This is a genomic window from Pseudoduganella guangdongensis (genome assembly GCF_009857475.1).
In the GTDB taxonomy this organism is placed as follows: domain Bacteria; phylum Pseudomonadota; class Gammaproteobacteria; order Burkholderiales; family Burkholderiaceae_D; genus Rugamonas; species Rugamonas guangdongensis.
Genome location: NZ_WWCJ01000009.1, coordinates 1 through 54,499 on the forward strand (window position 1 = coordinate 1; position 54,499 = coordinate 54,499).

57 protein-coding genes and 5 tRNA genes (1 of these 62 cut by a window edge) are annotated in these 54,499 nt (G+C 63.9%); 47 read left to right on the plus strand and 15 right to left on the minus strand.

All coding sequences use genetic code 11. The features are described 5' to 3' along the window. The 4 genes from GTP41_RS13675 to GTP41_RS13690 form a co-directional block, all read left to right on the plus strand. A partial coding sequence (locus GTP41_RS13675; protein ID WP_161026132.1) for a DUF349 domain-containing protein occupies window positions 1-1,803 on the plus strand: 1,803 nt, incomplete at its 5' end. Further along, window positions 1,800-2,252, plus strand: coding sequence for a molybdopterin synthase catalytic subunit MoaE (moaE, locus tag GTP41_RS13680; RefSeq protein ID WP_161026133.1), 453 nt, complete (start codon window positions 1,800-1,802; stop codon window positions 2,250-2,252). The genes GTP41_RS13675 and moaE, both read left to right, overlap by 4 nt. A 54-nt stretch (window positions 2,253-2,306) precedes the next feature. Further along, window positions 2,307-4,889 carry an ATP-dependent chaperone ClpB gene (gene clpB / locus GTP41_RS13685; protein ID WP_161026134.1) on the plus strand — a complete coding sequence of 861 codons (2,583 nt, stop codon included), beginning with the start codon at window positions 2,307-2,309 and terminating at the stop codon, window positions 4,887-4,889. After that, window positions 4,889-5,533, plus strand: coding sequence for an HD domain-containing protein (locus GTP41_RS13690; protein WP_161026135.1), 645 nt, complete (start codon window positions 4,889-4,891; stop codon window positions 5,531-5,533). The genes clpB and GTP41_RS13690 overlap by 1 nt, the downstream gene beginning before the upstream one ends. Here GTP41_RS13690 and GTP41_RS13695 read toward each other — a convergent pair. Then, complete coding sequence (locus GTP41_RS13695; RefSeq protein WP_229502854.1) at window positions 5,468-6,286, minus strand: AraC family transcriptional regulator; 819 nt, start codon at window positions 6,284-6,286, stop codon at window positions 5,468-5,470. The two genes, GTP41_RS13690 and GTP41_RS13695, sit on opposite strands and share 66 nt — an antisense overlap. 68 nt (window positions 6,287-6,354) lie before the next feature. Here GTP41_RS13695 and GTP41_RS13700 point away from each other — a divergent pair, with 68 nt between their 5' ends. From GTP41_RS13700 to GTP41_RS13710, 3 genes are all read left to right on the plus strand, one after another. Next, the gene (locus GTP41_RS13700; protein WP_161026136.1) at window positions 6,355-7,593 is read left to right on the plus strand and encodes an MFS transporter; all 1,239 of its coding nucleotides are present in this window, start codon (window positions 6,355-6,357) and stop codon (window positions 7,591-7,593) included. 124 nt (window positions 7,594-7,717) lie between these two features. Continuing rightward, window positions 7,718-8,212, plus strand: coding sequence for a ribonuclease E activity regulator RraA (gene rraA / locus GTP41_RS13705; RefSeq protein ID WP_161026137.1), 495 nt, complete (start codon window positions 7,718-7,720; stop codon window positions 8,210-8,212). 232 nt (window positions 8,213-8,444) lie between these two features. Then, on the plus strand, window positions 8,445-9,659 hold the full coding sequence (locus tag GTP41_RS13710; protein WP_161026138.1) for an isocitrate lyase/phosphoenolpyruvate mutase family protein: 1,215 nt from the start codon (window positions 8,445-8,447) through the stop codon (window positions 9,657-9,659). On the opposite strand, the gene GTP41_RS13715 is transcribed toward GTP41_RS13710, so the two are convergent. Then, complete coding sequence (locus GTP41_RS13715; RefSeq protein WP_161026139.1) at window positions 9,613-10,107, minus strand: GNAT family N-acetyltransferase; 495 nt, start codon at window positions 10,105-10,107, stop codon at window positions 9,613-9,615. The genes GTP41_RS13710 and GTP41_RS13715 overlap by 47 nt on opposite strands. Window positions 10,108-10,177: 70 nt before the next feature. Between GTP41_RS13715 and GTP41_RS13720 the strand changes: the two genes are divergently transcribed. After that, window positions 10,178-11,098 carry a 23S rRNA (adenine(2030)-N(6))-methyltransferase RlmJ gene (locus tag GTP41_RS13720; protein ID WP_161026140.1) on the plus strand — a complete coding sequence of 307 codons (921 nt, stop codon included), beginning with the start codon at window positions 10,178-10,180 and terminating at the stop codon, window positions 11,096-11,098. Window positions 11,099-11,163: 65 nt separating this feature from the next. Continuing rightward, on the plus strand, window positions 11,164-12,432 hold the full coding sequence (locus tag GTP41_RS13725) for an EAL and HDOD domain-containing protein (RefSeq protein WP_229502856.1): 1,269 nt from the start codon (window positions 11,164-11,166) through the stop codon (window positions 12,430-12,432). On the opposite strand, the gene GTP41_RS13730 is transcribed toward GTP41_RS13725, so the two are convergent. Next, complete coding sequence (locus GTP41_RS13730; protein WP_161026141.1) at window positions 12,433-13,158, minus strand: SAM-dependent methyltransferase; 726 nt, start codon at window positions 13,156-13,158, stop codon at window positions 12,433-12,435. It lies immediately after the preceding gene. Between the two features lies 1 nt (window position 13,159). Beyond that, complete coding sequence (locus GTP41_RS13735; protein ID WP_161026142.1) at window positions 13,160-13,750, minus strand: Maf-like protein; 591 nt, start codon at window positions 13,748-13,750, stop codon at window positions 13,160-13,162. 116 nt (window positions 13,751-13,866) lie between these two features. Here GTP41_RS13735 and GTP41_RS13740 point away from each other — a divergent pair, with 116 nt between their 5' ends. The 29 genes from GTP41_RS13740 (at window position 13,867) to GTP41_RS13880 (ending at window position 34,051) form a co-directional block, all read left to right on the plus strand. After that, window positions 13,867-14,364, plus strand: coding sequence for a YceD family protein (locus tag GTP41_RS13740; protein ID WP_161026143.1), 498 nt, complete (start codon window positions 13,867-13,869; stop codon window positions 14,362-14,364). Window positions 14,365-14,501: 137 nt separating this feature from the next. After that, window positions 14,502-14,684: a 50S ribosomal protein L32 gene (gene rpmF / locus GTP41_RS13745; protein ID WP_028104096.1), complete on the plus strand. Its 183-nt coding sequence runs from the start codon at window positions 14,502-14,504 to the stop codon at window positions 14,682-14,684. Window positions 14,685-14,768: 84 nt separating this feature from the next. After that, window positions 14,769-15,869, plus strand: coding sequence for a phosphate acyltransferase PlsX (gene plsX, locus GTP41_RS13750; protein ID WP_161026144.1), 1,101 nt, complete (start codon window positions 14,769-14,771; stop codon window positions 15,867-15,869). Then, on the plus strand, window positions 15,823-16,809 hold the full coding sequence (locus tag GTP41_RS13755; protein WP_161026145.1) for a beta-ketoacyl-ACP synthase III: 987 nt from the start codon (window positions 15,823-15,825) through the stop codon (window positions 16,807-16,809). Before plsX ends, GTP41_RS13755 begins: the two co-directional genes overlap by 47 nt. Before the next feature lie 54 nt (window positions 16,810-16,863). Continuing rightward, entirely contained in the window at window positions 16,864-17,805 is a 942-nt protein-coding gene (fabD, locus tag GTP41_RS13760; RefSeq protein ID WP_161026146.1) for an ACP S-malonyltransferase, read from the plus strand. Window positions 17,806-17,820: 15 nt separating this feature from the next. After that, window positions 17,821-18,567: a 3-oxoacyl-ACP reductase FabG gene (gene fabG, locus GTP41_RS13765; RefSeq protein ID WP_161026147.1), complete on the plus strand. Its 747-nt coding sequence runs from the start codon at window positions 17,821-17,823 to the stop codon at window positions 18,565-18,567. Window positions 18,568-18,710: 143 nt separating this feature from the next. After that, window positions 18,711-18,950, plus strand: a complete 240-nt coding sequence (gene acpP, locus GTP41_RS13770) for an acyl carrier protein (protein WP_028104092.1) — start codon at window positions 18,711-18,713, stop codon at window positions 18,948-18,950. Between the two features lie 37 nt (window positions 18,951-18,987). Beyond that, window positions 18,988-20,232, plus strand: coding sequence for a beta-ketoacyl-ACP synthase II (gene fabF / locus GTP41_RS13775; protein WP_161026148.1), 1,245 nt, complete (start codon window positions 18,988-18,990; stop codon window positions 20,230-20,232). 83 nt (window positions 20,233-20,315) lie between these two features. Beyond that, window positions 20,316-20,699 carry a protein YgfX gene (locus GTP41_RS13780; RefSeq protein WP_161026149.1) on the plus strand — a complete coding sequence of 128 codons (384 nt, stop codon included), beginning with the start codon at window positions 20,316-20,318 and terminating at the stop codon, window positions 20,697-20,699. 24 nt (window positions 20,700-20,723) lie between these two features. Beyond that, a complete protein-coding gene (gene rpoE, locus GTP41_RS13785; protein WP_161026150.1) occupies window positions 20,724-21,302 on the plus strand; it encodes an RNA polymerase sigma factor RpoE in 579 nt (192 codons plus the stop codon). Window positions 21,303-21,312: 10 nt separating this feature from the next. After that, the gene (locus GTP41_RS13790) at window positions 21,313-21,528 is read left to right on the plus strand and encodes a hypothetical protein (protein ID WP_161026151.1); all 216 of its coding nucleotides are present in this window, start codon (window positions 21,313-21,315) and stop codon (window positions 21,526-21,528) included. Window positions 21,529-21,645: 117 nt separating this feature from the next. Beyond that, window positions 21,646-23,112 carry a DegQ family serine endoprotease gene (locus GTP41_RS13795; RefSeq protein WP_229502857.1) on the plus strand — a complete coding sequence of 489 codons (1,467 nt, stop codon included), beginning with the start codon at window positions 21,646-21,648 and terminating at the stop codon, window positions 23,110-23,112. A gap of 146 nt (window positions 23,113-23,258) precedes the next feature. After that, on the plus strand, window positions 23,259-23,501 hold the full coding sequence (locus tag GTP41_RS13800) for a glutaredoxin family protein (protein WP_161026153.1): 243 nt from the start codon (window positions 23,259-23,261) through the stop codon (window positions 23,499-23,501). Window positions 23,502-23,638: 137 nt separating this feature from the next. After that, window positions 23,639-25,432 (plus strand): translation elongation factor 4, encoded by a 1,794-nt coding sequence (lepA, locus tag GTP41_RS13805; RefSeq protein WP_161026154.1) that lies wholly within the window; start codon window positions 23,639-23,641, stop codon window positions 25,430-25,432. Further along, window positions 25,429-26,358, plus strand: a complete 930-nt coding sequence (gene lepB, locus GTP41_RS13810) for a signal peptidase I (RefSeq protein ID WP_161026155.1) — start codon at window positions 25,429-25,431, stop codon at window positions 26,356-26,358. Before lepA ends, lepB begins: the two co-directional genes overlap by 4 nt. 21 nt (window positions 26,359-26,379) lie before the next feature. Further along, on the plus strand, window positions 26,380-26,760 hold the full coding sequence (locus GTP41_RS13815; RefSeq protein ID WP_161026156.1) for a DUF4845 domain-containing protein: 381 nt from the start codon (window positions 26,380-26,382) through the stop codon (window positions 26,758-26,760). A 3-nt stretch (window positions 26,761-26,763) separates the two neighbouring features. Beyond that, window positions 26,764-27,552: a ribonuclease III gene (gene rnc / locus GTP41_RS13820; protein WP_161026157.1), complete on the plus strand. Its 789-nt coding sequence runs from the start codon at window positions 26,764-26,766 to the stop codon at window positions 27,550-27,552. A 16-nt stretch (window positions 27,553-27,568) separates the two neighbouring features. Continuing rightward, the gene (gene era, locus GTP41_RS13825) at window positions 27,569-28,471 is read left to right on the plus strand and encodes a GTPase Era (RefSeq protein ID WP_161026158.1); all 903 of its coding nucleotides are present in this window, start codon (window positions 27,569-27,571) and stop codon (window positions 28,469-28,471) included. Window positions 28,472-28,526: 55 nt separating this feature from the next. Further along, window positions 28,527-29,315 (plus strand): DNA repair protein RecO, encoded by a 789-nt coding sequence (recO, locus tag GTP41_RS13830; protein WP_161026159.1) that lies wholly within the window; start codon window positions 28,527-28,529, stop codon window positions 29,313-29,315. A 9-nt stretch (window positions 29,316-29,324) separates the two neighbouring features. Beyond that, window positions 29,325-30,083 carry a pyridoxine 5'-phosphate synthase gene (gene pdxJ, locus GTP41_RS13835; RefSeq protein ID WP_161026160.1) on the plus strand — a complete coding sequence of 253 codons (759 nt, stop codon included), beginning with the start codon at window positions 29,325-29,327 and terminating at the stop codon, window positions 30,081-30,083. After that, window positions 30,080-30,478 carry a holo-ACP synthase gene (gene acpS / locus GTP41_RS13840; protein ID WP_161026161.1) on the plus strand — a complete coding sequence of 133 codons (399 nt, stop codon included), beginning with the start codon at window positions 30,080-30,082 and terminating at the stop codon, window positions 30,476-30,478. The genes pdxJ and acpS overlap by 4 nt, the downstream gene beginning before the upstream one ends. Further along, window positions 30,471-32,324 (plus strand): excinuclease ABC subunit UvrC, encoded by a 1,854-nt coding sequence (gene uvrC, locus GTP41_RS13845; protein WP_161026162.1) that lies wholly within the window; start codon window positions 30,471-30,473, stop codon window positions 32,322-32,324. Before acpS ends, uvrC begins: the two co-directional genes overlap by 8 nt. A gap of 141 nt (window positions 32,325-32,465) precedes the next feature. After that, entirely contained in the window at window positions 32,466-33,056 is a 591-nt protein-coding gene (gene pgsA / locus GTP41_RS13850) for a CDP-diacylglycerol--glycerol-3-phosphate 3-phosphatidyltransferase (protein WP_161026163.1), read from the plus strand. A gap of 80 nt (window positions 33,057-33,136) precedes the next feature. Then, a tRNA-Gly gene (locus GTP41_RS13855) sits at window positions 33,137-33,212 on the plus strand. Window positions 33,213-33,304: 92 nt separating this feature from the next. Continuing rightward, window positions 33,305-33,380: transfer RNA gene (locus GTP41_RS13860), tRNA-Gly, on the plus strand. 47 nt (window positions 33,381-33,427) lie between these two features. Continuing rightward, window positions 33,428-33,503: transfer RNA gene (locus tag GTP41_RS13865), tRNA-Gly, on the plus strand. A 15-nt stretch (window positions 33,504-33,518) separates the two neighbouring features. After that, window positions 33,519-33,594 (plus strand) — tRNA-Gly (locus tag GTP41_RS13870). Between the two features lie 45 nt (window positions 33,595-33,639). Continuing rightward, window positions 33,640-33,713 (plus strand) — tRNA-Cys (locus tag GTP41_RS13875). Window positions 33,714-33,799: 86 nt separating this feature from the next. Beyond that, a complete protein-coding gene (locus GTP41_RS13880) occupies window positions 33,800-34,051 on the plus strand; it encodes a hypothetical protein (RefSeq protein ID WP_161026164.1) in 252 nt (83 codons plus the stop codon). Between the two features lie 16 nt (window positions 34,052-34,067). Here GTP41_RS13880 and GTP41_RS13885 read toward each other — a convergent pair whose 3' ends face one another. Next, a complete protein-coding gene (locus GTP41_RS13885; protein ID WP_161026165.1) occupies window positions 34,068-34,967 on the minus strand; it encodes a LysR family transcriptional regulator in 900 nt (299 codons plus the stop codon). Window positions 34,968-35,090: 123 nt separating this feature from the next. On the opposite strand from GTP41_RS13885, the gene GTP41_RS13890 reads away from it, so the two are divergent. The 5 genes from GTP41_RS13890 (at window position 35,091) to groL (ending at window position 38,961) form a co-directional block, all read left to right on the plus strand. Continuing rightward, window positions 35,091-35,855, plus strand: coding sequence for an SDR family NAD(P)-dependent oxidoreductase (locus tag GTP41_RS13890; protein ID WP_161026166.1), 765 nt, complete (start codon window positions 35,091-35,093; stop codon window positions 35,853-35,855). A 90-nt stretch (window positions 35,856-35,945) separates the two neighbouring features. After that, on the plus strand, window positions 35,946-36,215 hold the full coding sequence (locus tag GTP41_RS13895) for a hypothetical protein (protein ID WP_161026167.1): 270 nt from the start codon (window positions 35,946-35,948) through the stop codon (window positions 36,213-36,215). Between the two features lie 23 nt (window positions 36,216-36,238). After that, on the plus strand, window positions 36,239-36,868 hold the full coding sequence (locus tag GTP41_RS13900; protein WP_161026168.1) for a diguanylate cyclase: 630 nt from the start codon (window positions 36,239-36,241) through the stop codon (window positions 36,866-36,868). Between the two features lie 146 nt (window positions 36,869-37,014). Continuing rightward, entirely contained in the window at window positions 37,015-37,329 is a 315-nt protein-coding gene (locus GTP41_RS13905) for a co-chaperone GroES (RefSeq protein WP_161026169.1), read from the plus strand. A 27-nt stretch (window positions 37,330-37,356) separates the two neighbouring features. Further along, a complete protein-coding gene (groL, locus tag GTP41_RS13910; protein WP_161026170.1) occupies window positions 37,357-38,961 on the plus strand; it encodes a chaperonin GroEL in 1,605 nt (534 codons plus the stop codon). A gap of 50 nt (window positions 38,962-39,011) precedes the next feature. Here the strand turns inward: groL and GTP41_RS13915 are convergent, their stop codons facing one another. Further along, window positions 39,012-39,173, minus strand: coding sequence for a hypothetical protein (locus GTP41_RS13915; protein WP_161026171.1), 162 nt, complete (start codon window positions 39,171-39,173; stop codon window positions 39,012-39,014). A 103-nt stretch (window positions 39,174-39,276) separates the two neighbouring features. After that, the gene (locus tag GTP41_RS13920) at window positions 39,277-39,744 is read right to left on the minus strand and encodes an Lrp/AsnC family transcriptional regulator (protein WP_161026172.1); all 468 of its coding nucleotides are present in this window, start codon (window positions 39,742-39,744) and stop codon (window positions 39,277-39,279) included. A 155-nt stretch (window positions 39,745-39,899) separates the two neighbouring features. On the opposite strand from GTP41_RS13920, the gene GTP41_RS13925 reads away from it, so the two are divergent. After that, entirely contained in the window at window positions 39,900-43,400 is a 3,501-nt protein-coding gene (locus GTP41_RS13925; RefSeq protein ID WP_161026365.1) for an indolepyruvate ferredoxin oxidoreductase family protein, read from the plus strand. Window positions 43,401-43,581: 181 nt separating this feature from the next. Here GTP41_RS13925 and GTP41_RS13930 read toward each other — a convergent pair whose 3' ends face one another. Further along, window positions 43,582-45,732, minus strand: a complete 2,151-nt coding sequence (locus GTP41_RS13930; protein ID WP_161026173.1) for a TonB-dependent siderophore receptor — start codon at window positions 45,730-45,732, stop codon at window positions 43,582-43,584. 163 nt (window positions 45,733-45,895) lie between these two features. Between GTP41_RS13930 and GTP41_RS13935 the strand changes: the two genes are divergently transcribed. Then, complete coding sequence (locus tag GTP41_RS13935) at window positions 45,896-46,681, plus strand: substrate-binding periplasmic protein (RefSeq protein WP_161026174.1); 786 nt, start codon at window positions 45,896-45,898, stop codon at window positions 46,679-46,681. A 4-nt stretch (window positions 46,682-46,685) separates the two neighbouring features. Here the strand turns inward: GTP41_RS13935 and GTP41_RS13940 are convergent, their stop codons facing one another. Further along, window positions 46,686-47,561: a LysR family transcriptional regulator gene (locus GTP41_RS13940; protein ID WP_161026175.1), complete on the minus strand. Its 876-nt coding sequence runs from the start codon at window positions 47,559-47,561 to the stop codon at window positions 46,686-46,688. Window positions 47,562-47,639: 78 nt separating this feature from the next. On the opposite strand from GTP41_RS13940, the gene GTP41_RS13945 reads away from it, so the two are divergent. Both GTP41_RS13945 and GTP41_RS13950 read left to right on the plus strand, forming a co-directional pair. Continuing rightward, complete coding sequence (locus GTP41_RS13945; RefSeq protein WP_229502859.1) at window positions 47,640-48,278, plus strand: LysE family translocator; 639 nt, start codon at window positions 47,640-47,642, stop codon at window positions 48,276-48,278. Between the two features lie 83 nt (window positions 48,279-48,361). Then, window positions 48,362-49,873: an FAD-binding oxidoreductase gene (locus tag GTP41_RS13950; protein ID WP_161026176.1), complete on the plus strand. Its 1,512-nt coding sequence runs from the start codon at window positions 48,362-48,364 to the stop codon at window positions 49,871-49,873. Here GTP41_RS13950 and GTP41_RS13955 read toward each other — a convergent pair. The 6 genes in view from GTP41_RS13955 to GTP41_RS13980 are tightly spaced (each overlapping or abutting the next) and all read right to left on the minus strand, a layout consistent with a single transcriptional unit that may run on beyond the window. After that, the gene (locus tag GTP41_RS13955; RefSeq protein WP_161026177.1) at window positions 49,842-50,282 is read right to left on the minus strand and encodes a nuclear transport factor 2 family protein; all 441 of its coding nucleotides are present in this window, start codon (window positions 50,280-50,282) and stop codon (window positions 49,842-49,844) included. The genes GTP41_RS13950 and GTP41_RS13955 overlap by 32 nt on opposite strands. Next, complete coding sequence (locus GTP41_RS13960) at window positions 50,279-51,055, minus strand: SDR family NAD(P)-dependent oxidoreductase (RefSeq protein ID WP_161026178.1); 777 nt, start codon at window positions 51,053-51,055, stop codon at window positions 50,279-50,281. Before GTP41_RS13960 ends, GTP41_RS13955 begins: the two co-directional genes overlap by 4 nt. Then, window positions 51,043-51,573, minus strand: a complete 531-nt coding sequence (locus tag GTP41_RS13965) for a DUF3833 domain-containing protein (protein WP_161026179.1) — start codon at window positions 51,571-51,573, stop codon at window positions 51,043-51,045. The genes GTP41_RS13960 and GTP41_RS13965 overlap by 13 nt, the downstream gene beginning before the upstream one ends. Next, window positions 51,554-52,822 carry an MFS transporter gene (locus tag GTP41_RS13970; RefSeq protein ID WP_161026180.1) on the minus strand — a complete coding sequence of 423 codons (1,269 nt, stop codon included), beginning with the start codon at window positions 52,820-52,822 and terminating at the stop codon, window positions 51,554-51,556. Before GTP41_RS13970 ends, GTP41_RS13965 begins: the two co-directional genes overlap by 20 nt. Next, a complete protein-coding gene (locus GTP41_RS13975) occupies window positions 52,819-53,385 on the minus strand; it encodes a chalcone isomerase family protein (RefSeq protein WP_161026181.1) in 567 nt (188 codons plus the stop codon). Before GTP41_RS13975 ends, GTP41_RS13970 begins: the two co-directional genes overlap by 4 nt. Further along, window positions 53,345-54,499, minus strand: partial view of a class I SAM-dependent methyltransferase gene (locus GTP41_RS13980; protein ID WP_161026367.1) — the 3' portion only. 60 nt of this gene lie beyond the right edge of the window; 1,155 of the gene's 1,215 nt are visible here — the last part of the coding sequence; its start codon lies beyond the right edge, outside the window — the gene reads right to left on this strand; its stop codon occupies window positions 53,345-53,347. The genes GTP41_RS13975 and GTP41_RS13980 overlap by 41 nt, the downstream gene beginning before the upstream one ends.

Sequence of the window (54,499 nt, forward strand, 5' to 3'; positions counted from 1 at the left end):
GCCCCGGCAATGGACGCCGCTGCCCAGCCGGCCGGCCCGGCCGCGCCCGGCGCCAGCCCAACCGCCAGCCCCGACGGCGCCGAGGTGCACGCGCCGCGCGCGGCCAGGGAGAAACACAAGCCCAGCCCCGCCGAACAGGAAGCCAACCGCCACTTCATGGACCTGGTGGACGCGATGGAAGCCGCGCTGGCCCAGGGCCAGTTGCACATTGCCGCCGAGCACGATAAAGCGCTCAAGGAGAGCAAGACCGGCCGCCTGACCCCGGCCCAGTCCGAGCGCCTGGCCCACGCGCGGGCCGACCTGAAGCGCCTGGGCGACTGGGCGCGCTGGGGCGGCAACGTCTCGCGCGAAGAGCTGGTGCACGCCGTCGAGCAATTGCCGGCCGAAGGCCTGGGGATGAGCGAACTGGCGAAAAAAGTCGGCAGCATGCGCGAACGCTGGAAAGGGCTGGACGGGGTGTCCGGCGCCGCCCCCAAGGCGCTGTGGGAAAAGTTCGACGCGGCCTGCACCGCCGCCTATGCCCCCGCCGCTGCCCACTTCAAGCACCTGGCCGACGAACGCCACTCCAACGCCGACAAGGCGCAGCAGCTGGTGGACGAAGCCAACGCCCTGATTGAGAAGGACGCCGCCCAGCTGGAAGCGGCCGGCGGCGCCCAGGCCGACCGCGCAGAAGCCGCCAGCGGCAACCTGCCGCAGACGCACGACTGGCGCACCCTGGCGTCGTCCACCCAGCGCCTGCGCCAGGCCTGGAGCCGGCTCGGCACCATCGACCGCAAGGACAAAAAACGCCTGGACGCCGCCTTCAGCAAGGCGATGGACACCCTGATGGCGCCGCTCGACGCGCAGCGCAAGATCGAGGTGGCGCGGCGCGAGCAGTTGATCGAGGAAGTGGGCAAACTGAATCCGCTCGAGCGCCACACCATCGACACCCTGCGCGGCCTGCAGGAATCGTGGCAGGGCCACGCGCGCGCCTTGCCTCTGGAGCGCAAGACCGAGCAAGCCCTGTGGCAGAAATTCCGCGCCGCCTGCGACCAGGTCTTCGCCAAGCGCAAGGAGCACGCCCACGCTGCCGACCATGAACGCAAGGCCCACCTGCATGCGCGCGAAGCCATTTGCGCCGGCCTGGAATCGGCCAGCTTCGAGGGCGAAGACAAGGCCGTGCTGGGCGCCATCGCCAAGGCCTTGAAGGACGCCGCCAGCGCCTGGCACGCATCGGGCGTGGTGCCGCGCGCCAGCGAGCAGAAGATCGACCAGCGCTACCGCGCGGCGGTCGGCGCCCTGCAAGCGCAGGCCGACAGCATCCGCAAACGCGCCGGCGCCGCCCAGGCCAATGCACTGCGCGAGAAGCTGCGCCTGGTGCAGGCGCTGGAAAGCGCGCTGGCCGGGGCGGAGGCCATCGACAGCGCCGACTGGAGCGGCCGCTGGCAAGCCTTGCCCACGCTGCCGCCCGAGCAGGAACGCACCCTGCGCGCGCGCCTGGACGCCGCGCTGAAAGCCGCCGAAGGCGCCGGGCAGGGCGCGCGCGCCGCCTACGCCGCCCAACTGGAAACCAACCGACAGCGCCTGCTGTCCGAAGTGCTGCGCCTGGAAATCGTGGCCGGCATCGACAGCGGCGCGGAATTTGCGAAAGACCGACTCAAAATGCAGGTGGAAGTATTGCAATCGTCCCTCAAATCCGGCCAGAAGCCGGCCAGCCACGCCGCCCAGTTCCTTGCCCTGTGCGCCATGCCCGCCCTGGCGGACGCCCGCACAGCCAGCCGCATCGAGCAGCTGTTCCGCAAGTTTGGCGCGGAGGGTAAATGAGCGAGGTAAGGATTCAAACCGAGGACTTCGACCTGTCCCATGAGATGGCGCAACTGCGCGCCGGCAATGCCCGGGTTGGCGCTATCGTCAGCTTTGTGGGCACGGTGCGCGACCTGAACGAAGGCGCCGCCGTGGCGGAGATGGAGCTGGAGCACTACCCCGGCATGACCGAGCAGGCCATCCAGGGCATCATCGAACAAGCCAAGGCGCGCTGGCCGATCTACGGCGCGCAGGTCATCCACCGCGTCGGTCCGCTCAAACCCATGGACCAGATCGTGCTGGTGGCGGTGACCTCGCCGCACCGGGGCGAAGCCTTTTCGGCTTGTGAATTTATTATCGATTACCTGAAGACCGAGGCGCCGTTCTGGAAGAAGGAGCAAACGCCGGACGGTGCGCGCTGGGTCGACGCCCGCAGCAGCGACGACCAAGCTTTGGCAAAGTGGTCTTGAAAAACGTCAACGCATCCTTAGATTGTCGTTGACAATGATTTAGGAGCGTTAGAAATGCGCCAAGACAAACTTACCACCAAACTGCAAGAAGCCCTGGCCGACGCCCAAAGCCTGGCCGTCGGCAACGACAACCAATACATCGAACCGGCCCACCTGCTGCTGGCCCTGCTGAACCAGGAAGACGGCGGCGCGCGCTCGCTGCTGCAGCGCGCCGGCGTCAACGTCGGCGGCCTGGCGCAGGCCTTGAAGCACGCGCTGGAGCGCATGCCCAAGGTCTCCGGCGGCGACGTCACCGTCAGCCGAGAGTTCGTCAATATGCTGAACCAGGCCGACCGCGAGACGCAGAAGCGCGGCGACCAGTTCGTCTCCAGCGAAATGGTGCTGCTGGCGATTGCCGACGACAAATCCGACGCCGGCAAGCTGGCGCGCGAGAACGGCCTGCAGCGCAAGGCGCTGGAAACCGCCATCGACGCCGTGCGCGGCGGCGCCAAGGTCGATTCGCAGGAAGCCGAAGGCCAGCGCGAAGCCCTGAAAAAATACACCCTCGACCTGACCGAGCGCGCCCGCATGGGCAAGCTGGACCCGGTGATCGGGCGCGACGACGAGATCCGCCGCGCGATCCAGGTCCTGCAGCGCCGCACCAAGAACAATCCCGTGCTGATCGGCGAACCCGGCGTCGGCAAGACTGCCATCGTGGAAGGCCTGGCGCAGCGCATCGTCAACAACGAAGTGCCGGACTCCCTGCGCGACAAGCGCGTGCTCTCGCTCGACATGGCGGCCCTGCTGGCCGGCGCCAAATACCGCGGCGAATTCGAAGAGCGCCTGAAATCCGTGCTGAAAGAGCTGGCGCAGGACGAAGGCCAGACCATCGTCTTCATCGACGAGCTGCACACCATGGTGGGCGCTGGCAAGGCCGAAGGCGCGATGGACGCCGGCAATATGCTGAAGCCCGCGCTGGCGCGCGGCGAGCTGCATTGCCTGGGCGCGACCACGCTCGACGAATACCGCAAATACATCGAGAAGGACGCCGCGCTGGAGCGTCGCTTCCAGAAGATCCTGGTCGACGAGCCGAGCGTGGAAGCCACCATCGCCATCCTGCGCGGCCTGCAGGACAAGTACGAGCTGCACCACAAAGTCGAGATCACCGACCCCGCCATCATCGCGGCGGCGGAGCTGTCGCACCGCTACATCACCGACCGCTTCCTGCCCGACAAGGCGATTGACCTGATCGACGAAGCCGCCTCCAAGATCAAGATCGAGATCGACTCCAAGCCGGAGGTGATGGACAAACTGGAGCGCCGCCTGATCCAGCTCAAGATCGAGAAGGAAGCCGTCAAGCGCGAAAAAGACGAAGCCTCGCGCGCCCGCCTGCAATTGCTGGACGATGAAATCGCCAAGCTGCAGCGCGAGTACAATGACTACGAGGAAGTGCTCAAGGCTGAAAAAGCCAATGTGCAGGGCACCACCCACATCAAGGAAGAAATCGAACGCATCAAACAGCAGATGGAGGAAGCCACGCGCGCCTCCAACTGGCAGCGCGTCTCCGAACTCCAGTACGGCAAGCTGCCGGAACTGGAAGCGCAGCTGAAACAGGCCGAATCGGCCGGCGCCGCCGAGCAGGCGGGCGACAAGCCCAAGCTGCTGCGGACCCAGGTCGGCGCCGAGGAGATCGCCGAAGTCGTGTCGCGCGCCACTGGCATTCCGGTCTCGCGCATGATGCAGGGCGAGCGCGACAAGCTGCTGCACATCGAGGAAAAGCTGCACGAACGCGTGGTGGGGCAGGACGAGGCGATCAATGCCGTGGCCGACGCCATCCGCCGCTCGCGCGCTGGCCTGTCGGACCCGAACCGCCCGTACGGCTCCTTCATGTTCCTCGGCCCGACCGGCGTTGGCAAGACCGAGCTGACCAAGGCGCTGGCGGGCTTCCTGTTCGACTCGGAGGAGTCGCTGATCCGCATCGACATGAGCGAATTCATGGAGAAGCATTCGGTGGCCCGCCTGATCGGCGCACCGCCCGGCTACGTGGGCTACGACGAAGGCGGCTACCTGACCGAAGCCGTGCGCCGCAAACCGTACAGCGTGATCCTGCTGGACGAGATCGAAAAAGCGCACCCGGACGTGTTCAACGTGCTGCTGCAAGTGCTGGACGACGGCCGCATGACGGACGGGCAGGGCCGCACCGTGGACTTCAAGAACACGGTGGTGATCATGACCTCCAATCTCGGCTCGCAGAAGATCCAGTCGCTGGAGGGGTCCGACCCGGCGGTGGTGAAGCTGGCGGTGCTGGCCGAAGTGCGGGGCCACTTCCGTCCCGAGTTCATCAACCGGATCGACGAGATCGTGGTGTTCCACGGCCTGGACGACAAGCATATCGGCTCGATCGCCCGCATCCAGCTGCAGATCCTGGAGCAGCGCCTGAAGCGCATGGACATGGGCATGACCGTGACCGACGCCGCCCTGCACAAGATTGCAGAAGCCGGCTACGACCCGGTCTACGGCGCCCGCCCGCTCAAGCGCGCGGTGCAGCAGCAGATCGAGAACCCGCTGTCGAAGCTGATCCTGGAAGGCCGCTTCGGCCCGAAAGACACGATCCGCATCGACGCCGAGGGCAGCGAGCTGGCCTTCAGCAAAGGCTGATGTTGGCGCCCGATCCAGCGCGGCTGGCCGGCCGCCTCGCGTTCCTGCGCGAGGCGGAACGGCTGAAAAGCGTCCTGCGCAGCGGCTACACCTCCATTGGCCGCGCCGAAAGCACGGCCGAACATAGCTGGCGCCTGACGCTGATGGCGCTGGTCTTCGCCGACCAGTTGCCCGGCCTGGACGTCGCCCGCATGCTCAAACTGTGCGTGGTGCACGACCTGGGCGAAGCGATCCACGGCGACATTCCCGCCCCCCACCAGCACGCCCACCCCGGCAAATCCGCGCAGGAGAGGGCCGACCTGCACACGCTCACGCGCGACCTCGACCCGCCCCTGCGCGCCGAGATCATCGCCCTGTGGGACGAATACGAAGCCGCCGCCACGCCCGAAGCCAAGGCCGTGAAAGCCTTCGACAAGCTGGAAACCATCCTGCAGCACAACCAGGGCGACAACCCGCCCGATTTTGACTACGCCTTCAACCTCGATTACGGCCGCCAGCACACCGCCGGCGAGCCGCTGTTCGCCGAACTGCGCGCCATGCTCGACGCCGACACCGTCGCGCGCGCCGCCGCCGCCGAACTAGCGCGCGAAGAACTCGGTGGGCGGAACGCCGAAGGTCTTGCGGAACATGGCCGTAAAGGCTGACTGGCTGGAATAGCCCAGCGCATCGGCCACCTGCGCCAGCGGTATGCCGCTTGCAATCAAGGGCGCCGCATGCGCCAGCCGCGCTTGCTGGCGCCACTGGCCGAAGCTCATGCCCAGCTCCTTCTCGAACAAGCGCGCCAGCGTGCGCTCCGATGCCCCCGCCGCGCGCGCCCACTGCTGCAGCGTTTGCGGCGACCCCGGCTGCGCCAGCAAGCTATCGCACAAGGTCTTCAAGCGCTTATCGCGCGGCATCGGCACCCGGATCGGGCGCGTCGCCAGCTTCGGCAGCTCGTCCAGGATCAGGTTGCTGATCAACTGCGAACGATGGCTCGGCGTCGCCGGATCTTCCTGTTCCAGCGCCATGACCAGCTCGCGCAAGAGCGGCGACACCGTCAGCACCTTGCACGGCTCACCGGGGAAGGGATCATAGGACGACACCACATACACCGGCCGCAAGCGCGCCGTTTCGATCACGGTCAGCGAATGCTCGACGTTCGGCGCGGTCCAGATGGCGCGCTGCGGCGGCACGATCCAGCTGCTATCGAGCGCGTTAAGCCGGATCACCCCCTCCAGCGCAAGCGTCAGCTGCGCGCAGTCATGGCTATGCGGCAGCAAAGAGCGCGCGCTGACCAGGTCGCGCGCGATCATGGTCACCGGCTGCACCTCGGTCGGCTCGCGGCGGCTTTCATGGGGCTCGGTATGGGTGACGATGGTGACAGGCATGGATGGCAGATTTGCGACAAATGATGTCATCCTAGCTCAAAACTGACGCGGCGGGTTTTTCTACAATGTCTTCATTCTTCACATGCCTGGAGCACAGAATGGACAAGCAAACCCTCCGCAACGACGCCCGCGTGATCGGCCTGGTCGGGCTGGCGCATGGCGTTTCGCACTTCTACCACCTGATCCTGGCGGCGCTCTTCCCGTGGCTGAAGACGGCGTTTGCGCTCAGCTACTCCCAGCTGGCGCTGCTGATGACGGTGTTCTTCGTGGTGTCCGGCATTGGCCAGGCCCTGGCCGGCTTCGTGGTCGACCGCGTCGGCGCCCGGCGCGTGCTGTTCTCCGGCATGGCCATGCTCGGCGTTTCCGCCCTGGTGCTGTCGAACGCGCAAAGCTACGCCGGGCTGCTGGCCGGCGCGCTGCTGGCCGGCATGGGCAACAGCATCTTCCACCCGGCCGACTACACCATCCTCAACCAGCGCGTTTCGCGCGAGCGCGTCGCCCATGGCTTCTCCGTGCACGGCTTGAGCGGCAGCTTAGGCTGGGCCGCCGCCCCGCTATTCATGACCGGCATTGCCGCCGCCAGCGACTGGCGCACCGCCTTGCTGTCGGCCGCCGCGCTGCCGACGCTGGTGCTGGTGGTGCTGTGGCTGAACCGTGCAGCCCTGCGCCCCGACCCCATCGTGCGCCATGCCGAAGGCGCCGCCCAGGAAGGCTCGTTCGACTTCCTGCGCCTGCCATCGGTGTGGATGTGTTTTGGCTTCTTCTTCCTGACCGCGCTGGCGCTGGGCGGGATCCAGAGCTTCTCCACCACCGGCCTGGTCAAGTTGTACGGCATGTCGCTCGCGCTCGCCACCAGCGCCTTCACCGCCTACATGCTGGCCTCCGCGCTCGGCATGCTGCTGGGCGGCTTCCTCGCCTCCGGCCGCAAAGAGCACGACCGCACGATTGGCGCCGCCTTCGCCCTGGCCGCCGTGCTGGCGCTGATGCTGGGGCTGGCGCTTGTCCCCGCCTGGGGCGCCGTGGTGATGATGGCCCTGGTCGGCTTCTTCTCCGGCATCGCCGGACCATCGCGCGACCTGATGATCCGCGCCGCCGCCCCCAAGAACGCCACCGGCCGCGTGTATGGTGTCGTCTACTCCGGCCTGGACAGCGGCCTAGCAGTGGGCCCGCTGATGTTCGGCCTGATGATGGACGCCGGCCGCCCATCCCTCGTGTTCGCCACGATCGCCGTCTTCCTCCTGCTCGCCATCGCCACCGCCACCGGCGTCGGCACCCGTACCCGCAAAACCGGTGCCAAAACCGGTGCCAGGTCTGTCATTCGGACACAGGACAGCTAAGTTTGATCCATCTCAATACGCAAAAGCGGTGAAATTTGCGTATTGAGCTAAATCAAAGGTAGTGTAGCGGTGTCCGATTGTCAGACCTGACCCCGAATCTTGACCCCGAATCTTGGAGAGTGAAATGAATTTTGCGACGACCGATCTTTGCGATGAGAATCCGGGCTTGCTGGAGGATGGCTCGCTGGCTGTGCTGCCTCCGGTGTTCCATCACTTCGGGCGGCGGGCGAGCTTTGCGGGGCCGGCGGTGACCTTGAAGGTGCATGAGGATAATGCGCTGGTGCGCGCTGCCCTGGAATCGCCGGGGGCGGGGCGGGTGCTGGTGGTGGATGGGGGCAGCAGCTTGCGCCGGGCGTTGGTCGGTGGCCAGCTTGGCCTGCTGGCGCAGAATAATGGCTGGGCCGGGGTGATCGTCGATGGCTGCGTGCGCGATAGCGTTGAGCTGGCACAGTGCGATGTGGGCATCATGGCCTTGGCAACCCATCCGCAACGCAGCGCGCGTGAGGGTGTGGGCAAGCGCGATCTGGTGGTGCAATTCGCCGGCGTGCCGATCGCGCCGGGGCATTGGATTTATGCGGATGCGGATGGCATCCTGGTGTCGCGCCAGAAACTGCGGTGATGTCCCATCATGTGAAACGCTCGTTCCATGCGGTGAAAAGCGCAGCATTCCCATCAAGCCCGTTGCTTCCAAACTGAGAAATAGCTTTCCATATCATGCAATACCAAGCTTAAGTACATGATTATGCTCGGGTAAAAAGTGCTTATATGTCTTATATAAGACATATGCTGCGCTGAACAATTGCGCCTAAGATATTCCTGACAGGTGTTCAAATACTATTAGGGGATACAGCATGGCTTCTCGGGCCGAACAAGTTGCGGCGTTGCAGTTTGACTGGGATGGCAATCCGCGTTGGCAGGGCGTGGCCCGTCCGTACTCGGCGGAAGACGTGGTGCGCTTGCGCGGTTCGTTTCTGGTGGAGCACAGCATTGCGCGGCGCGGTGCGGAGCGGCTGTGGGCGCTGCTGCGCGATCAACCGTTCCTTGCTGCGTTGGGGGCGGTGGGCGCGCACCAGGCTATGCAGCAGGTGATGGCCGGCTTGCGGGCGCTCTACGTCGCGGGCGAGGTGTTGCCGGGGCAGTCGCTGTATGCGGCGAGCCAGGTGGCGACGGCGGTGCGCAGCATCAACGATACCTTGCTGCGGGCGGACCAGGTGCAGTGGGCCGAGGGTCGGGATGACTGCGATTTCCTGGCGCCGGTCGTGGCGGATGGGGAGGCTGGCGCGGCCTGTGCAGGCGCTGCTTTCGAGCTGACGAGGGCGCTGATTGAGGCGGGCGCGGCGGGCGTTCATTTCGGTGACCAAATGGCGTCGCCGGATCGGGGCGCCGCGAGGCTGGTGCCGACCCGCGAGGCGATTGCGAAGCTGACCGCGGCGCGCCTGGCGGCGGATGTGATGGGCACGCCAACCCTGCTCATCGCGCGTACCGTGGCGGAGGGGGCGAGTCTGCTGGCGTCCGATATCGATGGCAACGATAAGCCGTTCTGCACCGGGGAGCGTACCGTGGAGGGCTTTTACAAAGTGCGCAATGGGCTGGAGCCGGCGGTGGTGCGGGCGCTGGCGTATGCGCCGTTTGCGGATGTGCTGTGGTGCGAGACCAGCCGGCCGGACCTGGCGTTTGCGAAGGCTTTTGCGGAGGCGGTGCATGAGAAGTTTCCGGGCAAGTTGCTGGCCTATGACTGCTCGCCTTCTTTCAATTGGAAGAAGCACCTGGATGATGCGTCCATCGCGCGCTTCCAGAAGGAGCTGGCTGCCATGGGCTATAAGTTCCAGGTCATCTCGCTGGCCGGCGCGCATGCGCTGAACTACGGCATGTTCAACCTGGCGCATGGCTATGCGCGGCGCCAGATGGCGGCGTTCGTGGAGCTGCAGGAGGCGGAGTTTGCGGCGGCGGAGAAGGGTTTTGCGGCGGTGAAGCTTCAGCGCGAGCTGGCTGACGGCTATGCCGATGCGGTGGCGCGGGCTATCGGACAGGGCCAGCCGGCGCCGATGGCACTGAGGGTGGCCTGAACATGTGGACGCAGTCGAGCAAAATGCCGCTCGGGTGCGGGTATTGCATGCTTTGTCCGGCGCGGTAGCCGGCGCTGCGGTAGAAGGGCACCGCGTTCAGGGAGGCGTACAGGTGCAGCTTTTCGGGCTGCGCCGCCATCTGTTCGAGGGCGCGCAATAGGGCTTTGCCGATGCCTTGTCCGCTGAACCCCTGGTCGACAAAGACGGCGTCGATTTCATTGTTTGCCTGGTCGAGGATGGCGTAGCCGGCCAGCGCGCCGTGCACGCAGGCTTTGATGCCGCCGCCTTGCTGCAGCAGGACAGGGTACTGGGCGGGCGCGGCGGCGGCGGCCCAGGTGGCCAGAATGGCGGCGTCGTAGTGGCCGGCGCATTGGGTTTGCAGGGCGCGCGTGCGCAGCGCCCACAGGGCGGGAATGTCGGCGGGCGTGGCGGCTATCAGGGTGAGCATGGGGCCAGTGTAACGCGGCGGGGGGCGCGCATGAGATAATGCGCGTTAATCATCACTTACCGCATCCCCTATGTTTAGTTATCGCCACGCGTACCATGCCGGCAACCATGCCGACGTCCTGAAGCACTTTGTCCTGGTCCAGGTCCTTGAATACATGAACCAGAAGGATGTCGCCTATACCTATATCGACACGCATGCCGGCGCCGGCGTCTACACGCTGGACAGCGCGCAAGCCACCAAGACGGGGGAGTTCGAAACCGGTATCGGCCCGCTGTGGGAGCGTGACGACCTGCCGGCGCCGCTGGCGGAGTATGTGCAGCTGGTGAAGGATATGAATCCGAGCGGTAAGCTGCGCTTCTATCCTGGCTCGCCATATTGCGCGGAGATCGTGGCGCGCGAGGAGGATCGCCTGCGCCTGTTCGAGCTGCATCCGGCCGATGTGCGCCTCCTGGACGAGAACTTCCACAAGCTGGAGCAGCACCAGGCTGCCAATGGCCGCCGCCCGACGGCGCGCGGCAAGCGGGTGATCGTCAACAAGGCGGACGGCTTCCTGGGCGTGAAGTCCTTGCTGCCGCCGCCGTCGCGCCGCGGCGTGGTGCTGTGCGATCCGCCGTATGAGGATAAGCAGGACTATAAAAAAGTCAGCGATATGCTGAAAGACTCGCTGGCGCGCTTCCCGACCGGTACTTATGCCGTCTGGTATCCGGTGCTGCAGCGCATCGAGGCGCGCAATTTCTCGGAGCGCCTGAAGCATTTGCCGGCCAAGAGCTGGCTGAATGTGACCTTGTGCATCAGCACCCCGACGCCGGATGGGATCGCGCTGCACACCAGCGGCATGTTCCTGCTGAACCCGCCGTACACCCTGGAGCCGATGCTGAAGCAGGTCATGCCTTACCTGGTGCAGGTGCTGGGCCGCGATTCGGGCGCGCAGTTTACGCTGGAGAGTGGTGAGGTCGCCACAGGGAAGAAGGGCGGCGCCAAATCTGCGTAAAAATGTTGTCAAGACTGCACAAAGAGGTATAGTCTTGTAAAACGAGTTTAGCAATGGGGAAACCCATGACCGCCGTGCTACAAACTGAAGTACAGCTTCCCATGCCGTATGAGAACCAGTTCTTCCTGGCACGGCAACCTATCCTCAATCGCTCCCAGCGGCTCGTGGCCTACGAGCTGCTTTATCGAAATGCCGAGGTCCACGAAGCGTGCGTGACCGATGGCGCCCATGCCACCGCGTCCGTGATTGCGCATGCTTCCGAGCTGGGCATGGAGCAGGTGGTGGGCGATCAGCTGGCGTTCGTCAATGTCGATGTGACGGGCTTGATGAGTGATTTCATTCATTTCCTGCCCAACGATAAGGTGATCCTGGAGGTGCTCGAGTCGGTCGAGCCAACGCCGGAGGTGTTGAGCCGCCTGCAGGAGCTGAAGCGGGCCGGCTATAAGTTTGCGCTCGACGATGTGGCCGGCGAAAGCGCTGCGGTGGAGGCGCTGCGGCCGTTGATGGATGTGATCAAGATCGACCTGAAGCAGATCGCGCGCGGCAGCCTGCCGGCGCTGGCGCGCAGCTTGCGCAATCCAAACCAGAAGCTGCTGGCAGAGAAGGTGGAGACGCTGGAGGAATTCCGCGAGTGCATGGACCTGGGCTTTGAGTATTTCCAGGGCTATTACTTTGCGCGGCCAGTCATTTTAAGCGGCAAGAAGATTGCGCCGTCCCAGTTGTCCATCATGAAGCTGCTCGATTTGCTGAACCGCGATGCGGACCAGCGCGAGGTGGAGCGCAGCGTCAAGCATGATCCCCTGATTTCCCTGAACTTGTTGCGCCTGGTGAATACGCCGGCGGTGGGGGCGCGTTTCCGCATCAATTCGGTGGGCCATGCGCTGATTGTGCTGGGGCGGCGGCAGTTGCAGCGCTGGCTGCAGATCCTGCTGTATGTGAAGGGCTCGGAGTTCGATTCGCCGCTGCTGCAGATGGCGACCACGCGCGGCAAGACCATGGAGCTGGTGATGGGCCATGTGCGGCCGGCGGAGAAGGTGGCGGCGGATATCGGTTTTACCGTCGGCATCATGTCGCTGATGGATGCGCTGTTCTCGGTGCGCATGGGGGAGATCCTCGACAGCGTCAACGTGCTGGACGAGGTGCGCGATGCCTTGCTGCACCGCGAGGGGGATTATGGGGATGCCCTGCACCTGATCGAGCTGATCGAGCGGGCGCAGGAGGGGCAGGAGCTGACCGGCATCCTGCACAAGCTGGAGCTGGCGCCGTCGGCGCTGTATGCGCTGCAGCGCGAGGCGTTCGAGTGGGTGAACGAGTACGCGCACCACGTTGCCTGATTATTGGGCCAGCAGCAGGAACACCGTTGGTTTCTTGTGGAAGTCCGGCGCCTTGCCGGCAGTGAGCTGGCTTTTCCATTGCGCACCCGTCTGGGTGCGGATCGCTTCCGTTGGCAGGCTGATGTCGGTGGCCACGCAGATCAGCGTGCTGCCGGCACAGGTGCTGACCAGCGCTTCCAGCATGGCGGCGTTGCGGTAGGGCGTTTCGATGAACAGCTGCGTCTGCTTTTCCTGGCGCGAGCGGGTTTCCAGGTCTTTCAGGCGTTTGGCGCGCTGCGCGGCGTCGGTCGGCAGGTAGCCGTTGAAGGCGAAGCTTTGGCCGCTCAGGCCGCTGGCCATGACCGACATCAGGATGGAGGAGGGGCCGACCAGGGGGCGCACCGGGATGCCGTGGGCATGCGCCAGGCGCACCAGGTCGGCGCCGGGGTCGGCGACGGCCGGGACGCCGGCTTCGGACAGCAGGCCGACGTCGTGGCCGGCTTGCAGCGGGGCGAGCAGGTCGGCCAGGGCGGCGGGCGGGGTGTTGATGTTCAGCTCATTGATCGCGATTTCCTGAATCGGTTTGCTGGTGCCGACTTGCTTCAGGAAGGCGCGCGCGGTCTTGGCGTTCTCGGCGACGAAGTGAGCCAGTTGCGCGGTCAGCTGCTGGACGTGCTGAGGGATCACCTGGTCCAGGGATTCGGTGGGGCCAAGGGTGTTGGGAATCAAAAACAGGGTGCCAGTCATATTACTTGCTAAAGAAGGTGACGCCGGCTGCGCGCAGCATGCCGGTCAGGGCGATCAGGGGCAGGCCGGTGAGGGCGGTCGGGTCGCTGGAGTCGATGCGTTCGAGGATGGCGATGCCGAGCGCTTCGTTCTTGGCGCTGCCGGCGCAATCGTAGGGCTGCTCAATGCGCAGGTAGGCGTCCAGCTCGGCGTCCGGCAGGTCGCGGAACGTGACCACGGTTTGCACGTCTTCCAACTGGTGCGTGCTGTTGCGTCCATCCCACAGGCACAGCGCGGTGTGGAAAATGACTTCGCGCCCGCGCATTTTCTGCAATTGCGCCAGGGCATTGGCATGGTTGCCAGGTTTGCCGATCTGCTCATCGTCCAGTGTGGCGACCTGGTCGGAGCCGATCACCAGGGCACCGGGGTGGCGCGCGGCCACGGCAGCGGCCTTTTCGCGCGCCAGGCGCAGCGCGGTGGCGGCGGGCGTTTCACCGGCTTGCGGGCTTTCGTCGATGTCGGGCACATCCACGCTGAACGGCAATTGCAGCCGGGACAGCAGCTCGCGGCGGTAGGCCGAGCTGGACGCTAGTACGATGTCAGTTGTTTTCATCAGGGAAATGTTATATGCTCTCTGCGCCTGTTCAAAAGCGCGAAAAACGCGCAAGTCTTTGACGCGGCGTCGAAAATCCTGTTATTATCGCAGGTTTTCGAGGGAAATTTTAGCCAATGAATGCTTTTGAGATCGACGCCTTTGAATTCTGTCGGACCAACAGCAGCCGTGAAGGAGTCACTCCTGTCGCTGAAATGACCCGACTGGGCAAGGAATGCGCGGACACCTCCGGTGAAGTGACCTGGAAGGTGCAAGGCGGGTCCAGCAAACAGGGCTATCCGCAGATGCGCCTGACCGTTGCCGGCAACGTGCAACTGGTGTGCCAGCGCTGCCTGGCCCCGTTTGGCTACCAGATCGATTCGTCCACTGTCCTGATGCTCGGCAAAGACGACGCTGACGCGGATGAAATCGAAGCAATCATTGATGATGAAAGCATCGACGTGATCGTCGGTGACCGCTCCATGAATCTCATGGACCTGGTGGAAGACGAGGCCCTGCTGGCCTTGCCGCAAGACCCCAAGCACGAGACGTGTCCTGACACCTCGCTGGTGGATTCTGTGAAGAGTGAGAAGCCCTCGCCGTTCGCGAGCCTGAAGGGCTTGAAAACAAATTAAGTACCGGTTTTGTAGTAGGAAAGAACGTGTCAAAACGCGTGCAGTAATCGAGTTTGACATGGATGTAGAAGCTCGATTCGCATGTTTTTGTGCATCGGATGTGTTAAAATCTTAGAACTTTAGTATTAGGAGTCATCATGGCTGTTCAACAGAACAAGAAATCCCCTTCGAAGCGCGGTATGCACCGTTCGCACGACTTCCTGGTTGCACCGAACCTGGCAGTAGAGCCAACCACCGGCGAAACCCACCTGCGTCACCACATTTCGCCTAACGGCTTCTATCGTGGTCGCAAAGTGCTGAAGACCAAGAACGACGAGTAATCGACGTTTTTTGCTTCGGCTACAAGACAAAGCGGTGCTACGCAGGTCCCCTGACGTCGCGCCGCTTTTTCTTTGAGTTATACAATGACAATCAAAATCTCTATCGACTGTATGGGTGGCGATCACGGCCCCTCAGTCACGATTCCCGCAGCACTTTCCTTCCTTAAGCACGAACCGAACGCCGAGCTGATCCTTGTTGGCCTGGAGGACGTTCTTCGCGCTGAACTGAAGAAGCGCCATGCCGACGCCGAGCCGCGCCTCACCGTCCTTCACGCTTCCGAACAGGTCACCATGGATGACCCGCTCGAGGTCGCTTTGCGCCGCAAGAAGGATTCGTCGATGCGCGTGGCGATCGAACAAGTCAAGTCCGGCCATGCCGCGGCCTGCGTCTCGGCCGGCAATACCGGCGCCCTGATGGCAGTCTCGCGCTATGTGCTGAAGACCATGCCGGGTGTCGACCGTCCCGCCATCTGCAGCATCCTGCCCAATCAGAAAGACGGCCCGACCTATGTGCTGGACCTTGGCGCCAACGTGGATTGCGAACCGCACCACCTGCACCAGTTCGCCATCATGGGTTCCGTGCTGTGCCAGGCCTCCGAAGGCATCGAACGGCCGACCATCGGCCTGCTGAACGTGGGCACCGAGGACATCAAGGGCAACGAGGTGGTCAAGGCCACCTCCGAGCTGTTGAAGGCTGACCATGCGCTGGGCAAGCTGAACTTCCACGGCAATGTGGAAGGCAACGATATTTTCAAAGGCACTGTGGATGTGGTGGTGTGCGATGGTTTCGTCGGCAACGTCACCCTGAAAGCAGTGGAAGGCCTGGCCCGTTTCATGAAAACGGTGCTGACCACGGAATTCAAACGCACCCCGATTACGATGCTGGGTGCGCTGATCGCGCGCGGCGCACTGCGCATGATCGCGAACCGCCTGAATCCTGCACGCTATAACGGCGCCGGCCTGCTCGGCCTGCGCGGTCTGGTGTTCAAGAGCCACGGCGGTGCGGAGGCGGAGGCTTATGAATGGGCTATCCGTCGTGCATATGATGCGGCAAAAAACGATGTACAAGAGCACCTGTCGGCCATGATCGCCGAACTGATGCCACAAGAAGAGCCGCCAACCGAAACGAGAGACACGCATGACCCTGTACAGCAAGATCGTAGGCACGGGCAGCTACCTGCCTGAGAAACGCGTCACTAATGATGAACTGGCTGCCCAGCTGGCGGCCAAGGGTATCGAAACCTCGGATGAGTGGATTGTGTCGCGCAGCGGCATTTCCGCTCGCCACTATGCCGAGCCGGAGCAGGCTTCGTCCGACCTGGGCGTGATCGCCGCCCGCCGCGCGCTGGAAATGGCTGGCCTGCAGCCGGACGATATCGACCTGATCATCGTTGCCAGCTCCACGCCGGACTTCTACGGCAGCTTCCCCAGCACCGCCTGCATCGTGCAGAAGAAACTGGGCATGAGCAATAACTGCGCGGCAGTCGATGTGCAGGCCGTGTGCAGCGGGTTCGTGTACGCGGTGGCCACGGCCGACAGTTTCATCAAGTCCGGCATGCACAGGAATGTGCTGGTGATCGGCGCCGAAGTATTCTCCCGCATCCTCAATTTCGAAGACCGCACCACCTGCGTGCTGTTTGGCGATGGCGCGGGCGCGATTGTCATGAGCGCGTCGCAAGAGCCGGGCATCCTGGCGTGCAAACTGCATGCGGATGGCCGCCATTCGGACGTGCTGCGCGTCCCGGGCAGCCTGTCGAACGGCGCGATCGCCGGCAGCGCCTTCCTGTACATGGATGGCCAGGCGGTGTTCAAGCTGGCGGTGTCGGTGCTGGAGAAGGTGGCCTACGAGGCGCTGGAAGCGGCGAATATGACGGCCGGCCAGATCGACTGGCTGATCCCGCACCAGGCCAATATCCGCATCATGAACGGCACCGCCAAGAAGCTGGGCATGGCCCCGGAAAAAATGGTGGTGACGGTCGACCAGCACGGCAATACGTCGGCTGCCTCGATCCCGCTGGCGCTGGACGTCGCAGTGCGCGATGGCCGCGTGAAGAAGGGCGATGTGGTGATGATGGAAGGCGTGGGCGGTGGCTTCACATGGGGTGCCGTTCTGGCACGCATGTGAGCGGACTGCTAAAATTGCAGTCCTTTTTAGAATAAGAAGTCTAAAGGTTGAAAGATGAATAAATTTGCTTTCGTGTTCCCAGGCCAGGGTTCCCAGGCTGTGGGCATGCTGGAAGGCTTTGCCGGCAACCCGGTGGTCGCACAGACTCTCGCCGAAGCTTCCGACGCATTGCAGTTTGACCTGGCGAAGCTGATCGCCGAAGGTCCAAAAGAAGAACTCGACCTGACCACCAACACCCAGCCGGTCATGCTGACCGCCGCGGTGGCGGCTTACCGCGCCTGGATCGCCGCTGGCGGCCCGGTGCCGAGCGTGGTGGCTGGCCACTCGCTGGGCGAGTACTCGGCCCTGGTGGCGGCGGGCGTGATCACGTTCAAGGATGCGGTGCCGCTGGTGCGCTTCCGCGCGCAAGCCATGCAGGAAGCCGTGCCGGTCGGGCAGGGCACCATGGCGGTGATGCTGGGCCTGTCCGATGAGGACGTGCGCGCCGCCTGCGCCGAAGCCGCGGCTGCCGTGCCGGGCGAAGTGGTGGAAGCGGTTAACTACAACGCGCCGGCACAGGTGGTGGTGGCGGGGCATAGCGCCGCCGTCGACAAGGCGTGCGAAATCGCCAAGGCCAAGGGCGCCAAACGCGCCATGCGCCTGCCGGTGTCGGCGCCGTTCCACAGCTCGCTGCTCAAGCCGGCCTCGGACCGCCTGCGCGAGTACATGGCGTCGATCCATTTCAATGCGCCGCAGATCCCGCTGATTAATAATGTGGACGTGGCCGTGCTGAACGACCCGGCGTCGATCAAGGATGCGCTGGTGCGCCAGGCGGCGTCGCCGGTGCGCTGGGTCGAAACCATGCAGAAAGTGGCTGCCGACGGCATCGTGAATGTGGTGGAGTGCGGCCCGGGCAAGGTCCTGATGGGGCTGGCCAAGCGCATCGACAGCAGCCTGGTGGGCGAGGCCATTTATGATCAGGCCACCCTTGAACGCATGCTGGAAACCCTCAAGTAAAGAAGAAGGATAAAAATGACCCTCGCTAAACAAGTAGCGCTGGTGACCGGCGCGTCGCGCGGCATCGGCAAGGCAATCGCGCAAGAACTGGCCCGCCAGGGCGCGATCGTGATCGGCACCGCCACCAGCGAAGCTGGCGCGCAGGCGATTTCGGCCTACCTGGCCGAAGTTGGCGCGGAAGCCGGCAAAGGCATGGTGCTGAACGTGACCAACGCGGAACAATGCGCCGCCATCATCGACGACATCGCCAAAACCTACGGCGCGGTCGGCATCCTGGTCAACAATGCCGGCATCACCCAGGACAACCTGGCCATGCGCATGAAGGACGAGGAGTGGGACAGCGTGATCGCCACCAACCTGTCGTCGGTGGGCCGCCTGTCGCGCGCCGTGCTGCGCGGCATGATGAAAGCGAAAACTGGGCGTATTATTAATATCACGTCCGTGGTCGCATCGGCCGGCAATCCAGGCCAGATGAATTACGCTGCCGCCAAGGCCGGCGTGGAGGGCATGACCCGCGCCCTGGCCCGTGAAATCGGCAGCCGCAACATTACCGTCAACAGCGTCGCCCCTGGCTTTATCGATACCGATATGACCAAGGCGCTGGGCGAAGACCAGCATACTGCCCTGTTGACCCAGATCCCTCTGGGCCGCTTGGGCCAGCCGGAAGATATTGCCGCCGCCGTCGCTTTCCTGGCTTCGCCAGCCGCCGCATATATTACCGGTACCACCCTGCACGTGAATGGTGGTATGTATATGAATTGATACGAAAGTGCGGCATAATGCCGCACGATCGCATCATTTAATAGTGATTTCAACGTAGATCAAATCAAACGCTGAAATTAGTTTATCGGCGCGCAAACCTGCTAAAATGCGCGCTTTCCGTAACAACATATTGGAGCCATAACATGTCGGATATCGAACAACGCGTTAAGAAAATCGTCGCTGAACAACTGGGCGTCGCTGAAGCAGACATCAAGAACGAATCCTCCTTCGTCGACGACCTGGGCGCCGATTCCCTCGACACCGTTGAGCTGGTAATGGCACTGGAAGATGAGTTCGAAATGGAAATCCCAGACGAACAAGCTGAAAAGATCACCACCGTGCAGCAAGCGATCGACTACGCAACTGCCCACGTCAAGGCCTAAGCTCGCCTGACGCTCCGATCCACTCCGGGAGACTCGCTTGAGTTCTAAAAACCGTCGTGTAGTGGTTACCGGTCTTGGTGTGATTTCCCCCGTCGGCAACACGGTTGCCGACGCGTGGAAAGCCATCACCGAGAGCAAATCCGGGATCGCTAACATTACCAGTTTTGACGCGTCGGCCTTCTCCACCCGCTTTGCGGGCGAAGTGAAGGGCTTCAACGTCGAGGCATACCTCGACGCCAAAGAAGCGCGTCACATGGATAAATTTATCCATTTCGGCATGGCAGCAGGCATCCAGGCTATCCAGGATTCCGGCATCGCCGTGACTGAGGAAAACGCCGACCGTATCGGCGTCATCATTGGTTCCGGCATCGGCGGCCTGCCGATGATCGAAGCACAGAAGGAAGACTACGACAAGCGCGGTCCGCGCCGTATCTCCCCGTTCTTCGTACCGGCCTCGATTATCAACATGATTTCCGGCAACCTGTCGATCAAGTACGGCATGCGCGGCCCCAACCTGTCCATCGTGACGGCTTGCACCACCGGCCTGCACTCGATTGGCGCGGCGGCCCGCCTGATTGAGTACGGCGATGCGGATGTCATGATCGCCGGCGGCTCGGAATCCACCGTGTCGCCGCTGGGCCTGGGCGGCTTTGCCTCGGCTCGCGCACTGTCCTCGCGCAACGATGACCCGGCTACCGCGTCCCGTCCGTGGGACAAGGACCGCGACGGCTTCGTGCTGGGCGAAGGTGCCGGCGTCATGGTGCTGGAGGAGTACGAACACGCGAAAGCGCGCGGCGCCAAGATCTATGCAGAATTGCTGGGCTTTGGCATGAGCGCCGATGCGTATCACATGACCTCGCCTCTGGAAGACGGCGCTGGTGGCAGCAAGTCGGCGCAAAACGCGCTGCGCAATGCTGGCATCAACCCTGACCAGGTGAATTATGTGAACGCGCACGGTACCTCGACCCCGCTGGGCGACGTGGCTGAAGTGCAGGGCATCAAGCGCACCTTCGGCGAGCACGCCAAGAACCTGGTTGTCAGCTCCACCAAGTCGGCCACCGGCCACTTGCTGGGCGGTGCTGGCGGCCTGGAAGCGGTGTTCACGGTGCTGGCGATTCACAACCAGGTGATCCCGCCGACCATCAACCTGTTCAATCAGGATCCGGCATGCGATCTGGACTTCTGCGCCAATACTGCGCGCAGCGCCACGATCAACTATGCGCTGAAGAACTCCTTCGGCTTTGGCGGTACCAACGGCAGCCTGCTGTTCGGTAAAGTCTAAACGGAACTTCCAAGCCTCGCCCCGGTCTTAGTGCCGGGGCGAGCGCTTCCGCTGTACCCCCCCCGAAAAAATCGAAAGTCCTTATGTCGATCGCGGCCTGTGTCGCTGTTCGTCCTTCGCTGTGCCTGTGCGTTCTGCGGGCAGGGCTGGTCGCGTCCGTGCTGGCCGTCGGGGCCTGGAGCGGGCTGCTGCCGGTGGCGGCGGCGCTACTGGCGGGTCTGCGGCGCGAGGTCAAATGCAGCCGCATTGATATTTCCGGTGTCGGGGATTTGCAGCTGACGGTATACCAGCAACAGTACCGGGCGCGCCTGTTGGGCGACTGCACCCTGTGGCCGGGCGCTTTGCTGCTGCATGCGGCGCTGGAGGACGGGCGCTGTCTCTGGCTGGTCCTGCTGCCCGATAGCCTGCCGGGCGGGCAATGGCGCCAGCTGCAGGCGGCAGTGCGGGCACAACTGCAGAAAATTTGAACCAATCTTCGGTGGGCTGCTCTTATGAAGGTGGACCCAGATCGTGAGCTGGTGGAGCGGGCCCGGGCGGGGGAGCGGACGGCGTTCGACCAGCTGGTGGAGCGCTACCAGCGCCGGCTGCTGCGCCTGGTGCTGCGGCTGCTGCGCGACCCGGCGGAGGCGGAGGATGTGGTGCAGGAGACCTTCCTCAAGGCGTACCGGGCCTTGCCGCGCTTTCGCGGCGACGCGGCGTTTTACACCTGGCTGTACCGCATCGCGGTCAACGGTGCGCGCAATGCCATCCTGCGCCGCCGCCAGCGTAGCGGGCCGCAGCCGATCGTGGCGTCGCAGGCGCCGGCGCCGCCGCCGGAGATCGGCACGCCGGAGTCGATGTTGCTGAGCAAGCAGGTGATGCAGGCCATCGACGCGGCGCTGGAAGCCTTGCCCATGGAACTGCGCACGGCCATTGTGCTGCGCGAGATCGAGGGCTTGAGTTATGAGGAAATTGCGCAAATCATGGAATGTCCGCTGGGAACCGTGCGCAGCCGTATTTTCCGGGCGCGCGAGGCGATTGCGCGGCGCCTGCGGCCTTTGCTGGATTTGCCGGTCGATCAACGCTGGTAGGGGAGGGGGCATGATAGTGTTGCCGGATGATGGGGCGCCGCGCGTCGGGGCCCGGGTCAATGCCGTGATCGGGGAGGCGCTGCGGCAGAGCGTGGCCGATGCTGTGCCCAGTGCGGGCTTCGCGGCGCGGCTGGCGGCGGCGCTGGACGCGGCGGCGGGCACGGCGGCGGACGCCGCGGGCGGACCGGCGGCGCAGGCAGTGAAGGCGCTGGCAGCGTCCTCTTGAAACGCGAAATGTTGACCGCAACATATCGTCACAAAATCACGCGCCCGTTTTACCCCAAGCTGATTTATATTGCCTGTACTTCATCTACTTTCACGAAACGCAACCATGAAAAAAACCATGATTTCTGCGCTGGTCCTGAGCGCAGCCTCCCTCGGCCTGCCAGCCGTTGCTGGTTTCGCGCCCGCTTATGCCGCGGCTCCCGCCGTGGCCGGTTTGCCGGACTTTGCCGACCTCGTTGAACGGGTCGGCCCGGCGGTCGTCAATATCCGTACCACCGAGCGCATTACCCAGCGCGACGTGGACGCGGCCGGCCAGGCCGATGAAATGCAGGAATTCCTGCGCCGCTTCTTTGGCGGCCAGATCCCGCGCGGCCAGACCCCGCGCCGCCGCAACCTGCCCAGCCCGGGCCAGGAAGTGCAGCGCGGCATCGGCTCCGGCTTCGTGGTCTCGGCCGACGGCTATGTGCTGACCAATGCCCACGTGGTGGACGGCGCGGACGAGGTGTACGTGACCATGACCGACAAGCGCGAGTTCAAGGCCAAGGTGCTGGGCGCCGATGCGCGCGCCGACGTGGCGGTGCTGAAGATTGATGCCAGCAAGCTGCCTTACCTGATGGTGGGCGACCCGAACAAGAGCCGGGTGGGCGAGTGGGTGATTGCAATTGGTTCGCCCTTCAACCTGGAAAGCACGGTGACCTCCGGCATCATCTCGGCCAAGGCGCGCGATACCGGCGACCTGCTGCCCCTGATCCAGAGCGACGTGGCGGTCAATCCGGGCAACTCGGGCGGCCCGCTGATCAACCTGAAGGGCGAGGTGATCGGCATCAACTCGCAAATCGCCACCCTGTCGGGCGGCTACAACGGCATTTCCTTCGCCATCCCGATCGACGAAGCCATGCGCGTGGCCGACCAGCTGAAAAAGTCGGGCAAGGTTACCCGCGGCCGCCTGGGCGTCCAGATCGGCGAGCTGAACAAGGACGTGGCCGAATCGCTGGGCCTGAAGAACAACAAGGGCGCGGAAGTGACCCTGATCGAGCCGGGCAGCCCGGCCGACAAGGGCGGTCTGCGGGTGGGCGACGTGGTCCTGAAGTACAACGGCAAGGAGATCGACCGCTTCGCCGACCTGACCCGCATGGTGCTGGGTACGGCGCCGGGCAGCAAAGCCACGCTGACCGTGTGGCGCAAGGGCGCGCCGACCGATGTGCTGGTCACGGTGGGCGAGGCTGACCCGGACAATAAGGTGGCCAGCCGTGGCGGCAAGCGCGGCGAGCAGAAGGGCGGCGCCGCGCCAGCCTCGCCGGCCAATGCGCTGGGCTTTGTGGTGGGCGACCTGACCGCGGCGCAAAAACGCGAACTGGGCGTGAGCGGCGGCGTCATCGTGGAAGACACCGAGGGCGTGGCGGAGGCGGCCGGCCTGCGCCAGGGCGATATCCTGCTGATGCTGAACAACCAGGACATCCTGGACGCCAAGCAGTTCAACGCCGCCGTGGCCAAACTGGATCCGAAGCGGGCGGCCGCCGTGCTGGTACGCCGTGGTAACCAGACGCAGCACTTCTCGCTGCGCCCGGCCCCAGCCGCCAAGTAAGCCGCAGCACCCGCCGCCGCGTGCGTGTCGCCCCAGGGCGGCAGGCACGCGGCGGCGTTAGGTTGGGGCTTCGCGCCTCGCCTCGGGGCGCGCTACAATGGCAGCCCGCGCCCGAGGGGGCGCCGACCAACCCGCGTAAGCCCTGAATGCACTTCACCCTTTACTCCCGCTCCTATTGCCACCTGTGCGAAGACATGCTGACCGCCCTGAACGCACTGCAGACGCCGGACCGGCCGTTCACCGTGGAGGTGGTCGATGTCGACGCCGATGCGGCCCTGGTGGCCCGCTTTGACGAACTGGTGCCGGTGCTGTTTGCCAGCCTGGACGAGCCGGAGCTGTGCCATTACTTCCTGGACGAGGCCAAAGTGCGGGCCGTGTTGTCGAAATAATTGCAAAGCTGATATTGTTTCTCCATAAAACCGGCTTTCCCCTCTGAAATCCGGTAAAATGCCGGGGGTTACCCTTGCATTGATTTCCATAAAAAGGCGCTCAAGCGCCTTTTTGTTATAGCTCGCTTCGATTTTTAATGAATAACATTCGCAACTTCTCCATCATCGCCCACATCGACCACGGCAAGTCCACGCTGGCAGACCGCATCATCCAGCTGTGCGGCGGCCTGTCCGACCGCGAGATGGAAGCGCAGGTCCTGGATTCCATGGACCTGGAACGTGAACGCGGCATCACCATCAAAGCCCAGACCGCCGCCCTGAAATACAAGGCGCGCAACGGCGAAATCTACAATCTGAACCTGATCGACACCCCGGGCCACGTCGACTTCTCCTATGAAGTGAGCCGCTCCCTGTCGGCCTGCGAAGGCGCGCTGCTGGTGGTGGACGCGTCGCAGGGCGTGGAAGCGCAGACCGTGGCCAACTGCTACACCGCGCTCGACCTGGGCGTGGAAGTGGTGCCGGTGCTGAACAAGATCGACCTGCCGAACGCCGACCCGCCGACCGCGATCGCCGAAATCGAAGACGTGATCGGCATTGAGGCGGGCGACGCCGTGCACTGCTCGGCCAAGACCGGCCTGGGCGTGGAAGACGTGCTGGAATCCATCATCGCCAAGGTGCCGGCGCCCAAGGGCGACCCGGACGCGCCGCTGCAAGCGCTGATCATCGACTCCTGGTACGACGCCTATGTGGGCGTGGTGATGCTGGTGCGCGTGGTGAACGGCACCCTGAAGCAGAAGGAACGCATCAGCATGATGGCCACCGGCGCCGTGCAGCTGGTGGACGACGTCGGCATCTTCTCGCCGCGCTCGGTCTCGCTGCCGCAGCTGTCCGCCGGCCAGGTGGGCTTCATCATCGCCGGCATCAAGGAACTGAAAGCGGCCCGCGTCGGCGACACCATCACGCACGAAAAGAACGGCGCCCCGGCACCGCTGCCAGGCTTCAAGGAAGTGCAGCCGCAGGTGTTCGCCGGCCTGTTCCCGGTGGAAGCGAACCAGTACGACGCCCTGCGCGACTCGCTGGAAAAGCTGAAACTGAACGACGCCGCGCTGCAATTCGAGCCGGAAGTGTCGCAAGCGCTGGGCTTCGGCTTCCGCTGCGGCTTCCTCGGCCTGCTGCACATGGAAATCGTGCAGGAACGCCTGGAGCGCGAATTCGACCAGGACCTGATCACCACCGCGCCGACCGTGGTGTATGAGGTGGAAAAACGCGACGGCTCCGTGATCTTCGTCGACAACCCGTCGCGCATGCCGGACCCGAGCCACATCAACGAGGTGCGCGAGCCGATCGTGACCGTCAACCTGTACATGCCGCAAGAGTATGTCGGTTCCGTGATCACCCTGTGTATCGCCAAGCGCGGCATCCAGATGGACATGGCCTACCATGGCCGCCAGGTGAAACTGGTGTACGAAATGCCGATGGCCGAAATCGTGCTGGATTTCTTCGACAAGCTGAAGTCGACCTCGCGCGGCTACGCCTCGATGGACTACGAGTTCAAAGAGAACCGCGCGGCCGACGTGGTCAAGGTCGACATGCTGATCAACAGCGAGAAAGTCGACGCGCTGGCCATCATCGTGCACCGCGCCAACGCGCCATACCGCGGCCGCGCCGTGGCCGCGAAGATGCGCGAACTGATCCCGCGCCAGATGTTCGACGTGGCGATCCAGGCCGCGATCGGCTCCAACATCATTTCGCGCGAAAACGTGAAAGCGATGCGCAAGAACGTGCTGGCCAAGTGCTACGGCGGCGACATCTCGCGTAAGCGCAAGCTGCTGGAGAAGCAGAAAGCAGGTAAGAAGCGCATGAAGCAAGTGGGCTCCGTGGAGATCCCGCAAGAGGCATTCCTGGCAATCCTTCAAGTGGACGAGAAATGACACTGCAATCCATCCTGGGCAATTTCGCATTAATCCTGTTCGTCCTGATGGTGGTGACGGGGATCATTTGGGTCCTCGATTTGATGGTGTTTGCCAAGCAGCGCCGCGCCGCCGCCGATGCCGCCCTGGCCGAGTACGACGCGCGCCATGCGCGCTCGGCGGCCAAAGGCATCCGCATGGACGAGCAGGGCAATTCGCGCGCCAAACTGGAAGCGGACATCCTGCGCCAGCCGACCTGGATCGAGTATTCGGGCAGCTTCTTCCCAGTGATCGCGCTGGTGTTCTTCCTGCGTTCCTTCCTGTGGGAGCCGTTCAAGATCCCATCCTCCTCGATGGTGCCGACCCTGCTGGTGGGCGACCTGATCCTGGTCAACAAGTACACCTACGGCATCCGCCTGCCGATCCTCAACCAGAAGGTAGTGCAGCTGAACGACCCGCAGCGCGGCGACGTGATGGTGTTCAAGTATCCGAAGGACATGAGCCAGGATTACATCAAGCGTGTGATCGGCGTGCCGGGTGATAAAATTGTGTATCAAAACAAGCGCTTAACGGTCAATGGTCAGGCGGTCGGCTATACCGCGATGGAAGACTACCTGGAGGAGGGCACGCTGACCTACCAGAAGCAGTTCACCGAGCAACTGGGCGATGTCCAGCACCGCATTCTGAATAACGAGAAAGCGCCGCCGGTGCAGATCGGGCAGGTAGAAGAGAATTATCCGCACCGCGAAGCCTGCACTTTCAATTACGAAGGCTTTTCGTGTGTAGTGCCTGAAGGAAATTACTTTATGATGGGCGACAATCGGGACAATAGTGCCGACAGCCGTATCTGGGGTTTCGTACCGGACAAAAATATTGTGGGCAAAGCCTTCTTCGTCTGGATGAACCTGGGTAATTTCAATTTTGAGCGTCTCGGCGGCATCCGCTAAGCAGACAGGGGGAATAGTTTTATGCACAAGCAGCGTCAACGCGGTATCAGCCTGGTCGGTCTGATCGTCCTTATCGCCATCCTGGGCGCGATTGGCCTGCTGGGCATGCAAGTGGTCCCCACCTATCTGGAATACCGCGCCATCCAGGGCGCCATCGAGCGCGCCAAGAAAGACGGCGCCACCTCGGCCAAGGATATCCAGGACTCCTTCAACAAGAGTGCCGAAGTCGGTTATATCTCGGCCATTAGCGGCCGCGACCTGCTGATCGAGCGCCAGGGCGGCGAACTGGAAATCAGTTTCGCCTACGAGAAAAAGATCCCCCTGTTCGGCCCGGCCAGCCTGCTGATGGAATATGAAGGCACGACCGCCAAGGGCGGCGTGAAAAAGAAAGCTGAAGAATAAGTGATGAATTTACAGTTATTGCAAACCAGGTTGGGCTACACGTTCCAGGACGCTGGATTGCTCCAGCAGGCCCTGACGCACCGTAGCCACAGTAGTTTGCATAACGAACGTCTGGAATTCCTCGGCGACTCCATCCTCAACTGTGTGGTCGCCTCGATTTTGTACGAACGCTTCAATTCCCTCGACGAGGGCGACCTGTCGCGCGTGCGCGCCAACCTGGTCAAGCAGCAATCGCTGTTTGAAATCGCGCAAAAGCTGGAGCTGTCGCAGTTCCTGCGCCTGGGCGAAGGCGAGCTGAAGTCGGGCGGTTTCCGCCGCCCCTCGATCCTGGCCGATACGCTGGAAGCGCTGCTGGGCGCAATCTACCTGGATGGCGGCTTCGACCGTGCGGCCGGCGTGGTGCGCGCCTTCTACATCCCGATCCTGGACTCGGTCGACCCGCAGACCCTGGGCAAGGATGCCAAAACGCTGCTGCAGGAGTTCTTGCAAGCCAAGAAAATTTCCCTGCCGCTGTACAACGTGGTGGCCACCCATGGCGCCGCGCACAGCCAGGAGTTCGAAATTGAATGCCTGGTGCCCAAGCTGGGCATCCAGGTCTACGGACGCGGCGGCAGCCGCCGCGCCGGCGAACAGGCCGCCGCCAAGCTGGCGCTGGACGTGGCGGAAGAAGCGTTGAAGAAGGCTCCTGCCGCCGGCCGCAAGCCGCGCCAGCGTTCCGCCCAGCTCAAGTTGGCCGGCATCGCCACCGTCCAGGGCGAAACGGCCGCCGACAAGAAGCTCGCCAAACAATAAACCAATCGAGTTGAATATGACTACCGCCCCCACCCCCGCCGGCTTCCGCTGCGGTTATATCGCCATTGTCGGCCGCCCGAACGTGGGCAAGTCGACCCTGATGAACACCCTGATCGGCGCCAAGGTCAGCATTACCTCGCGTAAAGCCCAGACCACGCGCCACCGCATCACCGGCATCCAGACCGTGAGCGACGCCCAGTTCATCTACGTCGACACCCCGGGCTTCCAGACGCGCCACTCCAATGCGCTGAACAAGACCCTGAACAAGACGGTGACCAATACCCTGGAATCGTCCGATGTCATCCTGTTCATCGTGGAAGCGGGCACATTCGGCCCGGCCGACGAGCAAGTGATGAACCTGCTGCCGAAAAACGTGCCGGTACTGCTGGTGATCAACAAATCCGACCGGGTCAAAGACAAGGCCGTGCTGATGCCGTTCGCCCAGCAGATTGCCGCCCGCTTCGATTTCGCCGCCATCGTGCCGGTCAGCGCCAAGCTGCGCTTCCAGCTGGACGGCCTGCAAAACGAGATCAAGAAGCACCTGCCGGAAAACGAGCCGGTGTTCGGCGAAGACGACATTACCGACCGCAGCGAGAAATTCCTGGCCTCGGAAATTGTGCGTGAAAAGCTGTTCCGTTTTGTCGGCGACGAACTGCCGTACACCAGCACCGTGCTGATTGAAAAGTTCGAACAGGAAGGCAACCTGCGGCGCATCTTCGCCGCCATCCTGGTCGAGCGCGACGGCCACAAGTCCATGATCATTGGCAACAAGGGCGCCCGCCTGAAAGAGGTCAGCACGCAAGCCCGCCTCGACATGGAAAAGCTGTTCGGCGGCCCGGTCTACCTCGAGATCTGGGTCAAAGTGAAGTCCGGCTGGGCCGACAACGAAGCCGGCCTGCGCGCCTACGGCTACGAGTAAATGTCCGTCTCGGGGTCAGGAAGAAAGGTGGACAAAATTTGCTGTGGCGGAAGAAATGTCCACTTTTCTTCCTGACCCCAAAGCGGACATTCCGGCGCAGAAGCGGCGGGCGGTGGGGCAGCAGCGCACGGTCGGGACCCGCGTGGCGGGGCAGCCGGCGTTTGTGCTGCATAGCTATCCCTATAAGGAAACTTCGCTCATCATTGAGCTGTTCACGCGCGATTTCGGGCGCGTGGCGCTGATCGCGAAGGGCGCCAAGCGGCCGCACTCCCAATTGCGCGGGGTACTGCAAACCTTTCAGCCGCTCACTACCGGCTGGGCCGGCAAGAATGAACTGCGCACGCTGACCGATGCGGATTGGGTCGGCGGCATGCGTCCGCTGGAAAAGACCGCGCTGCTGTGCGGCTTCTACCTGAACGAATTGCTGGTCAAGCTGACCGCGCGCGATGATGCGCATCCCAAGCTGTTCGACCATTACGTCTCCACCCTGAACCAGCTGGCGCATAACGAGCCGGCCCCGATCGTGCTGCGCAAGTTCGAAATGGCTTTGCTGCGCGAAACCGGGGTGGCGGCCGACCTGGTGCGCTGCACGGCCACGCGCACAAAAGTCGAGGCCGATGTACATTATGTGGTGGATCCCGAACGCGGCCCGCGTCCGGTGCGTGTCGACGATAGCGCGCCGCGCGTCGCCGGCAAGACGCTGCTGGACATGGAGCGCGAGGATTACGCCGACCCGGCCACGCAGGCGCAAAGCAAGCAGCTGATGCGCTACCTGCTGTCCTGGCACCTTGGCGGCGCGCCATTGAACACGCGCCAGATATTGATCGATTTGCTGCAACTTTAAGAAAAGAATATGAGCTTCCTGTCTCCTTCCGGCACCGTCATTGACCTCGGCGTGAACATCGACCACGTCGCCACCCTGCGCAACGCGCGCGGCACCGTGTATCCGGACCCGATCCGTGCTGCGCTGCTGGCCGAACAGGCCGGCGCCGACTGCATTACCCTGCACCTGCGCGAAGACCGCCGCCATATCAGGGATGCCGACGTGATCGCGCTGGCGCCGCAACTGGCGACCCGCATGAACCTGGAAGCGGCGGTGACGCAGGAGATGATCGACTTTGCCTGCCGCATCAACCCGGCCGACGTGTGCCTGGTGCCGGAAAAGCGCACCGAGATCACCACCGAAGGCGGCCTGGATGTGGTGCGCTTCCATAAGGAAGTGGAAGCGGCCGTCAAGCAGCTGCAAGCGCAGGGCATCCGCGTCTCCCTCTTCATTGATGCCGACGAGGAGCAGATCAAGGCCGCCGCCGCCGTGGGCGCGCCGGTGATCGAGCTGCATACCGGCGCCTATGCCGATGCGGAAGGCGAGGCGCAACTGCGCGAGCTGCAGCGCATCAAGGACGGCGTGCGCTGGGGCGTACAGAACGGATTGAAAGTCAACGCCGGCCACGGCCTGCATTACACCAATGTGCAGGCGATTGCCGCCATTCCGGATATCGCGGAACTGAATATCGGCCACGCCATCGTGGCGCACGCGATCTTCGCCGGCTGGGAGAACGCGGTGCGCGAGATGAAGGCCATCATGGTCTCGACCCGCCTGGCAGCAAAATGATCTACGGCATCGGCACCGATATTTGCAAAGTGCCACGCATTGCCGCTGCGCTGGAACGCAGCGGCGAGCGATTCGCGCGGCGCATCCTCGGTCCCGAAGAGTTTGCCACCTACCAGCAGCGCTGCGAGCGCAGTGCCGTGCGCGGCGTGCGCTACGCGGCGACGCGCTTCGCCGCCAAGGAGGCCTTTTCCAAGGCGCTGGGCCTGGGCCTGCGCGCGCCCATGACCTGGCACACGGCGCAGCTGCTCAATGATGATTTGGGCAAGCCCTACATGGCTTGCAGCGGCGCGCTGGGCGAATTCATGTTGCAGAACGGGCTGGTGGCCCATATCTCCGTGAGCGATGAAGAGGATTACGCGGTCGCCTACGCGATCGTCGAGCGAGCGAATGACTGAAGAAACCCAAGACCCGCGCGAGCAGGTGCTGGCCACCGTCGCCAAGCTGCCCAACCTGCCTGGCGTGTACCGCTACTTCGACGCCGAAGACAAGGTGCTTTACGTGGGCAAGGCGCGCGACCTGAAAAAGCGCGTGTCGAGCTACTTCCAGAAGAACCTGGCCAGTCCGCGCATTGCGCTGATGGTGGAGCGCATCGCGCGCCTGGAAACCAGCGTCACGCGCAGCGAGGCCGAGGCCCTGATCCTGGAAAACAACCTGATCAAGGCCCTGCAGCCGCGCTACAACATCCTGTTCCGCGACGATAAGAGCTATCCCTACCTCAAGCTGACGGGCGACGACGTGCCGCGTATGGTGTATTACCGCGGCGCGGTGGACCGCAAGCACCAGTACTTCGGGCCTTTCCCGTCGTCGTGGGCGGTGCGCGAATCGATGCAGATCCTGCAGAAGGTGTTCATGCTGCGCACCTGCGAGGACAGCGTGTACATGAACCGCACGCGCCCCTGCCTGCTGCACCAGATCGGCCGCTGCAGCGGCCCGTGCGTGGGCCTGATCGCGCCGGAAGACTATCGCAATGATGTGGACAACGCCGCGCGCTTCCTGCGCGGGCGCCAGTCGGAAGTGATGCAGGACCTGGAGCAGAAGATGCTCGCCTACGCCAGCGAGCTGAAATTCGAGCAGGCGGCGGCGGTGCGCAACCAGATCCAGTCGCTGTCCAAAGTGCTGCACCAGCAATCGATGGAAACCACGGGCGACCAGGACGTCGATATCCTGGCCGTGGTGGTGCAGGGCGGGCGTGCCTGCGTCAACCTGGCCATGGTGCGCGGCGGGCGCCACCTGGGCGATCGCGCCTATTTCCCGACCCATGTGATGGATGCGGAAATCGTGGCCGAGCGCCCGATCGAACAGGAAGTGTTGTCCGCCTTCCTGGTCCAGCACTATCCGGACAAATCGATTCCGGGCACGCTGATCCTGAATATCGAATTCGATCAGCCGGAGCTGATCCTCGCGCTGCAGGAGCAGTGCGGCCACCGCATCCACCTGGTGTTCCAGCCGCAAGGCCAGCGCCGCCAATGGCAGGAGCTGGCGCAGAAGGGCGCCGAGATTTCCTTGGCGCGCCTGCTGTCCGAGCAAGGTTCACAGCAGGCCCGCACGCGCGCCCTGGCCGAGGTGCTGGGCCTGGAGAACGAGGACCTGGATACCTTGCGCGTGGAGTGCTTCGACATCTCGCACACCGCCGGCGAAGCGACGCAGGCTTCCTGCGTGGTGTTCCACCACCACGCCATGCAGAACGGCGAGTATCGCCGTTACAACATCAACGACATTACGCCCGGCGATGACTACGCCGCCATGCGCCAGGTGCTGACGCGCCGCTATGAAAAGGTGGCCGGCGGCGACGGCGTGATGCCGGATGTGGTGCTGATCGACGGCGGCAAAGGCCAGGTGGAAATGGCGCGCCAGGTGTTTGTTGAGCTTGGCCTGGACATCAGCCTGATTGTCGGCGTGGCGAAAGGCGAGGGCAGGCGGGTGGGCCTGGAAACCCTGGTCTTCGTCGATGGCCGCGCGCCGCAGGAGCTGGGCAAGGAATCGGCGGCGCTGATGCTGGTGGCCATGATCCGCGACGAAGCACACCGTTTCGCCATCACCGGCATGCGCGCCAAGCGTGCCAAAGCCCGCCAGACCTCGCGCTTGGAGGAGATTGAAGGCATCGGCGCGAAACGGCGCCAGAAGCTGCTGGCGCGCTTTGGCGGCCTGAAAGGCGTGATGAACGCCAGTGTGGAAGATCTGAAATCCGTTGAAGGTATTTCGGACACGCTGGCGGAAGAGATTTACCGGCAGCTGCACTGAGAGCCGCTAAACCGGGAGAAGGTGCCGGCCCTTTGGGCCGTACCCTGGTATCCCGGTTCAAAGGTTTTCAAGCCAAACTGGCCTAACGCGCCCCGCCGTTATACACTAGCGGCGCGTCATTACAATTCTTATACACCGCATATGCCCTTCAACATCCCCATCCTGCTGACCTGGTTGCGTGTAGCGCTGATTCCCCTGGTCGTAGGCGTTTTCTACTTCCCGGATACCTGGCTCTCCGCCCACGAACGCAACGCCACTGCGACCTTCATCTTCATCGTCGCCGCCGTCACCGACTGGTTCGACGGTTTCCTGGCCCGGCGCTGGAACCAGACCTCGGCCTTCGGCGCCTTCCTCGACCCGGTGGCCGACAAGCTGATGGTGGCTGCGGCCCTGCTGGTGATCGTCAACCTGCGCCAGGACCCATGGCACCCGATTCTGGCCCTGATCATCATTGGCCGCGAAATCACAATCTCCGCCCTGCGTGAATGGATGGCGCAAATCGGCGCCTCCAAATCGGTGGCCGTGCATTCGATCGGCAAGATCAAAACCGCCGCCCAGATGACGGCGATCCCGCTGCTGCTGTACCAGGACGTGCTGTTCGGCGCCGTCGATACGCGCGTGATCGGCCACATGCTGCTGTGGCTGGCCAGCGTACTGACAGTGTGGTCCATGTTCTACTATCTCAAGAAAGCATGGCCTATGATCAAGGAACGTTCCGGTTCATTAACGTAAATAACAATGTTGCCCCTTGACACAGCGTTTAGATCATCTATAATGCTGGCCTGCTGTTGATGACAACGCAGCGATGCAAAGCGGGAGTAGCTCAGTTGGTAGAGCGCAACCTTGCCAAGGTTGAGGTCGAGAGTTCGAGACTCTTCTCCCGCTCCAAAATGTCATCGGCAACAAAGCGTAGTAAAGAGCGGTGATAATCGCACTGGAAATATGAGAATGTTTCTGCGATAATACGGTTCCTCTGAAATGCGGGAGTAGCTCAGTTGGTAGAGCGCAACCTTGCCAAGGTTGAGGTCGAGAGTTCGAGACTCTTCTCCCGCTCCAGTTCACTGGAGCAGCAGTAAGTAGTACAAGTTGTGAAAACACTCCAAGCGGGAGTAGCTCAGTTGGTAGAGCGCAACCTTGCCAAGGTTGAGGTCGAGAGTTCGAGACTCTTCTCCCGCTCCAAGTTTTCCACCCAATGCGGGAATAGCTCAGTTGGTAGAGCGCAACCTTGCCAAGGTTGAGGTCGAGAGTTCGAGACTCTTTTCCCGCTCCAGAATTCAAGAGAACGCGACCTGCCGCGACTCTGTGTCACCCCTTCGGCGGGGTAGCAAAATGGTTATGCAGCGGCCTGCAAAGCCGTGTACGCCGGTTCGATTCCGGCCCTCGCCTCCAGAAGAAATGAAAAATCCCTGCTTCGGCGGGGATTTTTCATTTCCGGCGCCTTTTTTTGCGTAATTGCCACCGTTGGTGAAAAAATCATGGAAAAGCCAGTCAAATCCGCCAGTGAGGCGCTCACAGTGATCATCGCCACCTGGCGCCACGCCCGGCCGTTTTTCGCCAGTGTGGAAGTGTGGCTGATGGTGCTGGTCGCGGCGTCCATCGTTGGCGGCATGTTCCTGGCCGCCATGGGCGACGTGCGCAGCCTGGTGGCGATTGGCTTCGCCGTAGGCTACCTGGTACTACGCCCGGTGCTGCATGCCAAGGGCATCCTTAGCTGGCCATTCCTGTAAGGCCAGCGGCCTGAGCTCAATCCAGCGCCGAAAACAAATCGGCGGTCCAGTCGATGAATACGCGCAGGCGGTTGCTCACGTAGCGGTTGGATGGGTAGACGACGTAGAAGGGGTAGGGCGCCGGCTGCCACTTTTCCAGTATCGGCACCAGGGCGCCGCTGGCCAAATGCGGCGCCGCTGCGTACCGGAAGGTTTGGATCACACCCAGGCCGGCGACGCCGGCTGCCACGTGGGCGTTGCTCTCATTGATGCCGACCGCGCGTCCGCCTGCCACTTCCACCTTTTGCCCGTTCTTTTCGAAATGCAGCGGCAAGCCGCGTCCCGTGCGGGTTGATAAATACTGCACGATGCTGTGCCCTTCCTGCAGCTCAGACGGGTGCTGTGGGATGCCGTGCTTTTGCAGGTAGGCCGGCGTTGCACAGGTCACCCACGACGCGCTGCCGACTTGGCGGCCTACCAGCGACAGGTCGGTCAGCTCGCCGCCGCGAATCACGCAATCCACATTGTCCCCAATAAGGTTGACATGTTTGTCGGAGACGCCCAGGTCGATCCGGATATCGGGATAGCGCTCGAGGAAAGCGGGCAGCGCCGGCAGCAGGATCAAATTCGCCACGGAGCTGCCCATGTCCACCCGCAGGTGGCCGCGCGGCTTCGATTGCGCCGCGCTGAAGCTGGCGTCCACATCATCCAGTTCTTTCAGCAGGCGCTGGGTCTTTTCGTAGTACTGCGCGCCTTCCTGCGTTACCGATACGCGGCGTGTGGTGCGCTGCAGGAGCTTGACGCGCAGGTGTGCTTCCAGCGCCTGGATCGCCTTGGTGAGCGATGCGTTGGGCATGCCCAAGGTGTCCGCCGCCTTGGTGAAGCTGCCGGCTTCCACCACGCGGGCAAAGGCGCGGATGGCGAGTAGCTGGTCCATCGAACTTCCTTGATTATTTATGGATGGGAATAATGTATTCGTTAATGTCTACTTTATTCAATAATCTCCGGGGCGTAAAGTGGCTTCCGTAGTCACTTACATCCCAATTCAAGGAGAAGCAAAATGAGCAACGGACACAAACTGGCAGGCAAGATAGCTTTGGTCACCGGCGGCACTACCGGTATCGGCCTGGCGTCGGCGCAGGATTTCGCGGCGCAAGGCGCGACTGTGTACATTACGGGCCGCCGCCCGGCGGAGCTGGAGGCGGCCGTCGCGACCATCACCGCAACCGGCGCAAAGGCTTACGGCATCCAGGGCGATGTCGCCAAGCTGGCGGACCTGGACCGCATTTTCGCCGAGATCAAGGAGCGTTCGGGCCACCTGGATGTGCTGTTCGCCAACGCGGGCGGCGGCGACATGATGCCGCTGGCGGACATCAGCGAAGAACACTTCGACCGCATTTTCGACACCAATGTGAAAGGCACGCTGTTCACGGTACAGAAATCCCTGGGCCTGCTGAAAGACGGCAGCTCGATCATCCTGACCGCGTCCACGACGTCGGTGAAGGGAACGGAGAATTTCAGCGTCTACAGCGCAAGCAAGGCCGCCGTGCGCAATTTCGCCCGCAACTGGCTGCTGGACCTGAAGCCGCGCAATATCCGCGTGAATGCCATCAGCCCCGGCCCGATCCATACCCCGGGCCTGGCCGGGCTGGTGCCGGAGGAGCACCAATCCGGCCTGCTGGGCCACCTGGCCACCTTGGTGCCGATCGGCCGTCTCGGCCAGCCGGCGGAAGTGGCGAAGGCGGTGACCTTCCTGGCATCCGCTGACAGCACCTTCATCAACGGCATTGAACTGTTCGTGGACGGCGGCCAGGCGCAGATCTGAGCGCGCGCCGGGAGCGTTGCGCGTGGACTTGATTTTCGCGCGCACGGCCCCTAGATAAATTGCCCTGTTATGTATTCATGAGGAACGATTATGGAACATGATGAGGCATTACTTGAGAGTCTGGCCGCGCTGCGGGCGGCGCACGACAAGGCCAACCGGCTGATGGCGGAAATCGCCGCCCTCGGTGCGCGGGCATTGAAAGGTCGCGGCAGTTTACCGTCGTTGGTCCAGTTGCAAAACTATGCGCAAGCACTGGCCCAGGCGCAGCGGCAAGCCGTCCATTGCGAGGAGCTATTGCTGGGCGGGCCGTCCAGCGCCATGCCCGGCGCAGCGGCAAGCAGCAGGCCCTGTGTGCATTGATTCGGTGGCGGGAGGACTATGCCATGCGAATTTTCGATGCAGTGTCGGCGCAAATTTCCGCCATGGGCTTGCCGCTCTTTGCCGTCAGCGCCACGCGCGCCGAGTGGCCCGACACCCCCTTGCTGCTTTTCCTCCACTGGCATGGTTTCCGCCGCGCGACACCGTTGCAGTTGGACGGGGTGCCGATGCCGGCGCGCGCGGTACCCAGTTCGGCCTTGCAGTTCGAAGGCCCTGGCTTGAGCGCCACGGCGGCGGAGGAAGCCTTGCTGGAGGCGGCCTGGCGGCTCGGCGCCTGGCAGCTGGAGCGCCAGCAGCTGCGGGCCTGCAACACCGCCGGCGCGCCCGATAGCGAGGCCTTTGCCTGCCGCCTGGCGTTCGGCGACAACGCGGCCGGCTATCCGGAGGAAGCGGTGCTGGGCGGCGACGTGGAAGTGCGCCTGGCGCAGATGGTGCTGGCGGCCCAGCGCGGCTACCAGCAGTGGTTGTTCCAGCCGGTTAAGGGCGGTGTGTGGGCCGGGGTCGGCCCGCCCGACGACAGCCTGGGCGCGGATGGCGGACGGCAGTCCGACTGCCCGGTGCGGCCGTCGCCGCCGGCACCCGGACAGCGCGTGGTGTACCTGCTGGGGCATCACAACCGGCTGATCCTGCCGTGAAATATTTTGTTACAAATTGCTCGGCGCAGCCGTCTTGAAAATGAAAAACCGAAAACATACTTCCGAAAACGCTGAAGTCTGGCTCTAGCATTGTCTGGACCGATTCACTTTTTTGATGATCTGACCACTAATTGGAGATTGAAGAGATGAACATTCGTCCCCTCTATGACCGGGTTATTGTGAAGCGAATTGAAAAACAACGCCAAACTGCCTCCGGCATCGTGATCCCTGATTCCGCCACCGAGAAGCCCGAGCAGGGCGAGGTGCTGGCGGTGGGCCAAGGCCGCGCCTTGCCGGACGGCGGCCTGCGCCCGCTGGCCGTGAAGGTCGGCGACTCCGTCCTGTTCGGCAAATACGCCGGCCAGGCCGTCAAGCTTGATGGCGAAGAACTGCTGGTGCTGCGCGAGGAAGACATCCTCGGCGTGATCGAGCACGCCGCAGCCAACGCCAAAGCCGCCTGAGTCCAACTTGTTTTAGGGAGAAAGAACATGACTGCAAAAGACGTTCAATTCAACGAGGACGCCCGCACCCGCATCGTCAAAGGCGTGAATGTGCTGGCCAACGCCGTTAAAGTGACGCTGGGCCCGAAAGGCCGCAATGTGGTGATCGAGCGCAGCTTCGGCGCGCCGACGATTACCAAGGATGGCGTCTCCGTCGCCAAGGAAATCGAGTTGAAAGACCGCCTGGAAAACATGGGCGCGCAAGTGGTCAAGCAGGTCGCCTCCAAGACCGCCGATGTGGCGGGTGACGGCACCACCACCGCCACGGTGCTGGCCCAGGCCATCGTCCAGGAAGGCATGAAATACGTGGCGGCCGGCATGAACCCGATGGACCTCAAGCGCGGCATCGATCAGGCCGTCGCATCAGCGATCAATGAGCTGAAAGCGATCTCGCGCCCGATCGCCACCAGCAAGGAGATCGCCCAGGTCGGCGCCATCTCGGCCAACTCCGACAGCGCCATCGGCGACATCATCGCCCAGGCGATGGAGAAGGTCGGCAAGGAAGGCGTCATCACGGTGGAAGACGGCAAGTCGCTGGAGAACGAGCTGGATGTGGTGGAAGGCATGCAGTTTGACCGGGGCTACCTGAGCCCATACTTCATCAACGATCCGGACAAGCAGCTGGCGCGCCTGGATGATCCGCTGGTCCTGCTGTACGACAAAAAGATCAGCAATATCCGCGAACTGCTGCCGGTGCTGGAGCAGTCGGCCAAGGCCGGCAAGCCGCTGTTCATCGTGGCGGAAGACGTGGAAGGCGAAGCGTTGGCGACCCTGGTGGTGAACTCGGTGCGCGGCATCCTGAAAGTGGCCGCCGTCAAAGCGCCGGGCTTTGGCGACCGCCGCAAGGCCATGCTGGAAGATATCGCTGTGCTGACCGGCGCCACCGTGATTTCGGAGGAGACCGGGCACACGCTGGAAAAGGCCACCCTGGAACACCTGGGCAGCGCCAAACGCATCGAAGTGCAGAAGGACGCCACCACCATTATCGACGGCGCCGGCGAGCAGCAGCGCATAGATGCGCGGGTGGCCACCATCCAGGCCCAGATCGAGCAGGCCACCAGCGACTACGACAAGGAAAAACTGCAAGAGCGTGTCGCCAAGCTGGCTGGCGGCGTGGCCGTGATCAAGGTTGGCGCGGCCACCGAAGTGGAGATGAAGGAAAAGCGCGACCGCGTCGACGATGCGCTGCACGCCACCCGCGCGGCGGTGGAGGAGGGCATTGTCCCGGGCGGCGGCGTGGCGCTGCTGCGCGCGCGTGCCGCGATCACCCAGCTGAAAGCCGCCAATGCCGACCAGCAAGCAGGTGTGCAGATCGTGCTGCGCGCACTGGAGGCGCCACTGCGCGTCATCGTCGCGAATGCCGGTGAGGAACCGTCCGTGGTGGTGGCCAAGGTGGCCGAGGGCAAGGGCAACTTCGGCTACAACGCCGCCACCGGCGAGTACGTGGATATGGTGGAAAACGGCGTGATCGACCCGACCAAGGTCACCCGCACCGCGCTGCAGAACGCCGCCTCCATCGCCGGCTTGCTGCTGACGACCGAAGCGACGATCGCGGACGCCGCGCCTGAAGAGAAGGCAACCCAGCCAGACTGACCTGGGCTATTCAAAAGGGGCCATGCCTGATGCCAGGCATGGCCCCTTTTTTATTTCGACTTTTTGCCGGATTGCGCTGGCTGGCTCTTGCCCGATTGGCCGCCTTTGCTTCCCGGCTCGGCAGACTGCTTGTTGCCGGCATTTTTGCTGTTCTGCGTCTCTTCCAGTTTGCTATTGCGGCCGTTCTTGCCGGCCTGGGTGGGCTTGCTCATGATTGCCTCCTTGTAGACGAGAGTGCCCATCATAATCATGGCGGCGCAGGAAGGGCACGCGATTGAAACGCGGTCAAGCGCCATACGGCCGTAGCCCAGCCATTCAGACCGGCAGCGCAGTCTCGTATTTGACTTCACGCAGGGCCACGCTGGTATTGACCTGCGACACGCCGGGCAGTTTCAGCAGCACATTGTGCAGGAAGTCGTGATACGTGTTCATGTCTTCCACCACCAGCTTCACCAGGTAGTCCGACGTGCCGGTTACCTCGTAGCACTCCATGACTTCCGTCCGGACGCGCATGGCATTCTCAAAGCTCTCTACCACGCCCGTGTCGTGCCGCGCCAGCGAGATATGCAGCAGGCAAACCTGGCGCAAGCCGAGTTTGTTGCGGTCCACAATCGCCGCATAGCGGGTGATGACATTCTTCTCTTCCAGTTCCTTTTGCCGCCGCCAGCAGGGTGTGGCGGACATGCCGACGCGCTCGGCCAGTTCATTGGTGGAGATTGCGCTGTCTTTCTGCAGCTCAGCAAGGATTTTGCGGGAAGCCGCATCAAAAGTGGAATTTTCCATTTACAGCCTGAAAAGAGAAATAAGATTTCTTTCGGCCCGATTCCCGCGTTGATTGAGGAATATTATTCTGGCCCCTGAAACCTACCATAGAGCCCACGATAGTACAGGCGGACCACCGCCAATTACAAGGTATAAAAGGAGACGTAATGGGTTCGATGGAAGAGGGCGCGGCGCTGGCAAATCCGCAGGAGCAGGGCTATGAGGGTGGCGTGCAGCTGGCGGACCCGGAGTATCGCCTGGACGACAACCTGCAGCGCGAAAGCGGCCGGATTTTCATCACAGGCACCCAGGCGCTGCTGCGCATGATGTTGGTGCAAAAGCGCCTCGACGCAGCGCGCGGCCTGAAAACCGCCGGTTTCATTAGCGGCTACCGCGGCTCCCCGCTGGGCGCGGTGGACCAGGAAGTGTGGCGCGCCGCTGCCCTGCTGAAGGCACACCAGATCGAATTCCTGCCAGCCATTAACGAAGAGCTGGGCGCGACTGCCGTGCTGGGCACGCAGCAAGTGGAAAACGATCCCACGCGCCAGGTCGACGGTGTATTTGCGCTGTGGTACGGCAAAGGCCCCGGCGTTGACCGCGCCGGCGACGCGATCAAGCATGGCAACGCCTACGGTTCTTCCCCGCGCGGCGGTGTGGTGGTGGTGCTGGGCGACGACCATGGCTGCGTTTCCTCCTCCATGCCGCACCAGAGCGAACAGGCGTTGATGGCCTGGTCGATGCCGGTCCTGAATCCCGCCAACATCGAGGAGTACCAGGAATTCGGCCTGTACGGCTGGGCGCTTTCACGCTATTCCGGCGCCTGGGTAGGGTTCAAGGCGATTTCGGAAACCGTTGAAGGCGGCGCCGTCGTCAACATTCCGCCGGCACCGGACTTCCTCGCCCCCACCGACTACCAGCCGCCAGCCGACGGCCTGCATTACCGCTGGCCCGACCTGCCAGGCCTGGGCATTGAAGTGCGCGTGCACGAAAAGCTGAAGGCCGTGCTGGCATTCGCCCGCGCCAACCCGATCGACAAGCTGGTGGTACGCGCGCCGGCGGCCACCCTTGGCATTATCAGCGCCGGCAAAGCCTACCTCGACCTGGTGGAAGCCTTGCAGCGCCTCAGCCTTGGCTTCGACAAGCTGGAACAGCTGGGCATCCGCCTGTACAAGCCGGGCCTGACCTATCCGCTCGAACCGAATGGCCTGCTGGCCTTCGCGCAGGGGCTGGAGCAGATCCTGGTGATCGAAGAGAAGGGCGCCGTGGTGGAAGAGCAGGTCAAGCAAATGCTCTATAACCTGCCGGCACGTCCCATCGTCCTCGGCAAGACCGACGCATCGGGGGCAGCGCTGTTGTCCGCCCTGGGCGAGCTGCGTCCCTCGCGCATTGCCCCCGTACTGGTACGCTGGCTCGCGCCCTTGCTGCCGCAGGCCGGCCTGTCCGCGCAGTTGCCCGACTTCTGCGCAGCGAGCGGACTATCGCAAGACGCTGTGCGCCGCACCCCGTTCTTCTGCTCCGGCTGCCCGCACAATACCTCCACCAAGGTCCCCGAAGGCAGCCGCGCCCTGGCCGGCATCGGCTGCCACTTCATGGCCACATGGATGGACCGCGACACCGTCACGCTGACCCAGATGGGGGGCGAAGGCGTGCCATGGGTGGCCGCCTCGCGTTTCGTCTCCGAACCGCACGTGTTCCAGAACCTGGGCGACGGCACCTACTACCACTCCGGCTACCTCGCCGTGCGGCAGGCGATTGCCGCCAAGGCCAATATCACCTACAAGATCCTGTACAACGACGCCGTCGCCATGACCGGCGGCCAGCCGGTGGACGGGGGACTGAGCGTGCCGCAGATCGCCCAGCAGGTGCTGAGCGAAGGCGCTGTCAAAGTGGTGGTCGTCACCGACGACACGGCCCGCTATCAAAACGTGGTGCTGCCGCAAGGCGTCGCGGTGGAAGACCGCAAGGACCTTGACGCCATCCAGCGCATGCTGCGCGAGATCAAAGGCGTCTCGGTGCTGATCTACGACCAGACCTGCGCCGCCGAAAAGCGCCGCCGCCGCAAAAAGAACCGCCCCGACCGCGAAGTCTTCCCCGACCCGCAACGCCGCATGATGATTAACCCAGCCGTATGCGAAGGCTGCGGCGACTGCGGCGTGCAATCGAACTGCCTCTCCATCCTGCCGCTGGAAACCCAGCTCGGACGCAAGCGCCAGATCGAGCAGTCCTCCTGCAACAAAGACTACTCCTGCGTAGAAGGCTTCTGCCCAAGCTTCGTCTCCGTCATCGGCGGCACGCTGAAGAAGCCCGAAGCGGCACGGGTCACGCTGGCGCAGCTGGAGCTGGCGCTGGTCGGCTATCCCCAGCAAAAGCAGCACGACTTCGCGCAGCCGTTTGAGGTACTGGTTGCCGGCATCGGCGGCACCGGCGTCGTGACGCTCGGCGCGCTGGTCACGATGGCGGCGCACCTGGAGGGCAAGGGCGCCTCCACGCTCGACTTCATGGGGTTTGCGCAAAAGGGCGGCGCCGTCATGTCTCACGTACGGGTCGCCGCCTCCCCGGAAAAGCTGAACCAGGTCCGCATCGACCTGCGCCAGGCCGACGCCCTGATCGCCTGCGACCTGGTGGTCGGCGCCATGCCCGATGCACTGGCCGTGATCGGACACGGACACACCCAAGTCGTCGCCAACAGCCGCGAAACGCCGACCGCCGAATTCACGCGCAACCCGGACGCCGTGGTCAGCAAAGACGCCCTGATCGCCAAGCTGCAGCAAGCCGCCGGCAGTGAGCAAGTGGTCAGCCTCGACCCCACCGACCTCGCCACGCGCGCGCTGGGCGAACCGATCACCGCCAACATCGTCCTGCTCGGCTACGCATGGCAGAAAGGGCTGGTGCCTGTATCGAACAGCGCCATGATGCGTGCCATCGAATTGAACAATGTCGCCGTCGACATGAACAAACGCGCCTTCCTGCTAGGCCGCCTGGCCGCAGCCAATCCCGGCGTGCTGCAGCAGGTAATCGGGGCCAAGCAGCAAGTGGTGCACTTCGCAGCCCCACAAGGGCTCGAACAAATCATCGAACATCGCCGCCGCCTGCTGGTTGCCTACCAGGACGAAGCCTACGCCGCCCGCTACGAAGCACTGGTACGCGCCGTGGCGCAAAAAGAGCGCACCATCGAAGGCGAGCAATCCAAACTGGTACTCGCCCGCGCCGTCGCGCGCAACCTGTACCGCGCCATGGCCTACAAAGACGAATACGAAGTAGCCCGCCTGCACAGCGACCCCGTATTCGCCGCGCAAATCGCCGCCCAATTCGAAGGCGACTACGCGCTGCAATTCCACCTCGCACCCCCGCTGCTGGCACGCAAGGGCAGCAACGGCCTGCCACGCAAGCAGGTGTACGGAGCGTGGATGCAGACCGGCTTCCGCGCCCTGGCCCGAATGAAGCGCTTACGCGGCACCCCGCTCGACGTATTCGGCTACACCGCCGAACGACGCCAAGAGCGCGCCTGGCGCGACGAATACATGGCAGCGGTGGGCCAGCTCACGCAGACCCTGAGCGCCGCCAACAAAGACAGCGCCCTGCGCCTGGCCCAACTCCCCGAAACCGTACGCGGCTTCGGCCACGTCAAGCTCCCCGCACTCGCCGCCGCCCGCAACAAAATTCGGGGTCAGGTCTGACATTCGGACAGCCGCTACGCACATTTGATTTTTCTCAAAAGCCAAGTTGCGGAAATTTGGTAGGCGCTTGTCAGGTGGTATGGGTATGAAAGCCGGATACAAATAGCCGGCTTTCATAAACCGTATTGAGAAATCTCAAAAGTGCGAGCTGCGTGTCCGATTGTCAGACCTGACCCCGAATTTAGAAGTGGAACTGGGCGCTGAACTTGGCGGTGCGGGGGGCGCCTTGCATCATGGTGGCGCCGCCGGCGCGCATGGCCCAGTAGGCTTTGTCGGCCAAATTGTCGACGTTGACGCGGATAGTCAGGCCTTTGCTAAAGAGCTGGGTTTCGTAGCGGGCGCCAATGTCGAGCAGGGCGATGGCGCCGACTTGCCATTGCCCCAGCGCGTCTACCGGGCGCTTGCCGTAGTGGCGGGCGCCCACGGATAGGGTCAGGGGCAATCCGTTGACGCGGTATTCGCTGTACACGCTGGTTTGGTGGCGCGCTACGCCGCGAATGCGCTGGCCGTCCAATGTGCCGCCGTCGGTCTTTTCGTTGCTGGCGTCGAGCCACAACGTGCTGGCGGTGAGCAGCCATTGCGATGCCAGGCGTAGGTTGCCGGCCAGTTCCAGGCCTTGGTAGCGCGCTTCGCCGTCTTGCGTGAAGACGTTGGCGGGGGTGGTGTAGCTGAGGCCTTTCTTTAGCTGGAACAAGGCGGCGGTGGCACCCCAGTCTTTGCCTTCGGCTTTGGCGCCGATTTCGATTTGCTTGCTCACCATCGGTTCGAATACTTGGCCGCGATTGGCGGCGGTCATGGGGGCGGTTTCGCCTTGCTCCAACGCTTCCACGTAGCTGCCGTACAGTGAAAGGCCGGCGAGCGGGCGGTACACGGCGGCGACGGTCGGCGTGGTCTTGCTCTTGTTGTAGCCGGCGTCCTTGACTTGCAGGCGGCCGTGGCGCAAGCCGATGACCAAGTCCCAATCGCTGCCCAGGTGCAGCGTGTCGGAGGCGAATACTTCGCGGCGGCGTACCAGGTCGAATTCGGCTTTGGCGTCGGATACCTTGGCGGGGCTGCTGAACGGGTTGAAGAAGTCGACCGGGTCGGCGAGGTTGGCGGGGCCGAGGTAGGCGCTTTCGTATTTGCCGCCGCCAACCCAGGAGGCGGCTTCGTCGGAGGCGCTGCGCGACATGCCGAAGGCGATTTCGTGGCGTACGGGGCCAGTGGCGAGTTTGCCGGTGACCATGGCTTGCGCGTGGCGGCTTTGGAATCGGCCGGAGAAGTTTTGCGCCAGTACGGTGTAGTCGCCGTTGGCTTTGGCCAGGACGTCGGTGCCGTTCATCAGTTCACGGCCGAATTCCGTTGTGCGGTAGGCGAGGGCGAGTTTCCAGTCGGGTGCGAATTGCCAGGCGAGGTCGCTGCCGTAGGTGTCGAATTCGGTGTGAACGCGTCCGAATTTTGGTGCGATGCGTTTGCTGCCGTCGATCGGGGCTGGCGCTGCGGCGTTGCCGGACCAGCCGCCGGCGGCGGTGCCGGTGGTGCTTGGGGTGATCCAGGCGTTGGCGCCTCGACGCGTTTGTTCGCCGCTGATGGCGTCCACTTGCCATACCAGCTCAGGGGTGATGCGCCAGTCCAGGGCTAGGGAGCCTGAGGTGCGGCGTTGCTTGCCGCCGTCCACTGCGGTGTCGCCGGTCTCGCGTACGAGGTTGAGGCGGTAGCCGAAGGCATCGCGCTCGCCGAAGCGGCCACCGAGGTCGCCGTGCACCAGCACCATGCCGCTATCCATTACCTGGGTGGAGACGCTGCGCACCGGCTGGCTGCCGGCGCGTTTCAGCACGTAGTTGACGGTGCCGCCGGGGGCGGAAAAACCGTACAGGAAGCCGCCGGCGCCTTTCAACACTTCCACGCGCTCCATGTGTTCCAGCGGTAGTTCGTTGTACAGCATGCCGTAGCTGAGGCCATCGAGCTTGCTGCCGTTGTACTGGTCGGTGGAGATGCCGCGAATGCTGACCCAGCTCTCGGCCACGCTCTGGTCGACCATGGGGCTGAAGGAGGCGTCGCCTTTGGTGAGGTCGGCCAGCGAGCGGGCTTGTTTGTTCTCCATAAGTGCGCGCGAGTAGACGCCGACGCTGAAGGGGGTGTCTTGCAGTGATTTGTCGCCCAGTACACCGACGGTGGCGTTCTTGGCGCGGTAGCCATGCTCGGCGGAGCCGTCTTCGGCGGCTGCCTGGACGACGACGGTGGGCATGGTGGTGGCCTGGTCTTCCGCACGGGCGGTGGCGCTGGACAGGGTGAGGCCGAGCAGTGCCAGGCGTACGGCGGCATGCAGAGGGGTGGGGCAGGGTCGGTTCATAAAAATGTGTAGCGGGTTGGAAAGCGATACGATGTTGAAAATTAGTAAATTATAGTAAATGAGAATCATTTGCATTGCAATCGCCAAAGCGCACATAGACGCTCCGCCCGGCGCTCTCTATACTGGCAAGGACTTCAGCCTATTTTTCGAATCAATGCGCTCGTTGCGGTGCTTATCCCTGATACTCAGCTTGCTGCTGGCCGGGCATGCGGCGGCGTCCTGCCCGCCGCTACGCTATGGCTATACGGACAAGGCGGTGCCGCCTTATTACGTGGGGGCGGGGCCGAAGGCGCCCGAGCCGCCGGGCGCGCTGGCCGAACTGGCGCGCGAGGCGACGGCCAGCGCCCGCTGTCCGACGGAGTTCGTGCGCATGCCGCCGGCGCGTTTGCAGAAAAGCCTGGACGAGGGCGTGATCGATGCCATGTCGCTGTTCGCGCCGGAAGTGGTGGGGGAAATGCCGAACGTGGTCTATCCGCGCGATAAGCAGGGCAACCTCGATATGGCGCGCACTTTGCCGTTGTACGCGGTGGTCTTCGTGCGCGCGCGTGATGGCATTTCGCTCGATGCGGAGCCGGGGCAGGTCTTGCGCGGCAAGGTGATCGGCGTGTCGCAGGGGGCGCCGCACATCAAGTATTTGCGCAAGACGGGCGTGGAGGTGGATGCTGGGGCGGCTAATCCGGACCGCAATTTCGAGAAGCTGAAACTTGGCCGTATCGACGGCTTTGCGATCTCGCTTTCCACGCCGGAGGACATGGATGCGTCGGTGGCCAAGCGCTATGGCAAGCAGTTTGTGCGGCTGCGCAAGCCTATCCTCGTCATTAATTCGTGGCTGGCGTTGAACCGCAGCTACTACGAGAACAACCGCGCGGCGTCGGAGGCGATCTGGGATTGGTACGGCGCCCATAGCCGCACGCGCTTGATTGCGCTGTTAAAGAAGTACGGCCGCTAGGCGTTCAGGTGCCGAAGCGCTGTACCACGAATTCGACGAAGCTGGCCAGCTTTGGCGTGGATTGGCGGTCGCGCGGGTAGATCAAGTGCATAGGGCGCGGCTGCGGCCAGTACTCGCGCAGCACAGGCACCAGGCGGCCGGCGGCGATTTCGTCGGCCAGCACGGCGTCGGCCTGCATCACCAGGCCCAGGCCGGCCACAGCGGCCAGGCGCAGCGCTTCGCCATTGTTGGAGCGCATGCGGCAGCTGGGCGTTGTGCCTTCATTCGATCCGAACTGCCAGCGCGCCTTGTGGCGCCAGTGGGAAAAGTCCAGGCAGCGGTGCCGCGCCAGTTCTTCCGGGGTGCGCGGGGTGCCGTGCCGCGCGAGGTAGGCGGGGGCGGCGCAGACCATCATTTGCAGCGCGGTGAGCGGGCGCGCGACCAGGGTGGAATCGGGCAGGGGACCAATGCGGATGGCGGCGTCCAGGCCTTCTTCCACCAGGTCGGACAGGCGGTTGGAGAGGTCCAGCTCCAGGTTCACTTCCGGGTGCAGTTCGAGGTATTCGGCCATGGCGGGCGCCAGGCAGCGGCTGCCGAAGGCGGCGGGGGCGCTGACCTTCAAGGTGCCGCGCGGGATGGTGCGCATGGCGAGCGCGCCGCTTTCGGCCGCTTGCACCAGTTGCAGGATGTGGCGGCATTGCTCGGCGTATTGCTGGCCGATTTCGCTCAGGCTCTGGCTGCGGGTGGTCCGGTGCAGCAGGCGTGCGCCTACCAGTTGCTCGAGGGCGGCAATGTGCTTGCTGACCATGACCGTGGACATGTCGAGCGTGCGGGCGGCGGCGCTGAAACTGCCGGCGTCCACCACGCGCACAAAGACTTCCATGCTGCGCATCTTGTCCATGCATTGTTAAGTTTGGGTTAAAGATGTTGTTAATTCTAGAGTATTTTTAATTGCCGCACTGGGCAGGATACTGGCGGCATGACAACCCTGACCCTCTCCCTCTGGCTGGCTTTCCTTGCGATGGCGCTGGCCGCTACCTTTAGTCCCGGCCCGGCCGTGTTGCTGGCTGTTTCCACCACCCTGAGCCTGGGCGCGCGCCGCACGGCCTATAGCTCGGTGGGCAATGCGCTGGGCGTCTTTCTCGTTTCCTGCGTGGCGGTGGGGGGCGTGGGCCTGCTGTTCGAGGCGTGGCCGCCGGCCTTTACCGTATTGAAGCTGGCCGGCGCTGCGTACCTGGCCTGGCTTGGCGTGAAGCAGTGGCGCCAGGGCGGCCAGTCGGACCGCACGGGGCTGCCTGGTGCTGCCAGCGCGCCGGCGCCGAGCAGCCGCGCGGCGGTGTTCCGGCGCGGCTTGCTGGTCGCGTGCAGTAATCCGAAAGCGATCCTGTTTTTTGCGGCGGTGTTCCCGCAGTTTATGCCGCCGGGGCGGATCGATATTGTGCGCTTCCTGCTGCTTAGTCTGACCTTTGTGGCGGCGTCGCTGGTGGCCCAGTTCAGCTATGTGCTGTTGACCGCGACGGCCGGTGCGCGGGTGTTGTCGGGCCGCCGCATGGCGCTGCTGCAGCGCGGCACGGGCTTGCTGTTCATCGGGCTGGCTGTGTCGCTGGCATTTACTTGATATACCAATTTAATACCAATTGCTTAATTTGGTGCTAATATCCAGCTCCCGGGCCGTGGCGGTCCGTCATCATGGGGGAGCACATGGATCGCAGGCGTTTTCTCGAACTGGCAGGCGGATCAACGGCAGCTTTGCTGGCCGGGTGCGGGGGCGGCGGATCGTCGGGCACGGCGCCGCCGCCGCTCACGCCGGGCGATCCTGGCTTGAATTGGTCTGGCCTGGCGTCTTCGCTCAAAGGGCAGTTGCTGCGGCCGTCCGACCCGGGCTATGTCGCCGCCAGCCTGCTGGCCAACACCCATTTCGACAACATCAAGCCGGCGGCCATCATCAAGTGCGCGTCGGTGGACGACGTCAAGGCGGGGCTGGCTTTTGTGCGCGCCAACAAGCTGGCCGTGACGCCGCGCTGCGGCGGCCATAGCTGGGCGGGGACTTCGACCACCACGGGTGTGGTGTTGAATGTGACGCCGATGAATGCGATCCAGGTGAACGCCGACGGCACGGCCAGGATCGGGGCTGGTGCGCGCCTGGCGGAGGTGTACGACGCGCTGATTGCCAAGGGCGTCTGCATCCCTTCCGGCACTTGCCTGACAGTGGGTATCGCTGGCATTACCCTGGGCGGCGGTATCGGCATCCTGGACCGCCAGTATGGGCTAACTTGCGACAACCTGTTGGCGGCGCAGGTGGTGACCGCAGATGGCCGCGTGCTCACCTGCGATGCGGCCACCGAACCGGAGCTGTTCTGGGCTTTGCGCGGCGGGGGCGGCGGCAACTTTGGGGTTGCCACGTCCTTTACCTTCAAGACGCATCCAATCCAGGACATCACCGTGGCGCGCGCGGATTTCCGCTTCCAGGATTTCGCGGCGGTGTTCGATGCCTGGCAGCGCTGGCCGCAATCGCTGCCGGATAATATCTGGGGCCAGGTCTATGTGCAGTTCGGCCCGGGTGCTGCGGCCGGCACCGTGAGCGCGTATTGCCTTGGTGGCGCGGCCTTGCTGCAGCCGCATTGGGATGCCTTCCTGGCAGCGACCGGCGTGCCGCGCGCGCACCTGTCGACTTCCATCAACCAGATGCCGTATCGGGACGTGGCCTGGAGCATGTGCGCCGGCGATACGCCGGCGCAGTGCAGCGTGAGCGGTTCCACGCCGGAAGGACGCAAGACGCGGTACGATTCGCTTTTGAGTTCGGACTTCTTCAACGAACTGCTGCCTGCGGCCGGCATTGCGGCGCTGGGCCAGGCGGTGCTGGATGCGGGGGCGGGCGGCATTGCGGGGTCCTACATCTTCGACCATATGGGCGGCGCCATCAGCCGCATTGCACCCGATGCGACGGCCTTCGCGCATCGCAAGGCTCTATTCAGCCTGGAGTACGCGACCTGGCCGAATCGCGGCGTGTACGACACCGCTTACCCTAATCGCATGCGCGGCAAGATGAAGGCGTGGAGCAGCGGCGGAGCCTACGTGAATTACCTTGATCCGCTGCTGGCCGACTGGCAGTCGGCCTACTACGGCGCGAACTATGCTCGCCTGGCGCGCGTGAAGAAGCAGTACGACCCTGAGCGCGTGTTCAATATGCCGCAAGGCGTTCAGCCGGCGTAGCCAGCCGGCGGCGCAGCCACCTGATCGGCAGGCCGACGATGGGCAGCTTTTGCAGCAGCTCTTCCGCCGCATCCCAGTAGTCGCGGTGATCTGCCACCTTGCCGTCCGGCCCGAAGCGGATGTGGGAGGCGCCTTCCACCGTGTAGTGCTTGCCGCGCAGGTCGAACTCGAACTGCCAGGTGACGAAGGCTTGCTCGCCCTGCAGCATGCGTTGGCGGATGATGAAGCGCGGGTTCCCGGTTGTTTCGAACATGTGGTCGAAGACCGCTTCGATGGCGGCGATGCCGCGCACGTCGTTGAACGGGTCGCGGAAGTGGGCGTCGGCGGCGTAGTGCTCGCCGGCGCGCTGCACGGTGTCGGGTGTCAGGCTGGTGTACCAGTCCAGCAGCGTGTCGAGCGATGTGGTCATGTCTTGGCGAGTTGGGCGAGCAGGGCGAAGCGCAGCCGGTAGGGCAGCATGCGTACCAGTTTAACCAGCAGCGTGAAGCGCCAGGGAAAGTGTATCTCAAAACGTCCGGCGGCCATGCCGCGCCGGATCGCGCGCGCCGCCGCTTCCGGCGTCTGCAGCGCCGGCATGGCGAAGTCGTTGCGGGCGGTGAGCTGGGTGCGCACGAAGCCGGGGTTGATCAGGTACACGTCCAGCCCGCGCGGGTGCAGGTCGGTGTAGAGCAGTTCGGCCAGGTTGATCAGGGCGGCTTTGCTGGGGCCGTAGACGCTGGCCTTGGGCAGGCCGAGGTAGCCGGCCACGCTGGCGACAATGGCGATGCCGCCGCTACCGCGCGCCAGCATGTCGGGCAGCACGGTGGCCAGGCCGCTGTAGACGCTGCCCAGGTTGATGCCAAGGGTGCGCGCGGCGCCGGCGGGCGTGACTTCCCAGCTGCGTTCGGGGCGGTATTCGGCGGCGCAGAAGACCACCAGGTCGATGCCGCCGAACAGCTGGCAGGCGGCGCGGTAGGCTTCCGGCCAGGCTGCCTGGTCCAGCGCGTCGAATGGCAAGGCCAGCGCATGCGGGTGGTCGGCGGCGACCGTTTGCAGTAGTTCGAGGCGTCGGGCCGACAGTGCGACACGCGCGCCGGCGGCCAGCGCTTCCGCTGCCAGGGCGGCGCCGATGCCGCTGGACGCGCCCACCAGCCAGACGCGCTTGCCTTCCCAGTTTTCAATGCGGCGGTTCAATGGGCGCATGACCGTTTCCTGAACATCAGCGTGACCTGGCCCAGCTCAATGCCGAACTTGCGCATGCTGGCGCGGTTGATCATGGTGCATTCATCGATCAGGAACATCCAGTCGTCGAACTGCATTTCGTAGGTGCTGCCGTCGACCGGCAGCAGCAGGGTGTACTGCCAGCGCAGGGCGTTGCCGGCGACTTCGCCGCGCGCCTTGCCCAGCACATCGTCGGCTGTGCCTTGCCAGCGGCCGTCGGGCTGGGCGACCAGGCGCCACACGCGACGCTGGGTGCTGCCGTCGTCGTAGCGGAATTTTTCGTCCAGCTCCAGTGTGCCGTTGTCGGCCTTGCCTTCAATCGTGACGTGGAAGCGTTTCACCACTTCGCCGCCGCGTTTCTGGAACATGCCCCAGGCGTCGGTGGTGCCGCTGAAAAATGCGGCGACGTCGAGCTTGGGCTGCGCCGGGGCGTAGTGCTGCACGTCGCGGCCGGCGCAGGCGCTGAGGAGCAGGGCTGCGCTAAGGATGGTCTTTTTCATCAAGGCTCCAGATTGCGTACAGGGCGCAGAGTTTGAACAGGCAGGGCAGGCCGGCGTATAGGGCCGGCAGCGCGGCGCTCGGGCCTTCGCCGGGGCGGTAGCCGAAGGCGGCCAGCAGCGGCAGCGTCAGGCCGCTGCAGGCCAGCGCCAGTTTGCCGAGCAGGGTGTAGATGCTGTAGTGCACGCCCATGCCGGCGCCGGGTTTGGTCGTTTGGGCAAACAGCACCGGCGGCAGGGCAAGGTCGGCACCCAGCGCGGCGCCGGCGCCGATGCATACCAGCAGGTAGGGCAGCTTGTCGCCGGGACCGAGCAGGCTGGTGCCGGCAAAGGCGGTGACTGCGAGCAGCATGCCGAGGCGCCAGGCGCGCGCGGTGCCGATGCGGGCGGCCAGGCGTACCCACAGGGGCAGGCCGCAGACGGCGGCGGCGAAGTAGGCCAGCAGGAAGCCTGCTGCCTGGTCCGGGGCTTGCAGCTGGTCGCGGATGAAGAACAGGGCTAGCGTCGCCGGCAGCGATACGGAGAGCGCGTTCAGGAAGTACGGCGCGAGCAGGCGCAGGAAGCGGCGGTTGCGGCGCATGGCGTCCAGCGCCTGGCGCCAGTGCGGCGTGTCGCCAGCGCGGGCGCTGTCATTGCGCTGCCACGCGGGCGCCCATTGCAGCAGCGCGCCCAGCGCCAATGCCAGCAGCAAGGCAAAGCCTGCGCTGTACCACGCCATGCCTGCCGGTACGCTGTCCGCATCGCCGGCCATGATGGCGGCGGGGATGGCGCTGGCGAGCATGATGCCTGCCAGCCCGGCCCCTTCGCGCCATGCGGCCGGGCCAAGCAGCGCGTGGGTGCGCGAGGCCCCCCCATCCAGGCTGGCGCCCCAGGCCAGGTAGGCGATGTTCAGGAAGCTGTGCGCGCAATACGCCAGCACCAGCATGGCGGCCAGCCATGCGACGGCCGCCGCGGCACCGGCCGGCGGGAACCACATGCCGGCAAAAGCCAGTCCGAAAACCGCGGCGGCGGCGCCCAGCCAGGGCGCGACACGTTGCCCCAGACGGTCCACCAGCAGGCCAAGCGCCGGGTCCTGCAGCGTGTCGAACAGGCGTGCCGCGAACAGCACCCAGCCAAGTTGCACCAGGCTGACTTCGAGCTGCAAGGCATAAAAGGCGGGCAGGTGCACATACACCGGCAAAGCCGCCATCGCCAGCGGCAGGCCAAGCAAGCCATAGGCGGCAAAGTCCAGCCGCAGCCAGCGCGCGTTCATGGCTGGCCTCCCAGCAGCTGCCGGCGCAGGTTCTGGTCGCGGCTGTCCGTGTGCAGCCAGATGTCGAAGAAAGCCTGCGCCAACTGCGGATCGGCGATTTCGGCGCGCAGCCGGTGCTGGTCGTACAGGCGCATCCCCTGGCCCGGCAGGTGCAGGCCGACCAGTTGGTCGCCGTCGGCGACGTCGACGAAGGCCTCGCGCAGGCGGGCCTCCCAGCGCTGCAGGGTCGCCGCGTCGCGCGGCGCGTTGCCCAGGCGGCGGATCTCCTCCATGCTGGTCTGTACCAGCCGGTCGCGGCTGATGCTGCGGTGATAGCGCAATTGCAGGGCAAAGCGGGCCGCCGGGTCGAAGGGCTGCTTCTCGCTCCATAGCGTGGCGTGGTAAATGCGCAAGCCGAACCAGCGCAACTCGCCGCCGCCCACGGCGCGCGCCTGCGGCAGCTCATCGCGCCACGAGGTTTGCGCCAGGCCAGGCAAGGCGATGCCGGCCAGCGCCAGGCAAAGCGCCGCGCGGAGCGCCAGCCTAGGCCAGCGCAGGCTTGGCCAGCAGGAATTGGACAACATTGGTTCGCCCCTCATCAAACGCCGCCTCGCAATAGGCGAAATACATATGCCAGATGCGCTGGAAGCGCTCGTCGAAGCCGAGTTCCGCGATCTCCGCGCGCTGCGCGTTGCACTGCTTGTCCCAGCGCCGCAGCGTTTCCGCGTAGTCGGGGCCGAAAGCGTGGATATCCTGCGTGGCCAGGCCGGCATTGGCCGCCTGCTGCATAAAGCGCTCGACGCTGGGCAGCATGCCGCCCGGGAAAATGTACTCCTGGATGAAGTCCGTGCTGCTGCGGTAGCGCGGGAAGTAGCGCTCGCCGATGGTGATCGACTGCACCATGGCCTTGCCGCCCGGGCGCAGGCGCTGCGCCAGCGTGCGGAAGTAGCCCGGCCAGTATTTCTCGCCGACCGCCTCGAACATTTCAATCGACACCACGGCATCGTACTGGCCGTCGATATCGCGGTAGTCGCGCAGCTCCAGCTGCACCAGCGGCGCCAGGCCCTGGCTGGCGATGCGCTGCTGCGCATGCGCCAGCTGGGCCTGCGAGATGGTCAGCCCGTGCACATGGATGCCCTGGCGCGCCGCCTGTTCGGCGAAACCGCCCCAGCCGCAACCGACTTCCAGCACGCGGTCGCCGGCGCGCAGGCCGAGCGTGTCGATGATGCGCTGGTATTTGCGGCGCTGGGCCTCCTGCAGCGGCAGGCTGTAGTCGCCTTCGAACAGGGCGCTGGAGTAGGTCCAGCTGGGGTCCAGCCACAGGGCGTAGAACGGGTTGCCCAGATCGTAGTGGGCGTGGATATTGCGTTTGCTGCCGGTGCGGGTATTGGGCCGCAGCAGGTGGCGCAGGCGGTACCAGCAGCGTGCCAGCGCACCGCCGAACACAGCGCGCTCCAGCTGCTGCTCGTTGCGCAAGGCCAGGCGCAGCAGGGCGGCCAGGTCGGGCGTGTCGATCCAGCCGGCGGCGTAGGCTTCGGCAAAGCCGATGTCGCCGGCGCGCAGGATGCGGCCGCAGGCGCGCCAGTCGCTGATTTTCAGCGTGGCGCCGTGCGCCATGTGGGCGTCGCCGAAGACCATGTGCGTGTCGTCCGGCGTGACCAGGGTCAGGTGGCCGTGGCGCAGGCGGCCCAGTAGCGA

Bases quoted from the DNA above. Each gene is read 5' to 3' on its own strand.
- moaE (WP_161026133.1), top strand. From the start codon at position 1,800: ATGAGCGAGGTAAGGATTCAAACCGAGGACTTCGACCTGTCCCATGAG.
- clpB (WP_161026134.1), top strand. From the start codon at position 2,307: ATGCGCCAAGACAAACTTACCACCAAACTGCAAGAAGCCCTGGCCGAC.
- GTP41_RS13690 (WP_161026135.1), top strand. From the start codon at position 4,889: ATGTTGGCGCCCGATCCAGCGCGGCTGGCCGGCCGCCTCGCGTTCCTG.
- GTP41_RS13695 (WP_229502854.1), bottom strand. From the start codon at position 6,286: ATGACATCATTTGTCGCAAATCTGCCATCCATGCCTGTCACCATCGTC.
- GTP41_RS13700 (WP_161026136.1), top strand. From the start codon at position 6,355: ATGGACAAGCAAACCCTCCGCAACGACGCCCGCGTGATCGGCCTGGTC.
- rraA (WP_161026137.1), top strand. From the start codon at position 7,718: ATGAATTTTGCGACGACCGATCTTTGCGATGAGAATCCGGGCTTGCTG.
- GTP41_RS13710 (WP_161026138.1), top strand. From the start codon at position 8,445: ATGGCTTCTCGGGCCGAACAAGTTGCGGCGTTGCAGTTTGACTGGGAT.
- GTP41_RS13715 (WP_161026139.1), bottom strand. From the start codon at position 10,107: ATGCTCACCCTGATAGCCGCCACGCCCGCCGACATTCCCGCCCTGTGG.
- GTP41_RS13720 (WP_161026140.1), top strand. From the start codon at position 10,178: ATGTTTAGTTATCGCCACGCGTACCATGCCGGCAACCATGCCGACGTC.
- GTP41_RS13725 (WP_229502856.1), top strand. From the start codon at position 11,164: ATGACCGCCGTGCTACAAACTGAAGTACAGCTTCCCATGCCGTATGAG.
- GTP41_RS13730 (WP_161026141.1), bottom strand. From the start codon at position 13,158: ATGACTGGCACCCTGTTTTTGATTCCCAACACCCTTGGCCCCACCGAA.
- GTP41_RS13735 (WP_161026142.1), bottom strand. From the start codon at position 13,750: ATGAAAACAACTGACATCGTACTAGCGTCCAGCTCGGCCTACCGCCGC.
- GTP41_RS13740 (WP_161026143.1), top strand. From the start codon at position 13,867: ATGAATGCTTTTGAGATCGACGCCTTTGAATTCTGTCGGACCAACAGC.
- rpmF (WP_028104096.1), top strand. From the start codon at position 14,502: ATGGCTGTTCAACAGAACAAGAAATCCCCTTCGAAGCGCGGTATGCAC.
- plsX (WP_161026144.1), top strand. From the start codon at position 14,769: ATGACAATCAAAATCTCTATCGACTGTATGGGTGGCGATCACGGCCCC.
- GTP41_RS13755 (WP_161026145.1), top strand. From the start codon at position 15,823: ATGACCCTGTACAGCAAGATCGTAGGCACGGGCAGCTACCTGCCTGAG.
- fabD (WP_161026146.1), top strand. From the start codon at position 16,864: ATGAATAAATTTGCTTTCGTGTTCCCAGGCCAGGGTTCCCAGGCTGTG.
- fabG (WP_161026147.1), top strand. From the start codon at position 17,821: ATGACCCTCGCTAAACAAGTAGCGCTGGTGACCGGCGCGTCGCGCGGC.
- acpP (WP_028104092.1), top strand. From the start codon at position 18,711: ATGTCGGATATCGAACAACGCGTTAAGAAAATCGTCGCTGAACAACTG.
- GTP41_RS13780 (WP_161026149.1), top strand. From the start codon at position 20,316: ATGTCGATCGCGGCCTGTGTCGCTGTTCGTCCTTCGCTGTGCCTGTGC.
- rpoE (WP_161026150.1), top strand. From the start codon at position 20,724: ATGAAGGTGGACCCAGATCGTGAGCTGGTGGAGCGGGCCCGGGCGGGG.
- GTP41_RS13790 (WP_161026151.1), top strand. From the start codon at position 21,313: ATGATAGTGTTGCCGGATGATGGGGCGCCGCGCGTCGGGGCCCGGGTC.
- GTP41_RS13795 (WP_229502857.1), top strand. From the start codon at position 21,646: ATGATTTCTGCGCTGGTCCTGAGCGCAGCCTCCCTCGGCCTGCCAGCC.
- GTP41_RS13800 (WP_161026153.1), top strand. From the start codon at position 23,259: ATGCACTTCACCCTTTACTCCCGCTCCTATTGCCACCTGTGCGAAGAC.
- lepA (WP_161026154.1), top strand. From the start codon at position 23,639: ATGAATAACATTCGCAACTTCTCCATCATCGCCCACATCGACCACGGC.
- lepB (WP_161026155.1), top strand. From the start codon at position 25,429: ATGACACTGCAATCCATCCTGGGCAATTTCGCATTAATCCTGTTCGTC.
- GTP41_RS13815 (WP_161026156.1), top strand. From the start codon at position 26,380: ATGCACAAGCAGCGTCAACGCGGTATCAGCCTGGTCGGTCTGATCGTC.
- rnc (WP_161026157.1), top strand. From the start codon at position 26,764: ATGAATTTACAGTTATTGCAAACCAGGTTGGGCTACACGTTCCAGGAC.
- era (WP_161026158.1), top strand. From the start codon at position 27,569: ATGACTACCGCCCCCACCCCCGCCGGCTTCCGCTGCGGTTATATCGCC.
- recO (WP_161026159.1), top strand. From the start codon at position 28,527: ATGTCCACTTTTCTTCCTGACCCCAAAGCGGACATTCCGGCGCAGAAG.
- pdxJ (WP_161026160.1), top strand. From the start codon at position 29,325: ATGAGCTTCCTGTCTCCTTCCGGCACCGTCATTGACCTCGGCGTGAAC.
- acpS (WP_161026161.1), top strand. From the start codon at position 30,080: ATGATCTACGGCATCGGCACCGATATTTGCAAAGTGCCACGCATTGCC.
- uvrC (WP_161026162.1), top strand. From the start codon at position 30,471: ATGACTGAAGAAACCCAAGACCCGCGCGAGCAGGTGCTGGCCACCGTC.
- pgsA (WP_161026163.1), top strand. From the start codon at position 32,466: ATGCCCTTCAACATCCCCATCCTGCTGACCTGGTTGCGTGTAGCGCTG.
- GTP41_RS13880 (WP_161026164.1), top strand. From the start codon at position 33,800: ATGGAAAAGCCAGTCAAATCCGCCAGTGAGGCGCTCACAGTGATCATC.
- GTP41_RS13885 (WP_161026165.1), bottom strand. From the start codon at position 34,967: ATGGACCAGCTACTCGCCATCCGCGCCTTTGCCCGCGTGGTGGAAGCC.
- GTP41_RS13890 (WP_161026166.1), top strand. From the start codon at position 35,091: ATGAGCAACGGACACAAACTGGCAGGCAAGATAGCTTTGGTCACCGGC.
- GTP41_RS13895 (WP_161026167.1), top strand. From the start codon at position 35,946: ATGGAACATGATGAGGCATTACTTGAGAGTCTGGCCGCGCTGCGGGCG.
- GTP41_RS13900 (WP_161026168.1), top strand. From the start codon at position 36,239: ATGCGAATTTTCGATGCAGTGTCGGCGCAAATTTCCGCCATGGGCTTG.
- GTP41_RS13905 (WP_161026169.1), top strand. From the start codon at position 37,015: ATGAACATTCGTCCCCTCTATGACCGGGTTATTGTGAAGCGAATTGAA.
- groL (WP_161026170.1), top strand. From the start codon at position 37,357: ATGACTGCAAAAGACGTTCAATTCAACGAGGACGCCCGCACCCGCATC.
- GTP41_RS13915 (WP_161026171.1), bottom strand. From the start codon at position 39,173: ATGAGCAAGCCCACCCAGGCCGGCAAGAACGGCCGCAATAGCAAACTG.
- GTP41_RS13920 (WP_161026172.1), bottom strand. From the start codon at position 39,744: ATGGAAAATTCCACTTTTGATGCGGCTTCCCGCAAAATCCTTGCTGAG.
- GTP41_RS13925 (WP_161026365.1), top strand. From the start codon at position 39,900: ATGGAAGAGGGCGCGGCGCTGGCAAATCCGCAGGAGCAGGGCTATGAG.
- GTP41_RS13930 (WP_161026173.1), bottom strand. From the start codon at position 45,732: ATGAACCGACCCTGCCCCACCCCTCTGCATGCCGCCGTACGCCTGGCA.
- GTP41_RS13940 (WP_161026175.1), bottom strand. From the start codon at position 47,561: ATGGACAAGATGCGCAGCATGGAAGTCTTTGTGCGCGTGGTGGACGCC.
- GTP41_RS13945 (WP_229502859.1), top strand. From the start codon at position 47,640: ATGACAACCCTGACCCTCTCCCTCTGGCTGGCTTTCCTTGCGATGGCG.
- GTP41_RS13950 (WP_161026176.1), top strand. From the start codon at position 48,362: ATGGATCGCAGGCGTTTTCTCGAACTGGCAGGCGGATCAACGGCAGCT.
- GTP41_RS13955 (WP_161026177.1), bottom strand. From the start codon at position 50,282: ATGACCACATCGCTCGACACGCTGCTGGACTGGTACACCAGCCTGACA.
- GTP41_RS13960 (WP_161026178.1), bottom strand. From the start codon at position 51,055: ATGCGCCCATTGAACCGCCGCATTGAAAACTGGGAAGGCAAGCGCGTC.
- GTP41_RS13965 (WP_161026179.1), bottom strand. From the start codon at position 51,573: ATGAAAAAGACCATCCTTAGCGCAGCCCTGCTCCTCAGCGCCTGCGCC.
- GTP41_RS13970 (WP_161026180.1), bottom strand. From the start codon at position 52,822: ATGAACGCGCGCTGGCTGCGGCTGGACTTTGCCGCCTATGGCTTGCTT.
- GTP41_RS13975 (WP_161026181.1), bottom strand. From the start codon at position 53,385: ATGTTGTCCAATTCCTGCTGGCCAAGCCTGCGCTGGCCTAGGCTGGCG.